Below are 57,671 nucleotides of genomic sequence, written 5' to 3' on the forward strand. Positions count from 1 at the left end.
AACCCTTCTTGCATACCCTCCCCATCGGGGCTCCCTAGCCGATCAACGGCTCCCGGCGCTCGCGCGGCTCACGGGGTCCCTCGCCGTTGCGGCCATCGCGCCTTGCGTTATTGTCATTTTCTCGCTCTTCGGACTCTCCGTCCGAGCGGAACCACCACCATTGCAGCAGACCGAGGGCGGCCCCCAGACCCGCCCCGGCGGCGACCAGCAACCCCGCCGAGAGCAGGGTCGAGGCGTTGCGTTCGAGAAAGGCAACCGACGCCACCACCACGGCCGGCGCCAATCCGGTATAGAACTCCCCTTCTTCCACCAACGGCAATCGAAAGCGCGTCGGTATCCACAGGATGCCGGCTACGGCCCAGGTGATCGGCAGTCGCAGCATGCGCGGCAAGAACGCCAGTGCCAGATAACCGCTCAGCAGCACGACCAGCGACAAACCCAGATAGGTAAGCCATAGTAGGGACATCGAATCGGTGGTCAGCATCACTACCTCAATCTTGCGTTACGATTCGCCGACGAACGGATCGTACACGATGGAAAGTCACAGTCAGTATGGTACACGCGAGTCAATGAAAGCACAGCCGCCACATTCCACGTCCCCCACTGAAAATGTCGGCGGGCAGGTCCGCTCGCCCGTTGCACGCTTCCGCCGCGCCGACGATCCCCAATGGCACTGGCTGGAGGACCGCGACGCCCCCCAGGTCACCGCCTTTCTCGAGGCGGCGAACCGGGAATCGAAGTCCTGGATGGCCCCGTTGGAAGACCTGGTGGAACGGCTCTACCAAGGCCACCTGTCGCGCCGGGAGCTGGCCGTACATGGCCTGCGCACCGCGCTAGACCACTTCACCTACTGGAGCGAGACCGCCGCCGAAGCCGATTATCCGGTCTGGTGGCGACATCCCAACGGATGCCCGGGCGAGGCGATCCCCTTTCTCGACCTGCAGGCCCGCGCGTCGGAGCATCGCTTCCTCGAGCTGGGCGACATGGCACTGTCACCCGACGAAAGCTGGCTGGCGTGGACCGAAGACACCAGCGGCGACGAACGCTTCACGCTCTATATCAAATCGCTGCCGGACGGCGAACCGCGCCTGCTCCTGGACGAGATCGGCCCGGAGCTGACCTGGGCCGAGGACAACCTTACGCTATTGTTCACCCGCTATGACGCCACGCAGCGCCCCGACAGTATCTGGCGCCTGCCGGTACGCGAAGGGATCGCCGGCAAGGCGTCACTGGTCCTGCGTGAGGAAGACCCCGAATTCTGGCTCGGGCTCGGCAAGACCCGCTCGCGCCAGTGGCTGGTGCTGGAGAGCGCCTCCAAGGACACCAGCGAATGCCATCTGCTCCCCGCTCATGCACCGGACGAGCCGCCACGCTGCTTCCGCCCGCGAGAGAAAGGCGTGGAGTACGGCCTGGAGCATCGCCCCGGTGCCTTCTATGTCGTTCACAATCGCGAAGCGCCACACTTCCGCCTGGATTGGGTGCACGAGACCGATACCGACGACACCTGGCGAACGCTCATCTCTCACCGCGACGATCATACGCTGGAAGACGTGGAGGCCTTCAGCTGGGGGCTGGCACTGACCGAGCGCGACCACCACGAGGCCCAGGTGCGCATTCGCATCGTCGAGCTCGACGCGGATCATGAGCACGTGCGAGACGAGCGGCTGGCCTTGCCCGAATCTCCCTGCAGCGTAATGCTCGGCGATATGCCCCACTTCGACGAACGCCGATTGCTACTTCGCGAGGAGTCGTTCGTCATGCCGGTGCGCTGGCTGGAGCACGACCTGGACAACGGCGAGCGGCGCGTGCTCAAGACCCAGCCGCTGCATGGCAACCTGCAGCCCGGCGACCTGCGCTGCGAGCGGGTCTGGGCACGAGCCCACGACGGCGAACGCATACCGGTGTCGGTAGTGATGCGCGCCGATCTGTCCGGCCGGCCACTGCCCACGCTGCTGTACGGCTACGGTGCCTATGGCGAAGTGCTCGACCCCTGGTTCTCGGTGGCCAGACTCGAGCTGATCGACCGCGGCATGGCCTTTGCCGTGGCCCATGTGCGCGGCGGCGGCGACCGCGGCGAACCCTGGTACCTGGCCGGCAAGCTGGAGCACAAGGAGAACAGCTTCCGCGACTTCCTGGCCGCCCGCGACGCACTCGTCGAGGGTGGCTTCAGCAATGGTGAGCGTATTGCCGCCTACGGCGCCAGCGCCGGGGGACTGCTGGTCGGCGCCAGCCTCAACCTCGCCCCTGAGGCCTTCTGCGCCGCCGTGCTCGACGTGCCCTTCGTTGACGTGCTGCGCACCATGGAAAACCCCGACTTGCCGCTCACTACCGCCGAATACACCGAATGGGGCAATCCCGATGAACCGGACGCCCGCCGGCGCATCCATGCCTACTCGCCGCTCGATAATCTGTCGCCCCAGGCCTACCCCACCCTCTTTCTGCAGGGCAGCTGGCACGATTCCCGCGTCCCCTACTGGGAACCCGCCAAGCTCTACGCCCGGCTCACGGAGATGGAGACCGCGCGGGGCCCGATACTGCTGCGCACCGACATGGCCGCAGGCCACGGAGGCGCTTCGGGGCGATTCAAGGCATGGCACGACAATGCGCGTCAGGATGCCTTCATCCTCTGGGCGCTGGGGCTCGCCGAAAGGGAGGCGTAACTCGCGCAGGCAATGAAAAGACCCAGTGTCGACCGGGTCTTTGGTAGGGGAGCACGCTCGACATCGTCACGTGCGTGATCGGTGCTTCAGCCGTCGATCGGCAGGATGGCAATAATATAGTCTTCCAGTTCCTCTTCGGGCACATCGCGCTGGGAGACGGCAAAGCTGCGCACGCTGATGCCCTTGCGGTGAACCCGCTCGGGGTCGCCCGAAATCAGCGGATGCCAGCCGGCCAACTTGCGCCCCTCCGCCACGCGTCGATAAGCGCAGGACTTTGGCAGCCAACGGAACTCGTCGATCCGCTGCGGCGTGAGTCGGGAACAGTCCGGCACCCTTGCCTGGCGATTGGTATAGTCACTGCAGCGGCAGCTGTGCGTATCCAGCAGCTCGCAGGCGACGCCGAGCACGGCCAGATCGCCCGTCTCGTCATCCTGGTACTTGAGCAGGCAGCACTGTCCACAGCCGTCGCACAGCGCTTCCCACTCCTCGGCGGTGAGCTCCTCGAGGTCGAAGCGTTCCCAGAAACGCTCTCGCATGATCAGTAGCGCGCTTCAGTGGGCGTACGGTACAAGTCCAGCAAGTACTCATCCTTGACCGGGGGCAGCTGCAGGTAGTACCCCTTCTCGCGGATCGCCGCAATGACGTCGCTGACGTTGGCGCGCGCCAAGCGTTTCTCGGGCGTCAGAATCAGCGTCATGGCCGAGACCGGCTTGCCGAAGCGCTCCAACAAGGCTTCGGGTACCTCGGCCAATCCCTGCCGCTTGTCGACGTAGAGGTACATCTCCTCCTTGCGCGGGCTCTTGAAGATCTCGCACAACACCTTGTCGCCTTGCATTCGATCGTCGGTCATTCGACTTCCACCTCTTCGAGTGCCTGCTGCAGCGGAGCCGCCAGGCATTCACCACGCCAGCCCTCCGGCAGAGGCAAAGGTTCATCTGCCAGATCGGCGGCGACCAGAGCTTCCAGGTCGCGCCGGCGCATCAGCACCTCCGGCGCCACCCCCAGGCGTTCGGCGTGCTCGTTCACCACACGTTTGAGCGCCTTCATGCGACGCTTGTACTCCCCCGCCATGGGCGACGGCAGCGCCGGTGGCAACGACTCGGCCTCACACTGGCGCGCCTGTTTCACCAATTCCATCAACGTATCGCCGTCACGTTTGATCAGGCTCGGCTTGATATCCTCGACTTCGGCGAGCTGGTAGCGACTCTCGGGCATGCGCTCGGCGATGCCGAAGAGCACCCGGTCGTTGACCAACCAGCCTCGGGGCAGGTTGCGCCGCCGCGCCTCGCCCTCGCGCCAGGTCGTCAGCAGTCGGTAGGCCTCGATCTGTCGGGGTGAAAGTCGCCATAGCTGACGATGGCGACGATACCACTGCCCGTCCGTCTCTTCGCTGCGCAGTGCCTGGGCAAGCAGCTCGCGGCAGTCGGCCTCGAGCCAGCCGCGCCGGTCCAGCCGATCCAGGGCCTCCCGCTGGTGCTCCCATACCTTGAGCAGGAACACCACGTCCAGCGCGGCGTAAAGGCATTGGGCATCGCTCAGGGGACGCTGCAGCCAGTCAGAGCGGGTCTCGTCCTTGGGCAGGACCTCGCCGGTCCAGTGCTGCACCAGACGCTGATAACCCATGGCCGGATCTTCACCCAGCAGGGCCTGGGCGACCTGGGTGTCCACCAGCGGGGCCACCGCCATGTCGGCCCAGTGCGCCAAAACCTCCAGATCCTCGCTGCTGGCATGCAGCAGCTTGAGCGGGCCCTCGCCGAGCAGGCGTCGGAAGGCTTCCGTGCAGTCGACGGCGAGCGGATCGACCAGCCAGGCGGGGCCGCCAGCGGAAAACTGGATCAGGGCCGGCACCGGATGAAAGGTCTTCTCGCGGAAGAACTCGGTATCCAGCGCGATCACCTCCGCCTGGGCGACTTCGGCACAAGCGGCATCCAGCGCCTCGGGCGTATCGATCCAGCGTATGTCAGGGGTTAGCGTCATGCTTCGTCCAGCAGGGTCTCGGTTGAGCGGCGATCACTCGCCGCGAAACGGCAGCCGGCCATTGAAGGCGCGACTCAACGTGCCGCCGTCGACGTACTCGAGCTCGCCGCCCATCGGCACGCCGTACGCCAGTCGCGAGAGCGTGACACCATGAGGCGCAAGCTGGGCGGCGATGTAGTGCGCCGTGGCCTCGCCCTCCACGGTGGGGTTGGTCGCAAGGATCACCTCGGCAACACCGCCTTCTGCCACGCGCGCTTCCAGCTGGTCGAGCCCGATGTCCTCGGGGCCGATACCATCGAGCGGCGATAGATGACCATGCAGCACGAAATAGCGACCGCGATAGCCCCCTGCCTCTTCGATGGCGAGCTGGTCGGCAGGTGATTCTACCACGCACAGCAGGACGTCATCGCGCCGACCGCTGGTGCAGAGGATGCACACCTCCTCCTCGGTAAGGGTCCGGCAACGCCGGCAGTAGCCCACCTGCTCGAGCGCCTGTTCGAGCACGCCGGCCAAACGCCGGCCGCCATCGCGATCGCGCTCGAGCAGATGCATGGCCATGCGCTGGGCGGTCTTGGGCCCCACGCCCGGCAATACACGCAGCGACTCCATCAGCCGCTCGACAAGGGGGGAAAAGCTCATTAAGCACCTCTGGCTGACGCTGGCCGAAGCTCGGGCGAGCGAAGAACAGGCAAAGCAAGAGATCCTCGCGAGCGCAGCGCTTACCCAAGGTAAACGTACCTTCGAAAGGATCTTCGACGCGGCTTGATCGAGCGCTACTCAGCGTGCCTTAGAACGGCATCTTGAAGCCCGGCGGCAAATTCAGCCCTGCCGTGGCTTCCTCCATCTTCGTACGGGAGGTCGTCTCTACCTTGCGCACCGCGTCGTTGACCGCCGCGGCCAGCAGATCCTCGAGCAGCTCCTTGTCCTCCTCCATGACGCTCGGGTCGATATCGACCTTGCTCACGTCGTGGCGCCCGTTCATGGTGATCTTGACCATGCCGGCCCCGGCCTCGCCGGTCACTTCGGCCTTGGCGATTTCCTCCTGCACGCGCTGCATCTTCTGCTGCATTTCCTGGGCCTGCTTCATCAGGTTGCCCATTCCACCTTTCATCATGTCCGTTCCTCTCGCTAGGCAAAGTCGAAACTGCTGGGTGTCAGGCGCGGGGAGCGACATCCGCCGGCTTGACGGTCGAGGCGATCAATCGCGCCCCGAAGGCTTCCTGTAGCTGCTGAACCCGAGGATCCCGCTCCAGGGCCGCCACGGCCTCGGCATGGCGTTCGGCGGCTATCCGTTCGGCCTGCTGTCGCGGTGTCTCCACGTCCGTCGGCAGTGGCCCCGGCACTATTGCGAGCTGACGGGTCACACCTATCGCGGCGAGCGCCTGCTGCACGCGGCGCACATGGATCTCGGCGTTCATGGCCTCCTGCGAGGGGTCGAGACGCAGGGTCAAACGGTTGCCGTCGTCGGCTTCGACTACGCAATGAGCCGCAAGGTTGCGCGTCAGCCCCCCAAGTCCCAGGGAATCGAAGCTGGCGAGCCAACGCGCATGATCCCAGCGCCCTCCGGACGGAGCATCGGCCACCGGGGGTGCGACATGAGCCGTGACGCGCTCCCCCTCCGGGGCCGGGGACTCGTCGACGGAAACCGATTCGTAGACCGAAGCCGGCTCGGGTGCTTCGAGTACCGCAACATCGGTATCGTCCGCTTCTTGGCTCGTACTGCCCGGCCGAGCCTTGGAGACCATCGCTGTTTCATCCTGCGGCTCGCTGCGGCTCGGCATGGCATGGCGGGGCGCAGCGGACTCGGACGGCACGGAAGCATCCCCAGGCACCGGCCCGTGAACAGGCGAGGCCTCCTCCCAAGGCGGAGGCGGCTCATGGGCGAGGCTCGCCTCGGCCGCAGTTGACGAATTCGAGGTCGGCACAGGCTCGCCCGCGGATGCCGGTTGGCTCGGAATCGGCTCGGGCGCTTCCGGTCGCCGGGCCGGACTGGCCGCCGCTTCTGCCGGTGGTGTCGGCGGGGCGCCAGATTCGCCCTGAGCGGGGGATGACGTACCACCACCATTTTCACCGCGCAACGGCAGGGGCGTCGTGGCCGGCTGCGGCACGCCCTGTGGTCGAAAAGCCAGCATGCGCAGCAGAGTCATCTCCAGCGCGGTACGCAGGTCGGGCGCATGTTCCATGTCGCCGCGCCCTTGAACGCCGATCTGATAATAGAGCTGCACGTCCTCGGCGGTGAAACGCGAGGCCAGCGTCAGCACCGTGTCGCGATCGCCATGACCGTTATCCACCGCATCGGGCACCATCTGGGCCACGGCCAGACGATGCAGCACGGCACTGATGTCGTCGAGCACGGCGGCGAAGTCCGGACCCTGCTCGGCCAGCTGGGCCACCTCGCGCAGCACGCGCGCGGCATCGATGTCGGCAAGTGCCTCGACCAGTGCCAGCACGTGGCGATGGTCCAGGGTGCCGAGCATGGCGGCGACGTCGGCATGGCGTATCTGACCCTGCCCGAAGGCGATCGCCTGATCGGTGAGGCTCATGGCGTCGCGCATCGAGCCGTCGGCGGCGCGCCCCAGCAACCAGAGCGCGCTCTCCTCGAAGTCGATCCCCTCGGCCTCGAGCACCTTGGCCAGATGGGTGACGATGCGCTCCGGCGGCATGTTCTTGAGCGTGAACTGCAGGCAGCGCGACAGCACCGTGGCGGGCAGTTTCTGCGGGTCGGTGGTGGCGAGCAGGAACTTGACGTGGGGCGGCGGTTCCTCGAGCGTCTTCAATAGTGCATTGAAGCTGCTGGTCGAAAGCATGTGCACCTCATCGATGAGATACACCTTGTAGCGCCCTTGAGTGGGCGCGTACTGCACGTTGTCGAGCAGCTCGCGGGTATCCTCGACCTTGGTACGTGAGGCGGCGTCGACCTCGATCAGGTCGACGAAGCGCCCCTCGTCGATGGCGCGACAGCTGGCGCACTCGCCGCAGGGCGACGAGGTCACCCCATCGTCACCGCGCCCGCCGGCAGTGCAGTTGAGGCACTTGGCCAGAATTCTCGCCAGGGTGGTCTTGCCTACCCCCCGCGTGCCGGTAAACAGATAGGCGTGATGCAAGCGTCCCTGATCGAGGGCGTTGACCAGGGCGCGCTGGACGTGCTCCTGGCCCACCAGCTCATGGAACGTGCGCGGCCGCCACTTGCGGGCCAGGACCTGATAGCTCATGCGGCATGAAATCCTTGCAGCTGGGCTGGCTGGCAGCCGGCCTGGAAGCGTCGTCATGGGCAGGGAACGCCTGGCCATGACGGTCTGGAAAATAACTGCTCATTCTACCGGCTAAGGTCAGGGGCGCAAAGCCGCGTCAGCCGATGCCGTCACGATAGTCGCGAAGCAGCACCCTGCCCCGCTCGCGAATGAATTCGAGCGCCCTGGCCCGCTTCCAGTTGTCACGATAGACCAGCTCGAAACTGAACGTCATCGCCGGAATGAATGGGCGCATGACCATGAGGCAATTGTGGTTGGCAACCTTGCCGGTGCCATAGACTGCAGACAACCGTTCGTAACATAAAAAACAAACGGGCAGATTCGATGAGCCAAACCTCGCATTCCAACCTCGACGAGTATCGACTGGGAGATTGTGATGCTAGATAGCATCGAGAAGCGTATCGTCGCCCAGTGCGACGCGCTGATGGACGATACCTTGGCACTGACCCGCGACTTGGTGCGCGACTACAGCGTGCTGGGCCGGGAGCATGGCGCCCTGGAAACCATGCAGCGCTGGTTCGAATGACTGGACATGCCGGCAGTCAGGGTACCACTGGATGCGCCGGGCTTCGCCGACCATCACCACCGGGCGCCAACGTACTGGGACAACGCCGGCCGCTACAATCTGGTGGCCCGACTCAACGCCGATGCAGCGGGGCCGCACTTGGTGTTCAACGGCCACCTCGACGTGGTGCCCGCCGAGCCCATCGACATGTGGAGTCGCCCACCCTGGGAGCCGTGGGAAAAGGACGGCTGGCTCTACGGACGTGGCGCCGGGGACATGAAGGCCGGCATCGCAGCCATGATCATGGCCGTGCATGCCGTGCGCGAAGCCGGCGTGGTTATCGACTTCCCCTTGACCCTGCAGACGGTGATCGAGGAGGAGTGTACCGGTAATGGCGCGCTCGCCTGCCTACACCAAGGCTACAGCGGGGATTTCGTACTGATCCCTGAGCCCTTCGGTGCACAGATCTATGCCGGCCAGGTGGGCGTGCTGTGGTTTCGCATGCGCCTGGATGGCGTGCCGGCCCACGTGCTCGACACCCGCGCCGGCAGCAACGCCATCGAGGCGATACTCGACTACCTGCCTGCCTTCAAGTCACTGGAAGCCGAGATCAATGACCTGCCGCGCCAGCCTCCCTACGACGACCTGGATCACCCCTTCAATCTCAGCATCGGCAGTATCGAGGGCGGTAACTGGGCTTCCAGCGTGCCGGCGCACGCCGTCATCGAAGGGCGCGTCGGTTTCCCGCCAGGCATGACGCCCGCCGAGGTCATGCACCGGGTCCGCGAGACGGTCGAGAAGCGCCATGCCCTACTCGGCACCGGCAATCCCGCACCTCGGGTCGAATTCCACGGCTTCCGCTCCGAGGGATTGCTGGTCGATCTCGAGGCACCCGGCATCCGGCTGCTGTCGAGATGCCACCAGGACCTGCTCGGCGTAACGCCGGCCCGCTACCTCTCCACTTGCACCACCGACCTGCGCGCCTTCCACGTCAGTGGTGGAATCAACGGCACCTGCTACGGCCCCGTGGCCCAGCGCATCCACGGCGTCGACGAGTGTGTCGAGATCGACTCGATCCGTCACGTGCTGACCACCTATGCGCTATTCGTCCATCGTTGGGCGCGGTTGGCCGAATCCGGAGGAAGCGGCATATAAAAGACGCCATCTAATCGATTATGCCTGCAGTGTCTTCGCACTCGTCCGCCGCAGTCGGAGATGAACGCCCGGGCCACGACCCGCGACGACGCCCTGTCGCCCTGTCACCCAGGTGATCGGCGCCTAGTTGCCCGCCGCGATATTTCGCATTGTTGCGAACCGGAGCCTGAAACGCAGCGGGGAGGCCGTTGGCCTCCCCGCTTGCTTTATCCTTGAACGTCCTGTCAGGCGCAGTCCGCCGCGCCTTCACCGAACATGTCGAACAGCAGCTCGCGCCCCATGCCGGTCAGCACAAAGCGGCCCTGCTCGTTGTAAACGGCGGCTTCGCTGCTCTCGAGCACTCGCTGACAGGCTCGCCATTCCTTGGACGCCTCACGCAACTGGCGCAAGGCTCGGCTGTCGAGCCCGCGGAAGGGAACGGTGATCGTTTCCAGCACGTGGCCGTGCTGGTAGAGCAGGAAGGCAGCATTCGACAGGCACTGGCGCAAGCTGCGCTGAATAGCATCGTCCGGCGTGTCGGTATGCATGGCACCCTCCTCTCGTGGTATTTGCTGCATTGCATGATACCAGCGAGACGGCATTATACCAAGGTCTAATCAGACTTTAGGCGTAAATCTTTTCGAGCAGTTCGCAACAGCCAGGCTGCTGGTGCAGCAATTGGCTCGTGCTGCTGAGCTCCCAGTACACAGGGCAGGTGCTGAACGTGGTGACATCACGGTTCCAGGCATCGCGCCTAGCCGTGCCGTACGTCATGTTAGTCAGGCAGAACAAGAGGAAACGCGGGGAAGAAGGCCTCGAATGGAGGCGGCCCCGACAGCCACATCCCGGCACACGCGGCCACCGCTACCGTTGCTCCCTTCCGGGCCTGGCGGGGTTTGCGGTTTGGCGTTGCGGGAGGACCGACGGGGCCACCACGACACGATTCCTGCCGGGCGCAGACAGGCATCGAACTCGACGTAGCATCAAGGGCTTGACGAGTGCGCGAGCACTATACCAGCGGTGCCGGAGAGCAGCAAGGGCAGAGCCCCGGCGTGTTTGCCCTGTAAGGCAGCGAGGAATCAGCTAGGGTAAAGGAACGGTTTTGGTCGCAAAAGGAAGGACCCCCAACAGGAGACGTTCCAATGAACAAGAATCCCGACAAGGGCTATATCGCATTGCTAGGCTGGAGCCTGAACGCTATCGAAGCCGCGGAGAACTTTGATCGCCGTTATATTGTGGTGGCCCCCGAATGGGCGGAGGAGTATTGCCAGCAACATGACATCCCCCACGTTTCGTGGAATTTCGAACGGTTGAATGACCGCTCGATGGAGATCGCCGAAACCCTCAAGGAAATGGGCGTCGACGTGGCGATCCCGCTGTTCGAGGAAACAGTGGAATGGGCCGGCGCCATCAACTCGCTGCTGCTCGACAACCCGCGTCTCTACGGGCAATCGCTGCTGCTGCGCGACAAGGCCTTGATGAAGCGTCGCGCCCAGCTTGGCGGCATTCGCGTGGGCATTTTCGAGGAAGCCCACGACAAGGGCGACGTCATCCGTTTTCTCAAGCGAGTCAACCAAACCCTGCTCAAGCTCGACGGCGACCCCAACGACCCTATTCACCTGAAGGCTTTCGACAAGGCCGGCTGCCTGGGCCACCGGGTGATCCGCACCCCCGACGAAGTCGATACCATTCCCGACGAGGAGTTTCCGGTATTGATGGAATCGCACCTGGACGGCTGGGAGTTCGCCGTCGAGGCCTGGATTCATAACGGCAAGATCGCCTTCCTCAACATCTCGGAATACGTCACGCTGGGCTATTCGGTCTTCGTGCCCGCCTCGCCGGAGCTTGAGCAGTACCGCCCGCAGATAACCGCCCAGATCGAGAAACTGATAAAGACGTTCGATATCGAATTCGGCCTGATCCACCCCGAGTACTTCGTGACCAGCGATGGCGAGATGTACTTCGGCGAGGTAGCCTATCGACCGCCGGGCTTCAAGGTCTTCGAACTGCTCGAACGGGTCTACGGCTTCAATGCCTACCAGGCCAGCATGCTGGTCTTCGACCCCAAGAGCACTATCGAGGAGGTCAAGGCCTTCTTCCCCAAGGAGGTGGAGGACGCCAAGTGCTACGCCGGCTGCTTCGGTGTCTACCCTCGTCGTCGGGTGGTCAGCCGCCTGGAGATTCCCGAAGAGGTCGAGGACGACCCCTACTTCGAGTCGCATGAGCTCACGACGCCGATGGAAGAGACGGTCACCAAGCGCACGGCATTCGGCACCCACTGGGGGCTGATCTATTTCAAGGGCGAGGATCCGCATCGACTGAGAGACTTGCTCAAGCACCAGGAAGAACTTGATTTCTATATCTGAGCAAGGCGTCATGGTCATGACAGCCTGATCAAGAGGAGCCGGCGTGACCACGAACGGGCAAATGCAGGACGCCAGCCAGACTCTGGCAGGCGATGACAAGCTTCCCGGCCTGCTGGCGAAGTTCGACGAGGCCACCGCCCTGCTGGGCGAGTCTCGTGACTTCGCCAAACCCGGAAAGCTACCCCGCGTACTCGACACCGCCCGCCGCGTGCTGCTGCAACCGGGTGGTGCGTCGGCGCTGGAATTTCGCGCCAAAGCACTGGAGGAAGCCGGCGTATTTCAGGGCTCGGACTGGGAGACGCCGCAGTATCTGTTGCCCTCCCTGACCACCCATGCGCTCAAGAGCCCCAACGCCAATACTGTAGTGATCGAGGCATTAAGCGAGCTGCGATTGTTGGCGGTGGCCAAGGGCGACTACGTTCATCCGTTGATTTCGACCGAACAGGCCCATCATTACCTGACCCAGGCAATGGCGCTCAATCTCTGGCTGCTGTTCGGCGCCCCCAGCGAGGCCGAGCGGGAAACCCAGGGCCGGTTGGCGCAGATTCCCCGCCACCTGTTCCATCACCTGGCGGAGCGTATCGGCTACGAACATATCATCGACAAGCTGATCGAGGAGATCTGGCGAATCCTGCAGCAGCGTCCCATCCAGGTGGATGCCGTCAAGCAGATGATCACCCAGATAGCCATCTGCCAAGCCAATCCCGAGATCGACCTGGGCGTCAGTGGCCAGGGCGCCGATCGCCTGGTCAGTTCATTGTTCGGGCCCACCCAGGCTTGCCGCGAAGATCCAGGGCTGGAGGTCTATCGCGAACGGCTCTCCAGCATGGACAACGCCGCCCTGCAGAGCGAGGCCACCGGTTTCGCCCGCGCCATGCACGATACCGGCCTGGTCTCGGCCTATCACCCGGTACTGCTACGCCATCTGCTCGACCACAGTGACCATCTGCTGACCGAGGCCCTGGGCCTCTCCTCGACCGGCAGAGATTGTCTGCTGTGCTATCGCGAGCTGGTCCATGCGCTGATCCGCAGCGCAGTGCACCCGCCCACTCCCCAAGCCGTCTACGGTCTGGCGTTGATGCTCGAGCGCGGCATTCTCTATCAACCTCCGGTGGCTCCGGCCATGTGGCGCCAGCTGGGCCTGCCGCTCTCGGAGTGGTCGCAGGCGCGTCTCAACCTCGCTTTCGGCGAGACGATTTCCCCAAGGGCGCGGCTGCTGGAAGGGGTATTGTGCATGCTTGGCCAGCCCCTGGGTGTCGGCCAGGGCAACAACCCGACCTGCCAATCGGCGCGCGCCCTCTCCATGTGGGCTTACAACGATCCCGACTACCTGCTGCAGATGGTCGCCTGGGCGGCTCGCGACGACGAGATCATCATGCACTTCGAGGGCCAAGCCATCTCCTCGATGGAGAGCCTGGGCGGCGTGGCCCACAGCCTGCCCATGGATCTCGATCCGGTATCGTTGATCGTGGTCCCCCACCTGGACAGAATCTACGCCGAGATGGGACGGCGCTGCGTCGATCGCGAAGGCGATCCGCACCGCTGGGTCAATCCCGAATTTCACGGCTGGTGGTCGGGTCGTGGCTTTCGTATCAACGTCGACGTGGCCACCGGCATGCTGCATGAGGTCGATACCTTCCTGCGTCACTTCTATGCCAGCTACCACCCCTACTACAACGGCAACCAGCCGTTGATTCACCCCCAGCCGGCCGGTATCGCCGTGACCGACAGTGCGGCCCGCTTCATCGGTTGGCATGCGATTACGGTGCTGCGGGTGTCACTGGATCCGACGGACGTCATGCGGGTCTACTTCTACAATCCCAACAACGACAGCGGCCAGGACTGGGGTGACGGCATCAAGGTAAGCACGGCAGGGCACGGCGAACGCTTCGGTGAAGCCTCGCTGCCCTTCGAGCAGTTCGCCTCACGCCTATATATCTTCCACTACGACCCGCTCGAGCGCGGCGAGCTGGCCCAGATCACTCAAGAGGAGATCGACCGCGTCACCGTCTATCTCTACCGCAGTTGGGGCGCCGACCGAGTGCCTGCGTCCGATCTCCAGGCCGATGCCGGGGCGGGGCCCGGACACGGCTGAGCCTCTACCCTCCGCCCCGCTCATCGTGGCGTAACAGCCAGCGCGCCCAAAGCGGGGCGAAGAGCATCAGCGCCACCATGCGCAGCAGGTGGTGAAAGGCCACGAAGACCGGATCGAGTTCCAGCGCCACGGCCAGAATGGCCATCTCGCCGATGCCGCCCGGCGCCAGCGCCAGTAGCGCCACGTCGCGCGGCACGCCCACCCCTAGGTGGATCAGTTCGGCGAACACGGCCAGCACCGCCAAGGCCGCCAGCGTGGCGACGAGGGCCTCGAACAGATAGCGCCCCAGCCGTGCCGAAGAGAGCCCGCGGAAGCGCGAACCGATGGCGCAGCCCAGCACCCAGAGCATCAGGTTCATGCCCCACTCCGGTAGCCGCAGGCTGGCGATGTCGAAGCCGGAAAGCAGAGCGGCGAACAGCAGCGGCGCAAGCAGCGTGGGCGTGGGCAGACGCAGCCAGCGCCCGAGCGGGAAAAGCAGCGGCAGGAACAGCAGCATCCAGGGTGCCGAGAGGGCCTGATCGACGGCCGCTTCCATCTCGGCGCCGCTCGCCCCTTCATAAAACCAGAACAGCGGCGGCAGGAGGAGCACCACCAGCACCACGCGCAGCGACTGGGCGATGGCGATACGTTGTGCGTCGCCACCGCATTTCTCGCCCATCAGTATCATCGCCGTCATCGCCCCGGGTGCCGAGGCGAACCAGGCACTCACCGAATCGAAACCGCGGTACCGATACCAGGCCGCGGCCACGGCGGTGGATAGCGCCACACCGGCGAGCAGCAACAGGGCCGATAGCGGCCAGTCGAGCATCCTCTCGGCCAACTGTGGGGTCACACGGCTGCCCAGTACCAGGCCGAGCACGCCGAGAAAGCCTTCGCGCAGCGGCTCCGGCACGCCGACTGAAATCCCTCGGGCCGAAATGACGAGATTGGCCACGAGCGGCCCCAGCATCCATGCTAACGGCAGACCGACGAGATGAAACACCACGCCGCCGACAGCCCCGGTGGCCAGCGACCGGACCAGCAGCTTGGTTTCTCTTCGACTCACGCGATCTCCTTTGTTAACGGGCTAACGAACTGATTATGCCATAATGCCGCCCTGTCCCTCTGACCGCCGGTGAGTTCCATGCTCCGCCTCGATCAATTGCTCGTCACCCAGGGCCTGGCCCGCTCGCGTACTCGTGCACAACGGCTGATTCGCCATGGCCGGGTCAGCCTGGCGGATACGGGGCGGATACTGGCCAAGCCCGGCGAGAAACTCCCCGAAGAGGTGCGGCTGAACGTGACGGACGACCCCGAAGAACGCTATGTCTCGCGCGCCGGACTGAAGCTCGAAGCACTGATCGACGCCCTGAGCCTATCGCTGGAAGGCAAGCTGGTGCTCGACGTCGGCCAGTCCACCGGCGGCTTCACCGATTGCGCGCTGGCCTTCGGCGCCAGCCATGTGATCGGCGTGGAGGTGGGCCACGGACAGCTCGATTCCGAACTGCGCGGCGACCCTCGCGTCACCTGCCTGGAGGGACTCAACGCCAGGACCATGACCGACGAGCTGCGCCTGCACGAGGCGCTGGCGGCCCGCGGCGCCACGGGTCCCGATGTGGCGGTAATGGATGTCTCGTTCATCTCGCAGACATTGATCCTGCCACAGCTGGCCGCTCTGCTGCCCTCGAGTGCCGAGCTGCTGAGCTTGGTCAAGCCGCAGTTCGAGGTGGGTCCGGGCGGCGTCAATGCGCGCGGCATCGTGGCCGATCCGGCCCGCTACGCCGAGGTCGAAGTCAACATTCGCAATGTCTGCGAGGCATCCGGTCTGCGTGTGATGCACTGGCAGGAAAGCCCGCTGCAGGGCGGCGACGGCAATCGCGAATTCCTGCTCTACGCGATGAAGGGATAGCGGCCACCTCAGCGGCCGTCACCCCCGCCACCGTCACCGTCGCCGCTACTGCCGATCTCGATCTCTCCGGGATCGCCCGCGGCGCCGGGGGGAGGAAACTGCTCTCCGCAGCCATCCGTCGGCGTCACCGTCTGCACCTTCTTCTTCGCCTCGTCGCCAGCGCGGTGCAGCCAGACGTCGAGCTGATTGAAGGCGATGTCGATACCGTGCTCGTGGAACAGCTCACCCACTCGGCAGTTGATCTCGTCGGTAGCGAAGAGTCGATCGCCCAGCGAGTTGACGAACACTCGCAACTCGAAGGTGAGCGTGCTCTCGCCGTAGTTCATGAAGAATACCTGCGGTTCCGGATCGCCCAGCACCCGCGGGTTCTCGTCGGCAACCCGACGCAGCAGCCGGTGCACCAAACGCTGATCCGAGCCGTAGGCGACACCGAAGGTGAGCACCACCCGGGTGATGGTGTCCGACAACGACCAGTTGATCAGTTGGTCGGTGACGAAGGTCTTGTTGGGAATGATGATTTCCTTGCGGTCGAAGTCCGTCACCGTGGTCGCGCGGATACGGATGCGGCTCACCGTACCGGTGAGGTTGCCCAGGGTGATGGTGTCACCGATACGCACCGGCCGCTCGAACAGGATGATCAAGCCCGAGACGAAGTTGGCGAATATCTCCTGCAGGCCGAAGCCAAGTCCCACGCCCAGCGCCGCCACCAGCCATTGCAGTTGGCTCCAGGCCACGCCCAAGGTGGCCAGCGAGACGACCAGCCCGGTACCGATGATGGTGTAGGAGAGTAGCGAGGTGATGGCATAGGCACTGCCCTGCTTCAATTCCAGCCGCGACAGCACCATCACCTCCAGAAGACCGGGCAGGTTGCGCGCCATTACCACCGTGAGGACGAAGATCAACAGCGCCGTGAAGATATCCGCCACCGACAGCGCGCTGGTGACGAGCTCCGAGCCCACCCCGTCGCTGGCCTCCCAGATGGCCACGTCATCGAGGTAGCCGAGCACGGTGAGCAGGTCCGACCACACCAGGTAGAGCAGTACGGCGAAGCCGATCAACAGGATGAGCTTGGACAGACGCAGCGACTGCTGGTTGATCTGCTCCATGTCCAGCGGCGGCTCTTCGACCACTTCGATGGCACCCTCGGCGCCCTCCTGCGCCTGGGCGCGACGACGCGTCAGCGCCCGCTTGAAAGCCAGCCGCCTGGCCGCCACCGCCAGGCCGCGCACCAGGGAGGCTTCGACCAGAATCCACATCGCCATCAAGTAGAGCGTGATGACGAAGCGCCCCACCAGGCTCAGCGCGGTATATTCGTAGCCGGACATGATCAGGCCCACCAGCGCCACGGGCACCGCCGCCATGATCAGCCCCAGCACCAGACGGAACAGCTTGACGCCGAAGAATGGCGTGTGTGCCAGGATCAGACGCGCCAGCAATACGCTCATGGACAGCAGGCCGGCCACCAGCAGGCCCAGCGCCAGCGGCCGCTGGGTCAGACTGATCTCACCGTCGCGGGCCAGGATGGCGATCAACAGCACCGGTATCAGCGCCACTCCCAGCCAGCCCAGTAGCCAGCGCAACCGAGCGACGTAGCCTGCCGGCCAATAGAAATGCTTGGTTGCCACCCCATCGCGCACCAGCAGCCGCCGCGACCAGGCAATGAAAGCCCAGGCCAGGGCCAGATGCCAGAAGGCCTGGCCGAGCCCGACAGCAATGCCTTGACCGGCGGCGACCAGCGCCGAGCCGAACCCGGCCAGGGTCAACGGGCCCGGCAGCGCCAGCAGCGCATTGAGCGCCACCGCCTGGGGCGTATGCGCCTGTGAATCGCTGCGCAGTCGACCGATCTGGTCGTGCAGCACGGCCAGCCGTCGCTGGATGCGGCGGCGCAGGCCCAGCAGCGCCAGGGCAGCCAGTACGAAAGGCAACCCGGCAATCGCCTCGATCCCCGGCTTGCGCCAATGCACCGGCAATACCTCGCGCCACTCGCCCTGCTGCCACTCGGAAGCCAGATTGTTGGGAAGATGGCGGAACCAGGCCAGATCCAACGGCCGGGTATTGGCGATCCAGAACAGCTGCTCGTCGATGGTGGTACGCAGATCGAGCGAGGTTTCCAGGAGCTGCTGCTGGTTGAGCTGCAGCTCGATGGCGGCACTCAGCAGGCCGCCATAAGTCTGCTCGAGCTGATCGACCAGTTGACGCCGCGATTGGTAGAGGCCCTGCAGCGACTCCACCAGCGCCTCGCTGACCTCGACGCCCGCCTCCTCGAGTCGCTGGCTGGCCAGCCGTTCGCTCTGGCGCAGGGCGTCGCGCTGTCTCACCAGATCGAACTGGCGCAGGCGCAAGTCGGCGATCTCATCCTGCAGGTTGCCCCGGGCGTCCACCTGCGGCAACGAGCGGCGCTGCTCACGCAGGATGCGCGACAGGAGCAGGCTGCCGCGGATCGCCTCGATCTGCTCGTTCAAACTGCGCTGCAGTTGGCGCACGTAATCCAACTGGCTTCGGGTCGCCAGGCTTTCGCGGACCAGCCCGTTGTGGCGGTCATTGGCTTGCAGCAGCTCGAGGCTGAGGTCGCGGTTGATCTGCTGGGCACGCTCCAGCACCGGATGCCCCGCCTCGAGCAGCGGATCGTCCCGGGCGGCGTCGGCGATCGCCTGCTCCGAGGCGATACGGCGCTGACGGTCGATCACGCTCTGCAGCAGGGTCAATTCGGCTTCCTGGCGCGCGATCTGCTGAGTCAGCAGGTCGCGGCGCTGCTGGGCCAGCTCGCGCAACCGGGTGTTGCTGCCCAGTTCTCGCTGATGCAGCCGCAGGGTGCGCTCGGCCAGGCGCCGCTCGACGCGCAGCTGCAACAGCCGCGGCGACTCCTCGCTGGCCCCCTGGCCCTCCAGCGCATCCAGCGACCGGCGCGTGCGCTCGGCAGCCTGCATGGCATCGGAGATCGCCTGCTGTGCCCGCTCCGGCAGGGTCTGGGCGGAAAGCAGCTGGGCGCTGACATCGGCCAGGCGGTCCTGCAGCTGCTGCAGCTCGAACACCGCTTCCTGCTGGCGATACTCCAGCTCGTCCAGCGGCACGTCGTCCAGGTCGGAGGCCGAGCGCTCCAGCGCGGCTTCCTCCTCCTGAAGCAGCTCTCGTTCGAGGCGAAGCAGCTCACCGGGCGCTGCCTCCAGCCGCTGTTCCAGCGCCTCGAACCGCTCCTCGACGCTCGTCAACTGCTCCAGTGCCGTCAGGGTCGCCTCGAGGGCTTCGATATCGCGCCGCTCCGCGTCGCCGACGCTCTGCCCCTCCTCGGGGCGCAGCTCGGCCAGACGCGCCTCGATCGCGTCGCGATCGGGCAGGTCGTCATCGGCCATGGCCGGGAACCCAGCCAGGAGCAGTAGCATCAGCAGAAAGCACCAGCCGACGAGGTCCATCGAAGGATCGACTCGCCGTCGGTAACAAGGGAGAAGGTTGTACAGTTTGCTCACACTAACTCTCGGTTGGACTGGCCCTGACCCAGGGCCGATTCTCGGCCTCCGCGCACGGCAAGGCAATGGGCGTAAGCCATTCTTATGGTTGACTTGTCACAAGGGCATGGTAGAAACGGCGTTCAACCTCCGCTTTCGGTTCCGCCCTTATGCTGCCACTCCGCCTCGTTACGCCGGCTTTCCTTCTGCTTATGCTCGGCACCGCCGATAGCGTATCAGCACAGGCGCCTCCTCTTACAGAGGCGGAGCGCGCCGCCATCGAGGCCCGCGTCGAAACCCTGAGCGAGGAGTTGGATACCTTGCGCCGGCAACTCGCGGAGGATCGGCTCGAGCCGGACGAACGGCGTCTCGGTCTGGATGAGGTGCTGACCATCGCCTCCGAACAGGAGCTCGAGTCGGTGCAAGAACGCCGCCAGCTCGAACGCGAGTCCATGCGCAACCCCTTTTCCATCACCGCACACCGGCGCAATTATCTCTTGCCGTTGAATTACGACCGTCGTCCCAACGAGGAAGTCTTCGGCGACGTCGACAGGGATGGGACGCCCGATCGCGCCGAGGTCAAGTTTCAGTTCAGTGCCAAGTTCAACCTGATCGAACAGCTCTTTGGCGACTACGGTGGCGATCTCTATTTCGCCTATACCCAACGCAGCTGGTGGCAGGCCTATAACACCGACTCTTCTTCGCCATTCCGCGAGACCAACTACGAACCTGAATTCTTCATCGATTTCGAGAACCGCCTGTCGCTGCTGGGCTGGACCAATGTCAACAACCGATTGAGCTTCAATCACGAATCCAACGGTCGCTCGGGGGATATGTCGCGCAGTTGGAACCGCGTCATTCTCGAGTCGACTTTCATCAATGACGACTGGCTGGTCAGCGTGGCGCCCCATTGGCGAGTGCCGGAGTCGGCAGGAGATGACGACAATCCCGATATCGAGCGCTATCTGGGCTATGGCGAGATCACGGTCGCCCATCGCATGGGCGACAATGAGGTGGCCGTGCAATGGCACGGCAATCCTGGCGCCGGTCACATGGGTACCCGAGTGGATTATTCCTGGCCGCTGCATGGCAATATCCGTGGCCATTTGCAGTACTTCTACGGCTACGGCGACAGCATGATCGACTACGATCATCGTACCCAACGCGTCGGTATCGGCTTCAGCCTCAACCCCATTTTCTCGGGTAGCAGTTCGCTTATTGCCGAATGACGCCGTTCCGTGATGCAGCGAGGCGGCATTGAAGTCGCTGTTACGGCTGTTATGCTGAACGAGTCATTCATTGTCAAAGGAAGACTGTCATGGCCTCACGCACACCGCACGTGGACGAAACCACCCGCCAGCTGAAAGAGGATCTCCAGCACCTGTCCCATACCATCGAGGAGCTGGTTAGCGCGACGGCCGACGACTCCCGCGGCAACATCAAGGAACTGAGGGAACGCGCCGAGAAGCGGCTCAAGGAAACTCGCCAACGCCTCGAAGCCCGGGGTGAGCGACTCTACGGCGAGGCCCGTGATTCGATCAGCCATCAGGTCGATAGCTGCGACCGCTACGTCCACGAGAATCCATGGACCAGTATCGGCATCGGCGCCATCCTGGGCATGATCATCGGCATGTTGATCGGGCGACGCTGATGGCGTCTGGCGAAGGCCCCACGCAGCGCCTGATCGCTGCCGGCAGGCGCCTGTTATCCAGCCTGATGGCTTCCGGCGAGACGCGTATGCGTCTCGCCGTGCTTGAGCTGGAAGAGGAGCGTGCCCGTCTCGCTACCCTGATACTGCTACTGGGCATCAGTCTGGTACTGGTGATGTTCGGCCTGGGCATGCTGATGCTGCTTGTGGTGGTGTTGTTCTGGGAGACCCATCGCCTGGCCGCCATCGGCATCAGTGCCGCAGTGCTATTGGGCGGCGGTCTGCTCGTCGCCCTGCAGGCGATGCGCTTGGCACGCCGCCGCAGCCTGCTGAAGGAAACCCTGGCCCAGTTGGCCCTGGATCGTCATCTGCTGGAGAGCCAACGTGACACGCCGCACTCGTGACTCGCGCCGGGCACGCGCCGAGCGCAAGGCCGAGCTGATCGCCATGATCGAGCAGCAGCGCATCGACATGCTGGTCGAGGCGAGCCGCTGGCAGCAGGCAGGCCGATCGCTCGATAAGGGCTGGCAGCGCCTGGCGCGCTACCGTGGGCTGCTGTACGTGGCGGGTGGGGCTCTGCTGGTGGGCAGTGCCCGAAGACCTCACTCGCTGGCTCGCCTCGCCAGGCGACTCGCCGCGGGAGGGCTACTGCTCAATCGGGCGCGGCTCCTCCTACGCCAGCTTCGCTGACGCCGGGCGAGCCTGAACGGCATAACTCATATCGCCAATCCTAAAGTCCTACAGTTGCGCGTCGGCGTGGCGCTCACGCCGCTTAGCCGCTCCCGGCACCCACTTCATGCAGCTTTCGCCAAGCTTGAGCTGACGCTCGACGAAGCGCCGCGTGTGTCGCTGCCCCTCGCTGGTATCTATCGACCAGACCGCCAGTGCCGCCATGAACAGCTGGGTCAAAGCGATTTCCTCGAGCTGGGCGCGGCGGGTTCCGTAGCGAGCCTCGAGCCGCGCTGCTTCGCGTAGCCACTGCACGGTGCGCGACAGGTCGAACACCATCGGGACCCAGGTATGCAGATGCGGCAGGTGCGCCTTGGTGCGCAGCATTTCCACCGTCACCCGGCGATGCGCACCAAAGGCACCGAACCAGGCCAGCAGGCAGTGCTCGATGCGCACCCGCTCGGGCCAGTCGTCGAAGGTATCGGGCTTGTCGGCCAGCATCGCGCGCCAGCCGCGTTGGAACCAGGCGTTGGCCACGTCGTCCATGTCGCGGAAGCGCTCCAGCACGACCGACATGGGCAACCCGAGGCCTCGGGCGACTTCACTCAAACGTACCGCTCGCCATCCCCGCTCCTCGGCCTGACGAACGGCTTCGTCGACGATACCGTCGACGAAGGGAGACGTGCTGGACTCGGATGAGTCGTGAATGGCGATCATGGTCATGGCGGGCCCCGACTTGCAGCGTTTTCCTGCTATGGAGCATAGACCGGAATCGACACATGATCCCTCGTTCGAGCTTTACCCTCCCCGCTCCAGGTAGTGGATACAGAACAACGCGTCGGGATCGGTCCATTGGGCACGCGGCTCGAAGCCGGCACAGGCGGCCAGGCACTGAAAGCCATCGATGCTGTACTTGTAGGAGTTCTCGGTGTGCAGCGATTCACCCTCGGTAAAACGAATGCGCTCCCCCGCCACCCGAATCGACTGGTCGCATCGACTCACCAGATGCATCTCGATGCGCGAATCACGCTCGTTGTAGAAGGCGCGGTGACTGAAGTGGCGCGGCTCGACGTCAGCGTCGAATTCATGGCGCAAGCGCTCCAGCAGGTTGAGGTTGAAGGCCGCCGTGACGCCTGCCGCATCGTTGTAGGCGGCATCGAGCACGGCACGATCCTTGATCAGGTCGACGCCGATCAGCAGACCGCCGCCGACGGGCAGCAGCTCTGCCAGGCCGCGCAGGAACCCCTCGGCCTCGTCGGGGGTGAAGTTGCCGATGCTCGAACCGGGGAAGAAGGCCACCGGCCGCTCCCCGCCGAATCCCTCCGGCCAGGCCATCGGGCAGGTGAAGTCGGCGCAGGCGGCATGCACCTCCAGCCAGGGGTAGTCGCTCGCAAGTTGCCGGGTACTCTCCAGCAGGAAGTCGCGCGAGATATCCACTCCCAGATAGCAAGCAGGACGCAGCGCCTCGAGCAATAGACGCACCTTGCGGCTGGCCCCGCTGCCGAGCTCGATCAACGCGGCGTGGGGTCCGACCACCTCGGCGATCTCGGCCGTCGCGGCACTCAATATTGCCTCCTCGGTGCGGGTCGGATAATACTCCGGCTGGCGACAGATGGCGTCGAAAAGCTCCGAGCCGCGCCGGTCGTAGAGGAACTTGGGCGACGTGAACTTGGGCGTGGACGCCAACCCCGCCAACAGCTCTTCGCTCAGCGAAACCGCCGCGGCCGGCGGATGCTGATCGTGGAAACGAACGAACGGCTCCATGTCATGCCTCCCTGGCCAGCCGGAAGCCGGAGAACGCCCAGCGCGCATACGGTGGGAAGAAGTTGCGATAGGTCGGACGAATGTGCTCGGCCGGCGTGGCGCAACAGCCTCCACGCAGGACCATTTGTCCCGACATGAACTTGCCGTTGTATTCGCCCAGCGTGCCCGGCAGGGTCCGAAAGCCCGGATAGGGCCGATAGGCGCTTCCAGTCCACTCCCAGACGTCACCGAACAGCTGCATGGGCTCCTCGTCCCGCGCTGCGGCGACAACCGGCTGGAGGCAATCGGCGTCAACGAAGTTGTCGCTCATGGTGACGTCGCGGGCGGCGACTTCCCACTCCGCCTCGCTGGGCAGGCGAGCCCCTGCCCAGCGGGCGTAGGCATCGGCCTCGAAGAAGCTGACGTGAACCACAGGCGCATGCGAATCCACCGGGCGCAGTCCGCCCAAAGTGAAGTGATGCCAGTCGCCGTCACGCTTCACCCAGTACAGCGGTGCGTGCCAGCTCCCTTGGCCGACCTGCCGCCAACCGTCCGAAAGCCACAGCTCGGGCCGCTCGTAGCCGCCATCCTCCATGAAGGCGAGAAACTCGCCGTTGGTCACGGGACGATTGGCGAGCTGAAAGGCTTCGAGGAACTGGCGATGGCGTGGGCTCTCGTTGTCGTAGGCGAAACCATCGCTGGCCATGTCGTGGCCGATGGTGCGAATACCGGCCGCACGGTCGAACCAGGCAAGTGCAACGGGCGCCTGATGCAAGGGCGGAACGAGATCCTCGCGGTAGGCGGGGCACAGCGGGTTCTGGGCCAGGATGTGCTTGATGTCCATGAGCAGCAGTTCCTGGTGCTGCTGTTCGTGATGCAGCCCAAGCTCGAGTCGTCGGACGATCTCCCCGCCATGCTCCGCGGGCAGCGATTCGAGCAGCTCCGCCATGGCGGCATCGACATGGGCGCGAAAGCGATAAACGTCGGCCACGGTAGGACGCGACAGCGTGCCTCGGCGAGGACGGGGAAACGGCACCCCGTGCGTTTCGTAATAGGAATTGAAGAGAAAGTCGTAGACGGGATCGAGCGGTCGGTAGCGGGGCAGGAAGGGAGCGAGAATGAAGGCTTCGAAGAACCAGGTAACGTGGGCGAGATGCCACTTCGGCGGGCTGACGTCATCCATGCTCTGTATGACGAAGTCCTCGGTGCAGAGCGGTGCGCAGAGCCTTTCGGATGCCTGCCGTATGCGCTGGTAGCGTCTCAGCCACTCTTTGGCGTGCAGGTTGTCGGGCGTTTCGAGCTGTTGGGCGAAGGGGGGCATGTTGCTCTCCTGTGACGGGCCACGGCGTGGCGGACCGATTCCACAAGCGTAGCAACGCTCTTTCCAACGTCAGGTTACGAAGCGTAATCCTTTGTCGCCCAGCGAGGCATCACCGCGCCACAGGGGCCTTCAAAGCGCCGAGCCGCAGGCGACTCCAGAGGCCCACGCCCACTGGAAGTTGTAACCGCCCAGCTCTCCGGTGACATCGAGCACCTCGCCGATGAAGCGCAGCTGGGGCAATCCTGAAACGGAAAAATCCCGAGAGGAGATCGCACCGGTATCGACGCCACCCAGAGTGACCTCGGCGGTGCGCCAGCCTTCGGTGCCGGCGGGCCTGAGGCGCCAGGCACCGAGACGTTCGCGCCATGCCCCGATACGCGCATTGGACAGCTCGGCCAGGGTGGGGTCCTCGCCATACCACTCGCCCAAGGCTTGAGCCAGGCGGCGCGGTAAGCGTTCACCGAGCCAGGTGGAGAGCTGACGACGAGGCGTCTCGCGGCGCGCCGAGGCCAGGGCATCGGCGAGATCGATGCCCGGCAGCAGGTCGATCTCGAGTTCGTCGCCGGGCTCCCAGTAGCTCGATATCTGCAGCATGCCCGGGCCGGAGAGGCCGCGATGAGTAAACAGCATCGGCTCGCGGTAGCGCCTCTCCCGCCCCGGTCCCCGGCGCTGCCCGTCGCGCACGACACCGACCGCCACGTCGCAGGCCACACCGGCCAGGTCGGCCGCACGCGACTTCCACTGGGACGTCAGCGTGAAGGGCACCAGCGCCGGCCGCGTCTGCGTTACCGCCAAGCCGAACTGACGTGCGATGTCATAGCCGAAGCCGCTCGCCCCCATGGTGGGAATCGACAGCCCGCCGGTGGCGATCACCACGGCGCCGGTATCGAGGGTACCGCTGGATGACGTCAGCCGCATGCCCTCCCCGCGACGCTCGAGCCGCTCCACCCGACAGTTCAACCGAAGCGTCACGCCGGCCCAGTCGCACTCGGTAAGCAGAACCCCGAGCAGCTCCTTGGCCGAGTGGGCGCAGAACAATTGTCCCGGCGCCTTCTCGACGTACTCCACGCCATGGCGCTCCACCAGCTCAACAAAATGCTCCGGGCGATAGCGCTTCAGCGCGGATATGCAAAAGTGCGGATTGGCGGAGAAGAAATTGGCCGGTCCCGTCGCCAGGTTGGTGAAGTTGCAGCGCCCTCCCCCCGACATCAGGATCTTCTTGCCGGGCTTGTTGGCGTGGTCGACGACCAGCACGCGGCGTCCGGCGTAGCCGGCAGTCAGCGCACACATCAATCCGGCAGCGCCGGCGCCGATAACTACCACATCGAAGGAAGATGGCATCGCGTTTCACCCTGGAACTCGAGGGCGTCGATTCTATCAGAGCCACCCCCGAGCCATGCAGCGACACCCTCCAATCGACGGGGTGAGCCTGGACTTCTATACAAAAGCTGTACGATCTGAGACTAATGTCGATCTATCTTGCGCTTTTTTTGTCACATGCGTGGCGAGAAAAATAAGTAGGCTGGTATGGGGCGCCCAGGGAGCGGTGTCCACGCAACTGCCGAATCACGATAACGAGCCCATATGACCCCATCGCGCCCCACCCCTCTCGCGCTGGCCCGCCGGCTGGCCAGGTTGCTCAGCCCACTGTGCCTGATCGCCAGCCTTGTTCTAGTACCGAGCCTGCTGACCGCCCAGGAGCGCCCCGCCGTGATCGGCGCCCGCGCCGGCGTCGAGCCCTGGTCGGATCCCCTGGAAGCGCTCGGCACGCTACGCGCCGACGAAAGCGTCACACTCTCGGCCACGGTCACCGAGCTGGTGGCCGAGCTGAACTACCAGGACGGTGAAATGGTGGAGGCGGGCCAGCTACTGATTCGCCTGGACGATGCCGAGGAGCGCGCTCAGCTTCGCGCCGCCCAGGCACTGCGCGACGAGCGGCGAGGCACAGTGGATCGCTTGAGCCAGTTGCAGAGCCGCAACATGGCGCCGCGCGCCGACGTGGAGGACAGCCAGGCGCAGCTGCGCCAGGTCGAGGCGGAGGTTCAGGCATTGGAGGCGCGGCTGACCAATTACCGGATTCGCGCGCCGTTCGCCGGCCGGGTGGGCTTTCGAAACATCAGCCTGGGGAGCTTGGTCACGCCCGGTACGGAGTTGGTCACCTTGGACAAGCTCGACGAGATGAAGCTCGATTTCAGCGTGCCGGAGTCCTTCTTGTCGATTCTCGCCCCCGGCTTGCCATTGACCGCCCGCAGTGCGGCCTTTCCCGACGAGCGCTTCGAGGGCGAGGTGGCCAGCATCGGTTCGCGGATCGATCCGGTCAGCCGCAGCGTCGCGGTGCGGGCGAAGCTGGACAATTCCGAACTGCGCCTGCGCCCCGGCATGCTGATGGAAGTGGTGCTACGTCGCAATCCGCGCCAGGCGGTGGTGGTCCCCGAGTCGGTACTGGTTCCCAGCGGCGACAAGCAGTACGTGCTGATGATCGACGAGGCGGATGACAACCGCCTGGTGCGGCGCCAGGTGAGAGTCGGCGAGCGCCGTACCGGTCAGGCCGAGATCCTCGAAGGGCTCGCAGGCGGAGAGCTTCTGGTCAGCCACGGCCTGCAGCGCGCCCAAGAAGGCGATCGGGTGCGGGTGCTGGGTATCGCCGATGACGACACCTCGGTCCGCGAAATTCTCGAGGCCAATCGTCACGAGGAAGACGTCTGATGCGGCTCTCGGATATCTCCGTCCAGCGCCCGGTGCTCGCCACCGTGCTGGCCCTGCTGATCGTCGCCTTCGGCCTGCTGGCTCTGCAGCGCCTGCCGCTGCAGGAGTATCCCTCAATCGATCCGCCGGTGGTCAGCATCGAAACCCGCTACCCCGGTGCCTCGGCCAGCGTAGTCGAGACCCGTATCACCCAGGTCCTTGAGGACCGCATCGCCGGGGTAGAAGGCATCGAACTGATCACTTCCACCAGCGAGGATGGCCAATCGCGTATCGACATCGAGTTTCGCCTCGACATGGATATCGACGCGGCGGCCAACGACGTGCGCGACCGAATCTCGGGAGCGATGCAGAACCTGCCCGACGAAGCCGACCCACCGGAAGTGCAGAAGACCGATTCTAGCGAAGAGGTCGTGTTGTGGCTGTCCCTCTCCGGTGCCGGCTACACCATTCCCGAGCTGACCGATTACGCCGAGCGCTACCTAGTGGATGGTTTCTCCGTGCAACCCGGGGTGGCGCGCGTGCGCGTGGGCGGTGGCCGCGAGTACGCCATGCGCGTGTGGCTCGACCGCAACGCCCTGGCCGCCCGCGATCTAACCGTCGGCGACGTGGAGAGCGCCCTGCGCGCCGAGAACGTCGAGCTTCCCGCGGGCGCCATCGAGTCAAGCGATCGACAGTTCGTGGTGCGCCTGCCGCGCAGTTTCGCCGAGCCAGTGGATTTCGAGCGCCTGGCCCTGGCCCGCGGCGATGACGGCTACCTGGTGCGCCTGGGCGACGTGGCGCGAGTGGAGATCGGCTCGGTGGAGGATCGCTCGATCTTCCGCGCCAACGGCGTGCCGATGGTGGGCCTGGGCATCATGAAACAGTCCACCGCCAACGTGCTCGGGGTATCGCAGGGGGTCCAGGCGGAGCTGGAGCGGGTACAGAACAGCCTGCCCGACGGCATGTCGCTGCGCCTCAACTATGACGCCTCGGTGTTCGTCTCGGGCGCTATCGAGCAGGTCGTGCTCACCCTGTTCATCGCCATGGGCCTGGTCGTGGTGGTGATCTTCATGTTCCTCGGCAACGTGCGCACCACGCTGATTCCCGCGGTTACCGTACCGATCGCCATCATCGGCTCTTTCATGGCGCTGACGCTGATGGGCTTCTCGATCAATCTGCTCACCCTGCTCGCCCTGGTGCTGGCCATCGGCCTGATCGTCGACGACGCCATCGTGGTGCTCGAGAACATCCATCGGCGCATGCACGACTACGGCGAGACGCCGCTGGTCGCGGCCTTTCGCGGCAGCCGCCAGATCGCTTTCGCCGTTATCGCCACCACCCTGGTGCTGGTCGCGGTATTCGTGCCGCTGGGCTTCCTGCAGGGCAATGTGGGTCGCCTGTTCTCCGAATTCGCCCTGACCATGGCTGCCGCGGTGGTCATCTCCAGCGTACTGGCCCTGTCGCTGACGCCGATGATGGCGTCGAAGATTCTCAAGCCTTCGATGCACGACAGCCGTATCGCCCACGGCGTGCAGTGGCTGCTGGAGTTCTCGCAGCGCCTCTACCGCACGCTGCTGGTCGGTGTACTCAAGACACGGCTGCTGGTGCTGGGAGTGTTCGTCGGGTTGACCGCCGCCACCGCATGGCTCGCCGACCGTCTGCCCAGCGAATACACCCCGCAGGAGGATCGCGGCAGCTTCATCATACTGGTCAACGGCCCGGAGGGAGCGACGTTCGACTACACCATGGACTACATGGATGAAATCGAGACGCGCCTCGCCTCCTTTATCGACAGCGGCGAGCTGCAGCGGGTCGTGGTCCGGGCGCCTCGTGGATTCGGCAATATCGAGAATTTCAACAATGGCTTCGTGATCGTCAGCATGGCCGATTGGGGGGAGCGGCGCGACGCATGGTCGATCATGAACGACGTGCGGAGCAAACTCGCCGACCTGCCCGGTGTGCAGGCCTTCCCGGTGATGCGCCAAGGGTTCGGCCAGCGCATCAGCAAGCCGGTGGAGTTCGTGCTTGGCGGCGGCACCTATGAAGAGCTCGCCGAGTGGCGCGATCTGTTGATGGCGCATATTCGCGAGGACAATCCGCGCCTGATCGGTCTGGACAGCAACTACAAGGAAACCCAGCCCCAGCTGCGCGTCGAGATCGATTATACGCGGGCCGCCGACCTGGGCGTCACCGTGACCGAGATCGGACGGACCCTCGAGGTCATGCTGGGCGGGCGCAACGTGACCCGCTATCTCGACAATGGCCAGGAGTACGACGTGATCGTCGAGGGCGATCGCGCCAACCAGTCAAGTCCGCGCGCCCTGGACAACATCCAGGTGCGCTCGGCGCGTACCGGGGAGCTGATTCCGTTGGCCAGCCTGGTGAGCTTCTCCGACGAGGCCGGCGCCAGCACGCTCAATCGCTTCAATCGTCTGCGCGCCATCACCATCGAGGCCAACCTGGCCAACGGCTACGCGCTGGGCGATGCGCTGGAGTACCTTGAAGCGGCAGCCGACGAGGTCCTGCCGGGCCAGGCCCAGACCGACGTCAGCGGCGCTTCGCGCGACTACGATCGCGCCAGCGGTGCCACCCTCACCCTGTTGATACTGGGCGGCCTAGTGGTCTTCCTGGTACTGGCGGCACAGTTCGAGAGCTTCATCCATCCCTTCGTGATCATGCTCACCGTGCCCCTGGCCATGAGCGGTGCCATGCTGGGGCTCTACGTCACCGGCCAGTCGCTCAATATCTACAGTCAGGTGGGCCTGGTGATGCTGATCGGGCTGGCCTCGAAAAACGGCATCCTGATCGTGGAATTCGCAAACCAGCTTCGCGACGAGGGCATCGCCTTTCGCGACGCCCTGCTGGAAGCCTCCGTGACGAGGCTGCGGCCGATCCTGATGACGGCGGTCACCACCATGGCCGGTTCCGTCCCGCTGATCGTCTCGACCGGCGCCGGCGCCGAGTCACGCATGGTGATCGGCACCGTGATTCTTGCCGGTGTCGCGGCCGCCACCTTCTTCACCCTGTTCGTGGTGCCGGTGGCCTACGACCTGCTGGCACGCCACACCGGCTCGCCCGGCGACGTACGCCGGCGCCTCGAGGCGGAAATGGCCGAGCCGCCGGGTGCCGGGCATTGAGTCAGCTCTCGACGGGAAAGGCCATGGTGCTCAGCAGCGCCAGCTCGCTCTGCCGGGAATCGAGGCGCGTATGCTGCACGACGATCGGCACGTCGGATTCGATGAGACTGGCGTAATCGGTGTCGCGCGGTACCGGTTCGGGATCCTCCAGCTCGTTGAAGCGCAGGTGACGGGTACGCCGAGGAGGCACACGGACCTCATAGGGCCCCACCGGCTCGCGGTCGCTGAAGAATAGCGTGATCCTAACCCGCGCCTCGCTCGACGAGGCGTTGAGCAGACAAGCCGTTTCGTGGCTGGTCATCTGCGGCGCGGGGCCATGACTCTCGCTCGGGATGTACCCCTCGGCGATGGCCCAGCGGTTACGTCCGACACTCGTCTCGTCCATGATGCTCTCCTCGTGAGATTACGGTACTCGACTCACGACCTGCGCTGGTCCGCCACGAGATGCCGAGTTCGCTGCGAGTGCCGGGCGGCGCACCAGGCCATCCCGGCCAACAGCAGCGACCCGGCGATCAGCCCAACCTGATCGCGATGCGTCGTCAGCCAGAACTGTCCGCTATGACGCTTCGACTCGCGCCCAAAGCGGCCGCGGGCCCCCATGTCGCCCTTGATCGGTTGCCACAGGTTGTCGGGGCGCTCGGGGTCTTCCTTCTCTGCGGTCTGCTGTCCGTCGACGGCAGAGCGCGCCAGCCACCGATCCATGAGCGCGGGAAGTAGCCGGTTGCCCCAGATCGTGACCGCGGTCGACGAGCCGACATGGAGTTCGCGCCGACGCTGATGTGCGGCCCAGTAGACGGCTCTTGCCCCCACCTCGGGCTGAAACACGGGTGCCATGGGACGGGCGCGCCGGGGCATACGATTGCGACACCAGTCGAACTGGGGCGTATTGAGCGCCGGCATCTCGACCTGGGTGACATGTACGGCGCTGCCCTCGTGCATCAGTTCACAGCGCAGCGCCTCGGTCATTCCCTTGATGGCGTGCTTGGCGCCACAGTAGGCGCTTTGCAGCGGTATCGAGCGATGGGCCAGGGCCGAGCCGACCTGCACGATGGTGCCGCGGTTGCGCGGGCGCATGCGCTTGAGCGCTGCCATCGTGCCATGCACGTAGCCCAGGTAGGTGACCTCGGTCACGCGGCGAAACTCGTCCGGACTCATCTCGTGCAAAGGTGAGAATACGGTGGTCATGACACCGTTGACCCAGATGTCGATGGGGCCGAGTTCGGCCTCGATGCGCTCGGCGGCACGTTCGACCTGGGTCGCATCGGCCACGTCGACACTCATCGTCACGGCGCGTGCGCCGAGGGCCTCGATCTCGCTCTTCACCGCCTCCAGCCGGCCCGGACTGCGCGAGATCAGCCCCAATGCGGCCCCATGGCGGGCGAATTCTCGTGCGATGGCACGCCCCAGCCCGGCGCCCGCGCCGGTGACGACGACCACTTCCTGACGGTCTTGCATATGCACCTCCTTTGCCTTGCCTGCTTCGGCATTCGTTGCCTATCGTCTGGCTCGGCGCTGCCAACCCCAAGCCGCCAAGCCGCCCACGGCCATGGCGCCGGCCATGGCGGCGACGCGCCGATTGGCCCGACGCTGCGCCTGGACGCGCCGCCATTCGAGCGCCCTTTCCGGCGGCGCATCGGTGGGAATGCCGCGGCCCTCCTCGAGGGCCAGGCGTAGCACCTCGGCGATATGCAGCGCGCGCCTCGGCGTGGCGTCGGCGATCTGCCGGCGGCAACTGAAGCCATTGGTGACGATCAGCGTCTGCGGTTCGGCCTCTCGAACGCGCGGCAGCAGGATCCGCTCACCGATGGCCATCGACACGTCGTACTTGTCACGTTCATAGCCGAAGGAACCGGACATTCCGCAGCAGCCCGAATCCAGCAGTTCGTAATCCAGTCCCATCTCCTCGAGCAGCGCCCTCTCGGCCTCCAGATGAAGCACGGACTTGTGATGGCAATGTCCGTGAACCAGCGCCTTGCGGGCGAAGCGCGGCGGCCGATAATCTTCGGCGCGCTGCATCAGAAATTCGCTGAGCATAAGGCTGTTGTCGCTCAGACGCCGCGCCCGGGCATCGTCCGGAAAGAGATTGATCAGTTCGTCGCGAAAGACCGTGATGCATGACGGCTCGAGCCCGATGATGGGCGTACCGGCCGCCAAGGTGTCGTCCAGGGCGGTCATGACACGTTCCAGGTAAGACTTGGCGTGCCCGAGCATGCCGAAGTCGTACAGCGGCCGCCCGCAGCACAGCCCTACCGGAGGCAGGGTGACGCGATAGCCCGCCGCCTCGAGCACCTCGGTGGCGGCCTGGGCCGTCTCGGGATAGAAGTGGTTGCTGAACGTGTCGGCCCAGAGCATGACGGCCGGCGCGTGAGCATTGACTTCCCTACGCTTGGCGAACCAGTCGCGAAACGTCTCGGGTGCGTAGCGTGGCGCCGGGCGCTGCGGGGGCATGGAGACCAGGCGCTTGGTCACCGCGCTCACCCATGGCGCGCCGCTGGCGAAGTTGACCAGGGCCGGCACCTTCGACGCCAGCCGTGACCAGCGGTCGATGAAGCCGAAGGCATAGTGGAACGGCGGACGCCGATGCCCACCGGGGCCGTAGTAGTGCGACAGAAATTCGGCCTTGTAGGTCGCCATGTCGACGTTCACCGGACAGTCGTTGACGCACCCCTTGCAGGCCAGGCACAGGTCTAGCGATTCACGCACCTCGTCGGACTGCCAGCCGTCGGTGATCAGGTCGCCGTTCATCATCTCGAACAGCAGCCGGGCCCGCCCTCGTGTCGAATGCTTCTCCTCGCGAGTCGCCATGTAGCTGGGGCACATGGTGCCGTTGTCGCTGCGGCACTTGCCGACGCCGACACAGCGGAACGCGACCTTGGCGAAGCTGCGCTCGTCTTCGGGAAACGTGAAGGTCGTCTCTACCTGTCGCGGCGTGTAGTCGATCATGCGCAGGTTTTCATCCAGGCGGTAGGGATCGATGACCTTGCCGGGATTCATCCTCCATTGCGGATCCCAGATGCGCTTGAACTCGCGAAACGCCTCGGTCAGCTCGGGTCCGTACATGCGCTCCAACAACTCGCCGCGTGCCTGGCCATCGCCGTGCTCGCCGGACAGCGAGCCGCCATGGGAGACCACCAGATCGGCGGCCTCCTCGACAAAGCGCCGGTACTTCGCAATGCCCTCCTCCGACTGCAGGTCGAAGTCGATGCGCGAATGGATGCAACCCTGCCCGAAGTGGCCGTAGAACGCGCCGACGTAGCCGTACTTGCGATAGAGCGCCTTGAGGTCACGCACGTAGTCGCCCACCCGCCCCGGCGGCACCGCGGAGTCTTCCCAGCCGGGCCAGTGCGGTGTGCGCTCGGGCGGTGGAAACGCCGTCGCCCCCAGCCCTGCCTTGCGCACCTCCCATAGCTCAGCCGCCTGCGCCGGATCGTCGACGATCCGGTAATCCACGATGCGGCTGCCGGCACCGCGCAGCCCTTCGACCAATTCGCGCGCCTCGCGGCAGGTGGCGTCGGCGTCGGAGCCGCCGTATTCGATCAGCAAGTAGGCATCGCCGCGGGGCATCCGCTGGAGGGCCTCTTCATGCATGTACTGTCGGATTTCATGCTCGAGCAGCCGCTTGTCGATGGCCTCGAGGGCGATCGGCCGCGTCTCGATGATCAGCGGCACATGGTCGCCGGCCTCTTCGACGCTGTCGAAGCCCACCACCACGAGCGTGCGATGCGACACGTCCTCGGTCAGCTTGAGGGTGGCATTCAATACCGTCATGCAGGTGCCCTCGGTGCCGCACAGAGCGCTGGCCAGGTTGAAGCCGCGCTCCGGCAAGAGGTCGTCGAGGTTATAACCGGAGACTCGACGCGGCATGTGCTCGACCTGCGGGTAGGCCTGACGAATGCGCTCGGCATAGGCATCACGAAGCCGGCGCAGGCGCTCGAAGATCTCGCCCCGGCGGCCGCCCTCGGCGACGATCGCGTCGACCTCCTCCTCGCTGTAGCCATCCTTGAGTGTCATGCGCACACCGTCGTAGGTCAGGATATCCAGCGCCTGCACGTTGTCGCATGTGCGCGGCCCATGGCCGTGGCACTGTGCCTGGACGGAGTGCACACCGCAGGAGTTGTTGCCGATATTGCCGCCGATGGTGCACCACTCATGGGTGGAGGGGTCGGGCGGGAAGACCAGGCCATAGGGTGCCAGCGCCTGGTTGACCTTGTCGTTGATCGCCCCGGCCTCCACGGTGACTCGCTTGTTCACGGTGTCGATATCGACGACGCGGTCCAGGTACTTGGAATGATCGATCACCACCGCGTGATTGACCGTTTCCCCCGACAGGCTGGTACCGGCGCCGCGCGACAGGATCGGCACGTCATGCGCCTGACAGATGCGATGAATGGCAACGATATCCTCCACCGAGCGTGGGATCGTCACGCCGATGGGTGGCTGGCGATAGTTCGACGCATCATTGGCGTAGAGCGCCCGGCTACCGGCATCGAAACGCACTTCACCGGCGATGGCCGCGGACAGCTCCTCGGCCAGGCGATGATAGCCATCCCTGACATCGACGGAGCGGGCGACATGCAGCGATGATTCCATGTTCGGCTCCTTATGCTCTTGTCGATGCGATTCGGTAGCGCCTGGCCTCATCGGCCTTGAATTCCAGCCCCAGGCCGGGCCGGGCGAGGTCCGGCTCCATCTCGCCCGTTGCGCCCGGCGCCACGGCGCCATCGAAGAACAGCGACTCGATACGAGCATGGTCGTGGAAGTATTCCAGGTGCCTGACCGAGGGCGCGCAGCAACCGGCGTGCAGGTGCAGGGCCGGAGCGGTGTGCGTGGATAACGGCACTTGGAAGGCGTCGCATAGCACCGCCGCATCGAGAAAGCCGCTGAGACCGGCGCAACGGGTGATATCGGCCTGGAGTACGTCGACCGCCTGGGCGGCAAGCATGCGCCGGAAATAGGGCACGTCGAAGCCGTACTCGCCCGCCGCCACCTCGGCGGGCAGGCGATCGCGCAGCATTCGCAGGCCCTCGAGATCGTCCGATGAGACCGGCTCCTCGTACCAGCTTACGCCATAACGCGGGAAGACCTCGGCCATGGCCAGCGCCTGTTTGCGCGTGTAGGCGCCATTGGCATCGACGAACAGCTCGGCCTCGGCACCGATTGCCTCGCGGGCCAGGCGAATGCGCTCGCGATCGCGCCGAGCGTCGCGGCCGATCTTCATCTTCACCCGCGACATGCCCGATGCCACCCAGTCGGCGAGCTGCCGCTGGAGGCGTTCGTCAGGGTAGGAGGTGAAGCCACCGCTGCCGTAGACCGGCACCGTCTGGCGCACCGCCCCCAGCAGGCTGACCAGCGGTACGTCGAGCAGGCGCGCCTTGAGATCCCACATCGCCACATCGGTCGCGGCAATGGCCATCGACGCAAGCCCGGGGCGACCCAGGTTGCGTATGGCTCCCACCATTCCGAGCCAGGCCGCGCGCACATCGAAGGCATCATGACCCAGGATGAGAGCGGCCAGCTTGTCTTCGATCAACGTCGCGCAGGCCTGATGGGCGTAGGTATAGCCGATTCCGGTCTCTCCGCCAGCGGCCAGTTCGACCAGGATCAGCGTCGTGTCCTCCCAGGCCAGCGTGCCGTCCTCTTCGGGCGCGTCGGTGGGCACGCAATAGACGCTCACCCATAGGGCTTCGATGGGCACGTGGCGCTGCATGATGCCCTTCCTCCCGTGGTTGCATTCAATGCCTGCGGACCTTGGGCACGAACTCCCGCGCGAACTGCTTGAACGAAGCCTTGACGATACCCAGCGCATCCGGGTCGCCATGCAGCAGCGCCGACATGTAGGCCTGGGCCTGCTCGCGCTTGATGTGCGGCGGAATCGGCGGCACGTCGGGGTCGGAGACGACTTCCAGCACCACGGGACGATCGGCGCTCAGCGCCCGGTCCCAGGCACCGGCCAGCGCGTCCGGCTCGGTGACCCGGATTCCCTTCAGCCCGATCAGCTCGGCGTACTCCGCGTACGGGAAGTCAGGGATGTTCTGTGATGCCTCATATTTCGGATCACCTTCCATGACACGCATCTCCCAGGTCACCTGGTTGAGGTCCTGGTTGTTGAGCACCATGACTACGAGCCGCGGGTCGCTCCAGCGCTGCCAGTACTTGGCGACGGTGATCAGTTCCGCACTGCCGTTCATCTGCATCGCCCCGTCACCGACCAGAGCGATGGCGACACGGTCCGGATAGGCGAACTTGGCGGCGATCGCATACGGCACCCCATTACCCATGGTCGCCAAGCCCCCGGATAGCGATGCCATCATGCCACGGCGAATCTTGAGGTCACGGGCATACCAGTTGGCCGCCGACCCCGAATCGCTGGTCAGGATGCAGTTATCGGGCAGGCGGGGAGAGAGCTCCCAGAAGGCGCGCTGCGGGTTTATCGGCTCGGCCTCGGCCATGGCGCGCTCCTCGAGTACGTTCCACCATTGCGCAACGCTGCTCTCGATATGCTCACGCCAGGAGCGATCGCGCTTCTCCTCCAGCAGCGGCAACAGCGCCTGCAGCGTACCCGCGCTGTCGCCGACCAGGTTCACCTCCATCGGATAGCGGATGCTGAGCATGCGTGGGTCGATGTCGATCTGCACACCGCGGGCCTGACCCTCCTCGGGAAGGAACTCGGAGTACGGGAACCCCGAGCCGATCATCAGCAGCGTGTCGCAATTGGCCATCAGTTCCCAGCTCGCATTGGTTCCCAGCAATCCGATCGAGCCGGTCACGAAGGGCAGGTCGTCGGGCAACGCCGCACGCCCGAGCAATGCTTTGGCCACGCCGGCGCCGAGTCGCTCGGCGACCTGGATCACCTCGTCGGTCGCGCCGAGCGCCCCGGCGCCCACCAGGATCGCCACACGCTCGCCCTCGTTGAGCACGGCGGCGGCCCGACGCAACTCCTCCTCATGGGGCACCACGCGCGGACGCGCATAGCCAACCCCGGAGTGGATCGTGCCATGGGCATGCGGCGGCGTATCCACAGCCGGCTGCGTTTGCAGGTCGTTGGGCACGATGACGGCGGTTACGGTGCGTTCCGATAGGGCGATACGGATCGCACGGTCGATCAGATGACGGACCTGAGCGGGGCTGGTCGCCATATGAACGAATTCGTGAGCAACGTCCTTGAACAGCGAGATAAGGTCCACCTCCTGCTGGTACTCGCCCCCCATGGCAGCCCGGGCCTGCTGACCGACGATGGCGACGACGGGCTGGTGATCCTTCTTGGCGTCGTAGAGTCCATTGAGCAGGTGGATGGCGCCCGGTCCCGAAGTGGCAGTGCAGACCCCCACTTCGCCGGTGAACTTGGCATGGGCGCAGGCCATGAACGCCGCCATCTCCTCGTGACGCGTCTGGATGAACTCGAAGCGATCGTCCGCCCGGTTCAGGGCTCCCATGATGCCGTTGCTGCCATCGCCCGGATAGCCGTAAATGCGCTTGACGCCCCATTCCCCCAGGCGCCTGATGATAAAGTCGCCGACTTGTTCGCTCATGTTTGGCTCTCCCCTAGCATTTCAGTGCTCGGATTCGACATTCCCAAAGCACACGCTTTCCATGGAAATCACTAGAGCTATAGTCAGCTGTATTAGGATGGTCAATGTGTCCTGGCGGGACGGCTTCGCTTCGTTTACTCGCTTCACCAAGTCAGGAATTTATCGGAATAACCATGACTTAGGACGAATATGCGCTATACGTCACTTTCGAGCAGGAGATGTCCAACAGCGCACCTCGAGCGGAACCACACGTGCCCAGGAATAGAGAATGCGAAGGCTGTTTAACTGCTCCCTGCGGTGTAAAGAAAAGAGATTTTTTGTTCCTTTTTGCCATTAACGCCACGACTTGCACGATCCGGAACATCGCAGTTCGTAACGACATGGAAGCGCACAGAAGGGGGTCGAAGTGGATCACACGACACGGAAGATCGAAGACTACGGGTTCATCGGCAATATGCGCACGGCCGCCCTCATCGACCGCGATGCTTCGATGAGCTGGCTGTGCCTGCCACGGTTCGATTCGGATGCCTGCTGCGCGGCGCTGCTCGGGAATGACGACAACGGCCATTGGTGTATTCGCCCCACCGAGACGGTCCGAACCCGCTCGCGTCGCTACCGCGGCGAGACGCTCGTGCTGGAGACGCTCTTCGAGACGACACATGGCAGCGTCGCCGTGATCGATTTCATGCCGATCGCCAGCAAGAGCGACAACGAAGAGAACGTGATGCGTATCGTCGAGGGGCGAAGCGGCTGCGTGACGATGCGCTCATATGCGGCTTTTCGCTTCGGTTATGGCCGTCTGAAGCCTTGGCTGAGCCAGGATGCGAATAGCGTATCCGCTGTGGCCGGCCCGGATGGCCTGCGCCTGGAAGCTCCCATCGAAATGGAAACTCGAGGCAGCGACATCATCGCTACCTTCGAGATTCGTGCGGGCGAAAGCGTGCCATTCGTATTGACGTGGTACCCCCCCTATCGCGACGCCCCTAACCACTGGGATGCGCTACGTTCGCTCGAAGAGACCGAATGCTGGTGGAGCGAATGGAGTTCGCGCTGTCGGGTTGCCGAACGCTATCGGGAGCCGGTGGTGAGATCCTTGATCACGCTCAAGGCGCTCACCCATATCGAAACCGGCGGCATGGTGGGGGCCGCCACCACCTCCCTGCCCGAACAACCCGGCGCCGGCCTCAACTGGGATTACCGCTACACCTGGCTGCGCGACGCCACCTTTACCCTCTATGCCCTGCTCTCCTCGGGCTACCGGGATGAGGCCTGCGCTTGGAGGGAATGGCTGCTGCGCGCGGTGGCTGGCGACCCCGGCAAGCTACAGCCGCTGTACGGCCTGGCCGGTGAGCGGCGACTCTACGAGCATGAAATCGAATGGCTGGAGGGCTTCAACGGCTGTTGGCCGGTACGCATCGGTAACGATGCCTTCCGGCAAAACCAGCTCGACGTTTATGGCGAAGTGATGGATGGTCTGCACCTCGCTCGCGTCCATCATATCGAGCCCTCCCACAACATGTGGGACATCCAATGCAAAATGATCGATTTTCTCGAACAACATTGGAGCGAGAAAGGCGCCGGCCTCTGGGAGAGCCGCGAGCCCGCACGCCACTATACCCACTCCAAGGTCATGGCCTGGGTCGCGGTGGATCGGGTCATCAAGGGTGCCGAGCACTTCGGCCTCGCCGGCGACGTTCAGCGCTGGCGAGAGCTGCGTCAGCGTATCCATGACGACGTCTGCACTCACGGCTTCAATCGCAAGCGCAACAGTTTCGTCCAGTACTATGGCGCGGATGCGTTGGACGCCTCGCTGTTGCTGCTACCACAGGTCGGCTTTCTTCCCATCGAGGATCCGCGCATTCGCGGCACTATCGAAGCCATACAAGCCGAGCTGGTGCACGACGGTTTCGTCTACCGCTATTCCCACGGCGACGAGGAACGCCACCTGACGGAAGGGGAAGGCGCCTTTCTGGTCTGTAGCTTCTGGCTGGTGGATACGCTCGAGCTGCTCGGTCGGCACGACGAGGCGCGCGATCTCTTCGACAAGCTGCTCAGCGTACGCAACGATCTCGGTCTCCTCGCCGAGGAGTATCATCCCATCACGCGTTGCCAGCTGGGCAATTTTCCGCAGGCCTTTTCCCATGTAGGACTGATCAACAGTGCCCATAACCTCAGCAAGGATATGCCGGACCATAAGGGGCCGGCACAGGAGCGCAGCGACGAGGGGCGTTGAGCCAAGGCTACCCAACGAGCGACAAGGAAGTGGAGAAGCGCCATGATCGAGCTCGAAACGGCACCACCGTCAACCATTCGCCTACCGACTGCGATTGCGCCGCTGCTTTGGCAAGCCAAGCGGTACGGGGAGGCGCACTGATGGGACCCCGCGAAATCTAACACGAAGATGTCGAATTCCCGCTCTGATGCGGGAGTGCGACCGACATGGACATTCGGCGGCCACGCTGTTCCCTGACTATGAAGGCGCCGCGCGCCATGCCGAGGAGATATTCCTCATTCATGAACTGAGTGCGGCCACCCAGCAAACGCAGTGAACTCACTCGCTCGCATCACCCCGAGCCGACGAGGCCAGACGACAAGGGCCACCCCAAAGGGTGGCCCCGCTGCGAACCGGCTCGGAATTACTCAGCAGTCGCCGATGCGTTCGCCCTCGATGGTAGTCTCGAGACGCATCTTACCCATCGGCGACTCGGTATCGATATTCACGTTGCCTTCGACGTGCTCTCCCAGAAAATCCATACGACCATCGATATTGGCTTCGCCACCCTCGGCATGGCAGACCATCTGGTAATCGACCCCATCCTCCGAGACGTTGTGCTCGAGCAGTTCGCAGCCTTCCTCCACCTCGAGAAACTGGAAATCGGCGTCGTCCAGATCGCCTTGGACGATGCACTCTTGATGGCTCTCGGTCTGGTCGGGAATCGGCACATCGCCCTTGACGGACGTAGTACTGGTAAATTGCCATTGCCCCGGCACGATGTTGGGCGATTCGGCCATGGCCGTGAGCGGCAGAATCAGCACGGCGGCGGCAAGAAAGGGACGAAAAGACATGAAAAGCTCCGTTGTGTCGGTAGGCAATGGCGAGGATAACCTCATCGTGCACGCATTCGATGCGACTTCAGCTTACCGCACCCCAGCGGAGAAAAGGAGACGACCGGTGCCTGATATCTTTCGTGCTCAGGTGGTCATTGGGCTCGCGTGAGCATCAAGCACGAGTTCATCCATAGGCATCGGACGGCCGAACAGGTAGCCTTGGAACGCCCCGCAGCCGTGCTCCAACAACCATTGATGCTGCGCCTCCGTTTCCACCCCTTCCGCCGTGACACCGAGCTTGAGGCTGGCTGCCAGGGTGATCGTGGTCGACACGATGGCGGCATCCACCGGATCTTCGAGTACCCCGTCGATGAACGACTTGTCGATCTTCAATCCATGCAGGGGCAACCGCTTGAGGTAGTTCAGCGACGAGTATCCGGTACCGAAATCGTCCAGAGCGAAGCGAATGCCCAGCTTGCTCAGACGCAGCATGATGTTGCGTACCCGCTCGGGATCTTCCATCAACAGACTTTCGGTGACTTCGAGCACCAGACGACTGGGGTCGGCTCCTGTCGACTCGAGCGTATGCTGCACCCTGGCGATGAAGTCGGTCTGATGGAACTGAACCGAGCTGACATTGACCGCGATGGTCAACGCCTGTCGGTTATGATCGCCGGCCCACGTCGCCAACTGTCGGCACGCCCGCTCGAGTACCCAGTAACCGATCGGCAGGATCATTCGATTCTTCTCCGCCAAGGGAATGAATTGGCTCGGCGGGACCAGACCGCGCTGGGGATGTTCCCAGCGTATCAGCGCTTCGACCCCAGTCACCCGCGACCGCTCGTCGACCTGAATCTGGTAGTGCAGACGCAGCTCGTCGCGGACGATGGCCTGATGCAGATCGGCCTCGAGATGAACGCGTGCCATCACGTCGGCTTGCATGTCGGAGTTGAAGAACCGCATCGTATTGCCTCCGGCAGCCTTGGCCTGCTGCAAGGCAATATCGGCTTGGCGCATGGCGCCGTCGACATTAGCTTGTCCATTGGCGAAAAGGGTGATGCCGATGCTGGCGCTAACCGGCAGCGGCAGCGTGTTGTCATCGGATTGGGCGCTGGCGATCTGTACCAGCAGCTTCTCGGCCACGCGCTCGGCGGCGTGAGCCGCCCGTTCGACGTCCAGCCCCAAGTCATGAATCAACAGCACGAACTCATCGGCTCCCAGACGGGCCAGGGTGTCGCTTTCGCGCACCGTTTCCTCCAGGCTGTGGGCCACCCGTCGCAACAATCGGTCGCCGCGCTGCAATCCCTGGGTCTCGTTTATGACTTTGAAATCGTCAAGATCGATGAACAGCAGCGCCGCATAGCGCTCACTGCGTCGAGTGCCCCGCACGACCATTTCGAGCCGGTCGAACAGCAGGCGGCGGTTGGGTAACCCCGTCAAGGGATCATAGAAAGTGAGCCGGTACTTGCTCTCCTGGATGTCGCGGAATTCGCTGATATCGGTAGAAATGCCGCAGAGCGCCTGGATTACTCCATTGGCATCACGCAGCGGCAGCTTGACCGTCAGGAAAGGGCCAAGACGGTCGTCGGCCCCCAGGAAGCGTTCCTCTTCAGCTACGACCTTCTCGCCCTGCTCGAGTACGCGCCGGTCGTCGACGTGCAGTTCCGCCGCAACGCTCGCATCGAAGAGCTCGGCATCGGTGCTGCCGAGAATGACCTCGGCAGGTCGATCCAGTACTTCGGTAACGCGTCGATTGACATACTGATAGCGATAATCGGCCGATTTGATGTAGATGCAGGCGTCCACATTGTCGAGGATGGTCGCCAGTTCATCCTTGGCGGCCCGCTGATAGGCCGCCTCACGCTTGAATCGGCGCCGATGGCGACGTGCCCATGCCACGACAAGCACGAGTACTATCGCAAGTGCTGACAAGCCCCAGCCGAAGGCAGGCGTTGGCGGAATGCCGCTCGGGGAGGCGGAAGTGATCGATGGCAGACCAGCCAGTATCCCTGCGTACGCAAACCGACAAGCCCTCCACAGCCAGTCAGAAATGGACATCCCGTCACCTGTTCGAATGGTACGTCACTTTATAGCAGATAATGCTAAATTAACCGCAGGACTAGCGTCGAGCTTCTTGGCGCGCCCATGCAACCAATGATTACCTGCTCCATCGGCTACCACTCTGCCTTCCCATGGCACCCGACGTTCCATCATCTCTCTTGCCATGGCGAAGCGAAAGCAAAAAATTGCGCCAAGGTTGGCGGCTTTTCATGGGTTTCCTTTCCCAAATGTCAGCACGGGAGGGATAGCATTCCCTGCCTTGTCATGCCGTTCGGGTGGATGACTTTCGACGAACTGGCCCATCGAGTCCGGCCGCATCGTCGCGACTTTCGATGCCTTCGGTCATAAAGGCGCGAGGCCACTGCTCGTACTCATACAAAAAAAGCCCGGCCTTGCGGCCGGGCTGCATCTTCGCTTCCTTGCTTAACCTCCTCGAGCCTCCTGCTCGAGCCTCCCTGGGCATGAGTCGTCCTGACTCGGTCTTCCCTGATGAGCTTCCGTTGCCCATGGAGGTAGAATGACAGCCTTGGGGCAGACTGTACGTAACATGGGATAAGCCGCTTTGTACGATATTTGCTACATCGAACGTAGGAGATGCCACTTCGGGGATTTACTTCAGCAATGCCATAAAAACGCAAGACCGTCGAGCCAGACCCGCTCGTACGCGAAAGCGTAATGCCTGTCCGTATAGCAGAGCCAAGGCTCTGCTATACACTCTATGAGGCGCCCAAAAGAAAACCCGGCCTTGCGGCCGGGCAAAATCTTCGCTTCCCTACATTCACCTCGAACGTCCTTTGCTCGAGCATCCCTGGAGCTGAGTCGTCCTGACTCGATCATCCCTGATAAGCCTCCATGCTCATGGGGCCACTCTGACAGCTTAAGGCTGAAGCGCCTTTAACCTGGGATAAGCGGCTTTGTAGGAAATCGGCTACAAAGAACGTCAGCCATTGGCTACGAACAAGCAATCTTTAGAAGAGGCCGATTGCGTTTCTGCGCCATCAGCGACTTTCACTCTGAGATCCAGCTCCTCGAGATAGCTCTCCAGCACCAGGTTGGGCGGAGCCCCCTTACGCGTGATGGCGCTGTAGTGGGTGAGGTAGTGCCAACGTTCGGGGTTCAGGGCACGCATGCGACCACTGCTCACCCAGCGCTCGGCGTAGTGGGTCGGTAGGTAGCCGATGTAGCGATTGGATAGGATGAGAAAGGCGATTCCCTCCCGATCCGTCGCCGAGGCGGCGGCCCGGAGGGGCTCGTGGAGCGCCTTGATTTCGGGGGTCTGGGCGTACGCTGGGACCACGGCGTCGCAGTTCGCCAAGTGTCGCTCGCCCACCTCCTCGGTATCGTACAGGGGATGGCCGGAGGCGCAATAGAGCTGCGAGGTCTCCGCGTATAGCGGGAGGTAATCGAGCCCGGGCAGGCTCTTCAATGCCGGGATCACGCCGGTATGCAGGCGTCCATCCAGCACGGCCAACTCGATGTCGCTGGGTGGGATCATGCGGATATTGATGCGCACCTCCGGGCCGCGCTCCTTCAACGCGCTGAGGGCGTTGGTGATATGCATCTCGGGCATGGTCACCAGGTTGTCGGTGATGCCGATATTGAGCTCGCCCTTGAGCCAGGCATGCAGTCCGTTGACCCGGGTGCGAAACCCCTCCACCGCAGCCAGCAGTTGCATGGTGGCCTCGTAGACTTCCGCCCCTTCATCGGTCAGGGAGAAACCGCTGCGCCCGCGCTGGCACAACCGCAGACCGAGTCGCGTCTCGAGATCGTTCATCGCCATGCTGATGGCGGCGCGGCTGATGTTCAGTTCCACCTCGGCGGCGGAGAAACCACCGCATTCGACCACCTTTCGGTAGATCTTCAGCAGGCGCAGATCGGCATCGCTGGGCTGGGCCGACAGGGCCTCCTTGCGGCGTGACATGGGCGTTTCCTTCCGTCATGACGTTCGGCTTCGAGGGTATCGCTGCCAGAGAAGAAAGTTAAGCAATGGGTTGCGTGAGATTAAAAACTTCTGGATTTAACTTATCGTCACCCCGATCTAGCCTGTCTTCATATAGTCACCAATAACAGCAATGCCATCAGAGGGCGCTGCCATGACAGTTCAACAACCCCCAGGGGCTGCCGGCCTGAGCCAGGAACAGCTGGATGCCTACTGGATGCCCTATACAGGCAACCGCCAGTTCAAGCGCGACCCGCGCATCATCGTAAGCGCCGAAGGCAGTTACTTCACCGACGCCGACGGTCGCCGCATCTTCGATGCCCTCTCCGGCCTGTGGACCTGCGGCGCCGGTCACTGTCGCCCCGAGATCGCCGGAGCCGTGAATCAGCAGCTGCAGCAGCTGGACTACGCCCCGGCGTTCCAGTATGGCCACCCCAAGGCCTTCGAACTGGCGCATCGCATGCGCGGGCTGACCCCGCAAGGGCTCGACTACGTGTTCTTCACCGGCTCCGGCTCCGAGAGCGCCGACACCGCGCTGAAGATCGCGCGCGCCTATTGGCGCAAGAAGGGCAAGCCGACCAAGACCAAGCTGATCGGTCGTGCCAAGGGCTATCATGGCGTCAACTTCGGTGGCTTCAGCCTGGGCGGCATCGCCGCCAATCGCACCATCTTCGGCCAGGGCGTCGATGCCGACCACCTGCCCCATACCCTGCTCGCCGAGAACGCCTTCTCCAAGGGCATGCCCGAGCGCGGCGCCGAACGCGCCGAGGAGCTACTGGAGCTGATCGCCCTGCACGACGCTTCCAACATCGCTGCGGTGATCGTCGAGCCCCTGGCCGGTTCGGCCGGGGTGATCCCACCGCCCAAGGGCTACCTGCAGCGCCTGCGCGAAATCTGCGATGCGCACGACATTCTGCTGATCTTCGACGAAGTCATCACCGGCTTCGGCCGCATGGGCGCGATGACCGGTGCCGAGGAATTCGGCGTGGTACCGGACATCATGAACGTGGCCAAGCAGTTGACCAACGGCGCGGTACCCATGGGCGCGGTGATCGTGCAAAACGCGATTTACCAGACCTTCATGGAACAGGGCGGCCCCGACTACATGCTCGAGCTGCCCCACGGCTACACCTACTCTGGCCATCCGGTGGCCTGCGCCGCGGCGCTCGCGGCCCTGGATGTGCTCGAGAACGATCGCCTGATCGAGCGCGTGCGGGAGATGAGCCCGGTCTTCGAGGAGTCGCTTCATGGCCTCAAGGGAACTCGCTACATCACCGATATCCGCAACTACGGTCTCGCCGGCGCCCTGCAGATCGAACCCTACCCCGGCGAGCCTGCCCGGCGCCCTTTCGAGATCGCCATGAAGTGCTGGGAGAAAGGCTTCTACGTACGCTACGGCGGCGACACCATTCAGCTCGGCCTGCCCTTCATCGTCGAGCGCGACGAGATCGACCGCCTGATCAACGTTCTTGGCGACGCGCTAGACGAACTCGACTGAGCATGCGGTTTGGCAACGTCGCCCATGCCAAGCCGAAGACAAAGGCACCGCAAAGAAAGCTCACCTAAGGGCACATAGAATAACTTTGCGATTGCCGCCTTGGTGCCATGCTGGTTGACAGGATAATGACGTTTGCGACAAGGAGGTTGCATGCGATTCCCGCCAACGCGTCCCGATGCACTCCATCCCGCCCACCCCTATCCTGCCTTCCTCCAAGGCATCGTCTTCGCGGCTTTGCCTTGGAATGGCGCGGACAGGTCCCAGGAGGATGAAGAGTGAAATCGGACTGGAACGACACTCGTCATGACGTGAATGGGTTGGCCCTGCATTGGGTCGAGGCTGGCCCGCCAAAAGGGCCCTTGCTCATTCTGCTGCATGGGTTTCCCGAGTTCTGGTGGGGCTGGCATCATCACATAACCCCGCTGGCGGAGCAGGGCTTTCACGTGATTGCCCTCGACATGCGAGGCTACAACCTCAGCGACGCGCCACAGGAAATCGACGCCTATCGGCTCGATGCCCTGGTCGCTGATGTGGTGGCGTTGGCCGACCATCACGGTGCAGAGAGTTTCCAACTGGTGGGGCATGACTGGGGCGGCGTGGTGGCCTGGAGTGTGGCAGCCAGACATCCGCAGCGTCTGACACGTCTCGTCGTCATGGCGGCGCCGCACCCTGGCCAGTGGACCCGTGAGGTCTTCAAACACCCCACCCAACTGGTGCGCAGCAGTTATGTCGCCCTGTTCCAGCTTCCCTGGCTGCCCGAAGCCTTGCTTCAGGGTTTCGGTTTCGCCAGCCTGCGCACCACCCTGATTGGCAGCGCCAACCCGAGCACGTTCTCGTCGGACGACCTGGCTCGCTATGCCGAAGCCTGGTCGCAGCCTGGCGCTCTCACCGGCATGCTCAATTACTACCGCGCGCTACGTGAGCGTACTTCGTTCGACCACGCGGCGAGAATCGAGCCGCGTACACTCATATTATGGGGCGAGAAGGATCGCTTCCTCGAAGCCCATCTGGCCCGCGCCGCACTCGAACTCTGCGACGATGCCCGGCTGGAGATCGTGCCTGGCACGACACACTGGCTGCATCATGAGGCACCGGAGCGAATCGGTACTCTGCTGGCCGGTTTCCTGAAGGCTGACAAGATGTCCCGGGCGTGAGTCGTCTGAGGAGCCGGAAGCGGACAAAAGAAAGCCCGGCCTTGCGGCCGGGCAAAATCTTCGCTTCCCTTCCTTCTGCCTCGAGCGTCCTGGTTGCTCGAGCATCCTTGGGGCTTGAGTCGTCCTGACTCGGTCTTCCCTGATGAGCCTCCCTGGCTCATGTGTGTAGCTTGGCAGCTATAGCGGCATCTGTACCTAACCTGTGATAAGTGGACGCGTAAGAGATCGCCGACACGTGGTGTCATCCAGCACGCCCCCTTGCCGGAGCGGCTCCGCTCGATGTTCACGAGGCGTCCAGCGCCCGCTCCTCCCGTCGGTGCCGAAGCGGCGAAATTCCGAAGTAGCGTTTGTAGTCCCGGCTGAACTGGGACACGCTGCGATAACCAACGCGAATCGCCACCTGATTGACGTTGCACGCCTCCTGGCTGAGCAACTGCTGGGCCTTGATCAGGCGTAATCGCTTCACGTACTGCAGCGGCGAAGCCTGAGCGATTTGCCTGAAGTGCTGATGAAAAGTCGAGGGGCTCATGCTGGCCTGACGGGCCATCGATTCCACCGATATCTCTTCAGCGAAGTCGGCGTGCAGCCGGGAGAGCACCCGGACGATACGCGAATAGTTACCCTGATGACGCACCAGGGCGCGCAGCGCCGGCCCCTGCTCCCCCTTCAACGCCTCGAAGACGACGTCCCTGACTCGGCTCTCGCCCATGATCGACGTCTCGGCAGAATCGTGCAGGGTTCGCAGCAGTCGGACCACCGCCCCGTGCATGCCCTCAGTCATCGTCACCGAAGCCATGGGCACCGGATCCGGGCCGCTCTCCACCGGCCCCGCCTCTTCCATTGCCGCCACCATCTCGCCGAGCAGCGCCGGATCGAGGCGCACGGCCAATCCCAGCATGGGCGCGTTGCAAGTGGCAAACGTCTCGCACTCGAAGGGCAGCGGTAGCGTCTGGACCAGGTAATGGCCCGGCCCGTATTGGATCTCGCGATCGCCGAGATAACCGATCTTGTTGCCCTGGGCGATAACAAACAGGCCCGGCTCGTAGATCAGCGGCGTACGCGGCCGCGGGCGATGCATGGCCATCAACGACACGCCGGCTAGCGAAGTCGCGGTGAAGCCCTCCCGCTCGGCCAGCGGGGCAAGCAGGCCAACCAGCTCGTCGACCGGGGTCGGTGGTATCGCCATGACAGCACCCTCTATCTCTCTTGCCAGACATTATGACGGCTTTTTTCGTCTCAGGAGGAAGAAGAGCGCAGCCTTCCGGAGAAACGAGCAAAAATGCCGGAGGAACCTGCAACACCGCCCGCGTCTCCTCGACCATACTGGGCGCACGTTAAACATCAAGAGGAGTGTGACATGAGCCAAACTCGCGCCTATGCGGCCTACGCCCCCGACCAGCTCCTGGCCCCCTTCCAGTTCGAGCGTCGCCAGCCGCGACCGGACGATGTTGCCATCGAAATCCTTTATTGCGGCGTCTGCCACAGCGACCTTCACTTCGCTCGCGACGACTGGGGCATGAGCCGCTATCCCGTCGTCCCCGGGCACGAGATCGTCGGACGCGTCATCGCCGTGGGCGACCAGGTTACGCGTTTCCAGGCGGGCGACCTGGTCGGCGTGGGCTGCATGGTCGACTCCTGCCGCCATTGCCAGCCCTGCCGCGACGGTGTCGAGCAGTTCTGCCTCGAAGGCTTCACCATGACCTACGGCAGCGACGATCACCAGGACGGCACGCTGACCCAGGGCGGTTACTCGGACAACATCGTGGTCAGCGAGCGCTTCGTGCTGCGCATGCCTGAAGGCATCGATCTCGCTTCCGCCGCGCCGATCTTGTGCGCCGGCATCACCACCTACTCGCCGCTCAAGCACTACGGCGTGAAGGCCGGCCACAAGGTTGGGGTGATCGGCATGGGCGGGCTTGGCCACATGGGGGTCAAGCTGGCCAAGGCGCTGGGCGCCGAAGTGACCGTCTTCACCCGTTCCGAAAGCAAGGTCGATGAAGCCAGGGGGCATGGTGCCGACCACGTGGTCGTTTCCACCGACCTCGCCCAGATGGATGCCGTGGCCGAGACCTTCGACTTCATGCTCGACACCGTGCCGGTGCAGCACGACCTCAACCCCTACCTGGCGGCCCTGAAGTACGACGGCACCCACATCCTGGTCGGCCTGCTCGATCCCATCGAGCCCGCCATCAATGCTTTCAACCTGGTGTTCAAGCGCCGCGTGCTCGCGGGCTCACTGATCGGCGGCATCCAGGAGACCCAGGAGCTGCTGGACTTCTGCGCCGAGCACAACATTCGCTGCGACATCGAGATGCTCGATATTCACGACATCAACGAAGCCTACGCGCGCATGGAGAAAGGCGACGTGCGCTACCGCTTCGTGATCGACATGGCGTCGTTGAAAAAGGCCTGAACGTGTCACGCAAACGAAAGGACCCCGACCGATGGCCGGGGTCAGGTGCGATGAGACGCGATATTTTGGCGAACCCGCAGGGAACGCGAAACCACAGCATCTCCCGCATCAGTATGGCCGTCTCGGCATGACCCAGCACTGAAGAGTACCGCTGCATCGAGTCGAGCCCGCCAAAGAAAAAGCCCGGCCACTAAGGCCGGGCTTTCTATCGACGCTTCCCTATCCAACCAACCTTGGGCATCCTGCCCAAGCGTCCTTGGGTATGAGCGTTCCGTCGCTCGACCTTCCGTGTTGGGCGATCCATTGCCCGATGCCTACAGCGTGGCACAGATGAACGGATCCAGTGTTAACCGAGGATAAACTTCCATGTAAGAAATTGCTGTGACTTATGTAGGATAAAACTTACATGGCCGAAGCTACTGGCCATGCTAGCGGTCGAAGACGACCGTGCGGCTGGCATGCAGGAAGACCCGCCGCTCCACGTGCAGGGCGACTGCCTTGGCCAGGGTCAGGCATTCGATGTCACGCCCCTTGGCCACGAGGTCTTCCGGGTAGTCGGCATGGCTCACCGACGCCACGCCCTGGGTGATGATGGGCCCCTCGTCCAGGTCGTCGTTGATGTAGTGGGCGGTGGCGCCGACCAGCTTGACACCCTTCTCGTACGCCTGGTGATAGGGGCGCGCGCCCTTGAAGCCGGGCAGCAGCGAATGGTGGATATTGATCGCGCGACCGGCGAGCCGGGTGCACATCCGGCTCGACAGCACCTGCATGTAGCGGGCCAGGATCACCAGCTCGGCGCCGCTCGCCTCTATCACCTCCTCGACACTGGCCTCCTGTTCGAATTTGGTCTCGGGCGTGATCGGAAAGTGGTGATAGGGAATGCCGTGCCACTCCGCCAATGACGCCAGGTCGGGATGGTTGGAGACGATGGCACGAATCTCGATCGGCAGCTGGCCGGTGCGGTAGCGATACAACAGGTCGTTGAGGCAATGGTCGGCCTTGGACACCATGATCACCACCGGCATACGCCGCCCCGGGGGTGTCAGCTCGAAGTTCATGTCGAATTCGACGGCACGTTCGGCGAAACCGGTAAGAAAGGCCTCGGCCTCGAAGTCCTCCGCCTCGGGCCGGAACTCGGTGCGAATGAAGAAACGGCCGCTCAGCTCATCGTCGAAGGAGTGCTGTTCGGTGATGTAGCAGCGGCTTTCCTTGAGGAAGCGCGTGACCACGTCGACAGTGCCGAGTCGGCTCGGGCATTGGGCCGCCAGGATCCAACGATTGGGGCTGTCTTGCATGTGATGTCTCTCCCGGATGGGGCCGGCGCCAGCCGGCCCCGACCTGTCAGGCCTCGACGCCGATGGCGTACTCCTCGCCGGCATCCAGCAGCCAGCGATAGAGGTAGTCGGCGAAGCTGCGTCGCAGTACCAGCTCCCAACGCGTCTCACCGACGCGACGCAGGATCAGGCTACTCTTGGCGAACACCGTGGTCACGCCCTTGCCTACCGGGAAGGCCATGGGGTGGACGTCGTAAGGCGTCGATTTCATCAGCAGCTCGCAGACCTTGTCGCCCTCGAGTTCGAGCAACGTCTGGCCGCCGCTGACATTGACAATGGCGTAGTGGGCGTCGCCCAGGGCCTCGCGCAGCGTGCCTTCCAGTTCGCACTCCTCGCCGCCGGGCACGATCACGAGCCATTCGTCCGGCGAGAGCCATTGGATCGAGCGTTCGCCGCTCTCATCCAGGCTCAGGCTATTGGGGCGAGCCGGCAGCGGGAGGCCGAGCACCTGGCGCACGACATCGTCGAGCACGATGGCGCCGCCGCGCAGGATCAGGTGGCCGAGCATGGCCCGCTCGCGCATCACCACGCGGCTGTTGGCGCCGACGTTCGGTCGGCCGCTGTCATGATAGGACCAGGCCAGCGGGGACTCGGCCGGGACATCGCTCTTGGGTCGCACGTCGTACACGTTGGCCCAGGTCGCAGTGTGTTCAGACATGCTGGCGCTCTCCCTTACGGTCGTAGAAGATCGTGCCGACGATTTCCGCGGCGTGGGTCTGGCCGTTGGCCATGGGCAGGTAGACAGTCTCGCCCATACGGTGGTGGCCGCCCTTGACCACCGCCAGGGCGAAGCCGCTGCCCAGCGTCGGGCTGTAGTAGCTAGAGGTCACATGCCCCACCATGGGCATGGGAATGGCGTGGTCGGGATCGAAGACGATCTGGGCGCCCTCCTCCAGCACCACCGTGGGGTCCTTCGGCCTGAGGCCCACCAACTGCTTGCGGTCTGTGCGACGGGTATCGGAACGCGACAGCGCCCGCTTGCCGACCCACGAGAACGGCTTGTCGTAACCGACGGCCCACTGCATGCCCAAATCCTCTGGCGTGACCGAGCCGTCGCTGTCCTGGCCGGCGATGATGAAACCCTTCTCCGCACGCAGCACGTGCATGGTTTCGGTGCCGTAGGGCGTCAAGCCGTACTTGTCGCCGTGCTCGAACAGGATCTTCCAGACGTGCATGGCGTAGTTGGCCTGGACGTTGATCTCGTAGGCAAGCTCGCCGGTGAAGGAGATGCGGAACACCCGGGCCGGCACACCGGCGACCTTGCCCTCGCGCCAGTCCATGAACTTGAACGTGTCGCGTGAGAGATCGATGTCGGTGATCTCGGCCAGCAGGTTGCGCGCCTCGGGACCGGTCACGGTCATGGTCGCCCAGTGGTCGGTCACCGAGGTGAAATAAACCTGCAGCTCCGGCCACTCGGTCTGGTGCCACAGTTCAAGCCATTCCATGACCCCAGCAGCACCGCCGGTGGTGGTGGTCATCAGGAAGTGATTCTCGCCCAGGCAGCTGGTGGTGCCGTCGTCCATCAGCATGCCGTCGTCCTTGCACATCAGGCCGTAGCGCGCACGCCCCACCTCGAGCTTCAGCCACTTGTTGGTGTAGATGCGGTTGAGGAACTCGCGGGCGTCCGGGCCCTGAATGTCGATCTTGCCCAACGTGGAGGCGTCGAGGATGCCGACCTTCTCGCGCACTGCCAGGCACTCGCGGGCCACCGCCTCGTGCATCGTCTCCTGCTTGCCATTCACGGTCTGCGGAAAGTACCAGGGGCGCTTCCACTGGCCGACGTCCTCGAACTCGGCGCCGTGCTCCACGTGCCACTGGTGCAGCGCGGTGTAACGCTCCGGGTCGAACAGTTCGCGGCAGTGGCGGCCTACGATGGCGCCGAAAGTCACCGGCGTGTAGTTGGGGCGGAACACGGTGGTGCCCACCTCGGGTATCGACTTGCCCAGGCAGCGCGCAGCAATGGCCATGCCATTGATGTTGCCGAGCTTGCCCTGGTCGGTACCGAAGCCCATGGCGGTGTAGCGCTTGACGTGCTCGATAGACTCGAAGCCTTCGCGGGTGGCGATCTCGATAGCCGCCGCGGTGACGTCGTTCTGCAGGTCGACGAACTGCTTGGGCGCTCGCAGCGTGGGCTTCTCATGGGGTACCTGGTAGAGCGCGCAAGCCGCCCCCTCATGCCTGGCATCGATCTGGGGCAGCTCGATGGCCCTGGCCGACAGGCCGAGCGTCTCGAGGGCCCGCGCCGCCATGGCGACGCCGTCGGCCAAGCCTTCCGCCAGGTCGTGGATGCCACGGGCGCTGCCGGCAGCATGCACGCCCTTCACCAGGCCGGGCACGAAGCCGAGAATCGCCTCGTTCCAGGTCGGCCGCGCGCCGGTGTGGGAGGCCAGATGGATCACCGGGCTGTAGCCGCCGGAGCTGGCGATGGTATCGCAATCCAGCGTCTCGGCCTGGCCGGTAACCTTGAATGCCTCGGCGTCGATGGTCGCGACGCGCGCGCCGGTCACCCGCGTGCCGCCCTTGGCCTCGAGCACCGCCGCACCGTCGATGATGCGAATGCCGCGCTCGCGGGCCTGCGCCACCAGATCGCCCGTCGGCGCGGAGCGGGCATCGACGATGGCCACCACCTCGCGGCCGGCGTCCTGCCAATCGAGGGCGGCACGGTAGGCGTGGTCGTTGGTGGTGGAGAGCACCAATCGGCGGCCCGGCACCACGCCGTAGCGACGGATATAGGTGGACACGGCACCGGCCAGCAGATTGCCCGGCACGTCGTTGCCGGCATACACCAGCGGGCGCTCGTGGGCGCCGGTCGCCAGCAGCACCTGGCCGGCGCGCACGCGGTGCATCCGCGACCGGGCGGTACGATGGCCGCCCTTCAATGAGGCGGTCTCGCCGAGATGCTCGGTGCGCCGCTCGTGCAGCGTGACGAAATGATGGTCGTGGTAGCCGTTGGCAGTGGTGCGCGGCAGCAGAGTGACGTTGTCGAGCCCGGCAAGTTCCTCCAGCACCTGCGCCACCCACTGGGCGGCCGGCTGGTGATCGAGCAGCTCGCGGCTGTCGAGCAGCGAACCGCCCAACTCCTCCTGCTCGTCGCAAAGTATCACCCGGGCACCGCTGCGCGCCGCCGTCAGCGCCGCCGCCAGCCCGGTCGGGCCGGCGCCGATCACCAGCACGTCGCAATTCTGGTGCAGGTGATCGTAGATATCGGGATCCGGCTCCATGGGGCTGCGCCCGAGGCCCGCGCCCTTGCGGATGTACTTTTCATAAGTCATCCACATGGAAGCCGGGGCCATGAAGGTCTTGTAGTAGAAGCCCGGCGGCATCAGCGAGCCGCTCAGCTTGCCGATCATGCCCATCATGTCGCGCTGGACGCTGGGCCAGCCGTTGGTGCTGCGCGCTACGAGTCCCTCGAACAGCGCTTGCTGGGTGGCGCGCACGTTGGGCACCTGGGCCGCTTCGGTACTGCCCAGTTGGACCAGCGCATTGGGCTCCTCAGCGCTGGCGGCGACGATGCCGCGCGGGCGCGAGTACTTGAAGCTGCGGTTGACGACGTCGACCCCATTGGCCAGCAGCGCCGAGGCCAGGGTGTCGCCGGCGTGGCCCTGGTAACGCTTGCCGTTGAAGGTGAAGCTCAGCTTGCGAGAGCGGTCGATGCGCCCACCCTCCTTGAGCCGGTTCGGCTGTTTTAAGGACTTGTTCATGCCTTGACTCCTTTGACCGATGCCACTGAGGCGTTGCTGGCGCCCACGGTCTGCTGGCCGCTGCCGGCGACCTGCACGCTGCCCTGCGCTTCGCGGTTCGCCAGACTCTCGGCGGTGATCGTCGGCTGTTCACCCATCTTGTAGGTTTCGAGAATCTCGTAGGTCACGGTGTGGCGCGTGATGTTGAAGAACTTGCGGCAGCCGACCGCATGAACCCACAGCTCGTGGTGGATGCCGCGCGGGTTGTCGCGAAAGAACAGGTAGTCGCCCCACTCCTCGTCGCTGCAAGCCTCGGGGTCCGCCGGTCGCGCGATGTGCGCCTGGCCCTTGGGGTGAAACTCCTCTTCCTCGCGGAGCTCCTCACAGTAGGGGCAGTAGATATGGAACATGCTCGAACCTCCTTAATGCGCAACGCCCGCGGCGCCATGCTCGTCGACCAGGGCTCCGCTATGGAAACGGTCGATGGAAAAGGGTGCCGCGATCGGGTGGGCCTGGCCCTTGGCCAGGGTCCAGGCGAACACGTTCCCCGAACCCGGGGTGGCCTTGAAGCCTCCAGTGCCCCAGCCGCAGTTGAAGAACAGCCCCTTGACTGGCGTCTTCGACAAGATCGGGCAGGCGTCGGGGCAGGTGTCGACGATGCCGCCCCACTGCCGGTTCATGCGCACTCGCGAGAAGATCGGGAACATCTCGACGATGGCCTGCAGGGTGTGCTCCACGGTGGGGTAGCTGCCGCGCTGGCCGTAGCCGTTGTAGCCGTCGATACCGGCGCCGATCACCAGGTCGCCTTTGTCGGTCTGGCTGATGTAGCCGTGCACGTGGTTGGACATCACCACGGTATCGAGAATCGGCTTGAGCGGCTCGGAAACCAGCGCCTGCAGCGGGTGAGATTCCAGCGGCAAGCGGAAACCGGCCATCTGCGCCAGCACGCCCGAATTGCCCGCTGCCACGCAGCCGACGGTCTTGGCCTCGATGTCGCCGCGGTTGGTATGCACACCGTAGACGCGCCCGTCACGAATCTTGAAGCCGGTGACCTCGGTGTTCTGCAGCAGGTCCACGCCCAGCGCGTCGGCGGCACGGGCGAAACCCCAGGCCACGGCGTCGTGGCGCGCCACGCCGGCTCGCGGCTGCCAGGAGGCGCCGAGAATGGGATAGCGGGCGTTCTTCGAGCAGTCCATGATCGGTACGATCTCCTGGATCTGCGCGGGTGTGAGCACCTCGCTGTCGATGCCATTGAGCCGGTTGGCATTGACTCGGCGCTGGATGTCGCGCATGTCCTGCAGGGTGTGCCCCAGGTTCATCACGCCACGCTGGGAGAACATCACGTTGTAGTTGAGGTCCTGCGACAGCCCTTCCCACAGTTTCATGGAGTGCTCGTAGAGCGCCGCGGCCTCGTCCCACAGGTAGTTGGAGCGCACGATGGTGGTGTTGCGCGCGGTATTGCCGCCACCCAGCCAGCCCTTCTCCAGCACCGCCACGTTCGTGATGCCGTGCTCCTTGGCCAGGTAGTAGGCGGTGGCCAGGCCGTGGCCACCGCCGCCGACGATAATCACGTCGTATTGCTTCTTGGGGGTGGGATTGCGCCACTGGCGTTCCCAGTTCTCATGGTGACTGAGGGCGTGCCTGGCCAGCCCGAAACCTGAATAGCGTTGCATGTTCTCTCTCCTCGACCGGCCCCGCTCGACAGGGCCGGCCCATACGGGTTCAGGCGATGGCGTTTTCGTGCGCCGCTGCTGCGGGGGCGGCGCCGTAGACCGGATGCCGCTCGCAGAGCGCGGCGACCTTCTCGCGCACCTCGGCCTCCACCGCATCGGTGTTGCCTTGCTCGGCCAGCACGTCGAGGATGTCGCAGATCCAGCCGGCAAGCCGACCGCAGTCGTCCACATCGAAACCACGCGAGGTCACCGCCGGGGTGCCGATGCGCAGACCGGAGGTGACGAAGGGGCTCTGCGGGTCGTTGGGGACGGCATTCTTGTTGACGGTGATATGCGAGCGGCCCAGCGCCGCGTCGGCATCCTTGCCGGTGACACCCTGGCGGATCAGCGAGACCAGGAAGAGGTGGTCGTCGGTGCCGCCTGAGACGACGTCGTAACCACGCTCGACGAAGACGCCGGCCATGGTGCGGGCGTTGTCGATCACCCGCTGCTGGTACTTCACGAAGGACTGGCTCATGGCTTCCTTGAAGGCCACCGCCTTGGCCGCGATTACGTGCATCAGCGGGCCGCCCTGCTGACCGGGGAAGACCGCGCCGTTGAGCTTCTTATAGAGCTCCGGGTCGCCATGGGCCGAGAGAATCAGGCCGCCGCGCGGACCGCGCAGGGTCTTGTGGGTGGTGGTGGTGACCACGTGGGCATGCGGAATCGGGCTCGGGTAGAGCCCGGCGGCCACCAGACCCGCCACGTGAGCCATGTCGACCATCAGCCAGGCGCCCACCTCGTCGGCGATATCACGGAAGCGCCGCCAGTCCACCACTCG

The 57,671-nt window shown here is 64.2% G+C and carries 47 protein-coding genes and 1 other RNA gene (2 of these 48 cut by a window edge); 16 read left to right on the top strand and 32 right to left on the bottom strand.

Features of this window, described 5'->3' with window-relative positions:
- Positions 1-25 carry the beginning of a vWA domain-containing protein gene (locus CYJ07_RS03985; RefSeq protein WP_104202398.1) on the bottom strand. The gene continues 1,811 nt to the left of window position 1, outside the view, so the window shows 25 of its 1,836 coding nt (coding positions 1-25); the start codon lies at positions 23-25; the stop codon falls past the left edge of the window.
- Positions 26-34: 9 nt separating this feature from the next.
- Entirely contained in the window at positions 35-484 is a 450-nt protein-coding gene (locus CYJ07_RS03990) for a hypothetical protein (RefSeq protein ID WP_104202399.1), read from the bottom strand.
- Positions 485-569: 85 nt separating this feature from the next.
- On the opposite strand from CYJ07_RS03990, the gene CYJ07_RS03995 reads away from it, so the two are divergent.
- Positions 570-2,660: a S9 family peptidase gene (locus CYJ07_RS03995; RefSeq protein WP_104202400.1), complete on the top strand. Its 2,091-nt coding sequence runs from the start codon at positions 570-572 to the stop codon at positions 2,658-2,660.
- Positions 2,661-2,746: 86 nt separating this feature from the next.
- Here the strand turns inward: CYJ07_RS03995 and CYJ07_RS04000 are convergent, their stop codons facing one another.
- From CYJ07_RS04000 to CYJ07_RS04030, 7 genes are all read right to left on the bottom strand, one after another.
- Complete coding sequence (locus CYJ07_RS04000) at positions 2,747-3,196, bottom strand: YcgN family cysteine cluster protein (RefSeq protein WP_104202401.1); 450 nt, start codon at positions 3,194-3,196, stop codon at positions 2,747-2,749.
- Positions 3,197-3,198: 2 nt separating this feature from the next.
- A complete protein-coding gene (locus tag CYJ07_RS04005; RefSeq protein WP_104202402.1) occupies positions 3,199-3,510 on the bottom strand; it encodes a YcgL domain-containing protein in 312 nt (103 codons plus the stop codon).
- Entirely contained in the window at positions 3,507-4,637 is a 1,131-nt protein-coding gene (gene rnd / locus CYJ07_RS04010; protein ID WP_104202403.1) for a ribonuclease D, read from the bottom strand. Before rnd ends, CYJ07_RS04005 begins: the two co-directional genes overlap by 4 nt.
- A 33-nt stretch (positions 4,638-4,670) precedes the next feature.
- A complete protein-coding gene (gene recR, locus CYJ07_RS04015; RefSeq protein ID WP_104202404.1) occupies positions 4,671-5,276 on the bottom strand; it encodes a recombination mediator RecR in 606 nt (201 codons plus the stop codon).
- A 148-nt stretch (positions 5,277-5,424) separates the two neighbouring features.
- Positions 5,425-5,751, bottom strand: a complete 327-nt coding sequence (locus CYJ07_RS04020) for a YbaB/EbfC family nucleoid-associated protein (protein ID WP_104202405.1) — start codon at positions 5,749-5,751, stop codon at positions 5,425-5,427.
- A 40-nt stretch (positions 5,752-5,791) separates the two neighbouring features.
- Positions 5,792-7,849, bottom strand: coding sequence for a DNA polymerase III subunit gamma/tau (gene dnaX / locus CYJ07_RS04025; protein ID WP_104202406.1), 2,058 nt, complete (start codon positions 7,847-7,849; stop codon positions 5,792-5,794).
- 136 nt (positions 7,850-7,985) lie between these two features.
- Positions 7,986-8,129 (bottom strand): hypothetical protein, encoded by a 144-nt coding sequence (locus CYJ07_RS04030; RefSeq protein ID WP_156085467.1) that lies wholly within the window; start codon positions 8,127-8,129, stop codon positions 7,986-7,988.
- A gap of 135 nt (positions 8,130-8,264) precedes the next feature.
- Here CYJ07_RS04030 and CYJ07_RS20535 point away from each other — a divergent pair, with 135 nt between their 5' ends.
- Positions 8,265-8,414: a hypothetical protein gene (locus CYJ07_RS20535; RefSeq protein WP_231489529.1), complete on the top strand. Its 150-nt coding sequence runs from the start codon at positions 8,265-8,267 to the stop codon at positions 8,412-8,414.
- Between the two features lie 6 nt (positions 8,415-8,420).
- Positions 8,421-9,548 (top strand): ArgE/DapE family deacylase, encoded by a 1,128-nt coding sequence (locus CYJ07_RS04035; protein WP_231489530.1) that lies wholly within the window; start codon positions 8,421-8,423, stop codon positions 9,546-9,548.
- A gap of 224 nt (positions 9,549-9,772) precedes the next feature.
- Here the strand turns inward: CYJ07_RS04035 and CYJ07_RS04040 are convergent, their stop codons facing one another.
- Together CYJ07_RS04040 and ffs are read right to left on the bottom strand one after the other, a co-directional pair.
- Complete coding sequence (locus CYJ07_RS04040; protein ID WP_104202408.1) at positions 9,773-10,075, bottom strand: hypothetical protein; 303 nt, start codon at positions 10,073-10,075, stop codon at positions 9,773-9,775.
- Between the two features lie 281 nt (positions 10,076-10,356).
- Positions 10,357-10,453, bottom strand: an RNA gene (gene ffs, locus CYJ07_RS04045) — signal recognition particle sRNA small type.
- Between the two features lie 216 nt (positions 10,454-10,669).
- On the opposite strand from ffs, the gene CYJ07_RS04050 reads away from it, so the two are divergent.
- The gene (locus tag CYJ07_RS04050; protein ID WP_104202409.1) at positions 10,670-11,893 is read left to right on the top strand and encodes an ATP-grasp domain-containing protein; all 1,224 of its coding nucleotides are present in this window, start codon (positions 10,670-10,672) and stop codon (positions 11,891-11,893) included.
- Between the two features lie 61 nt (positions 11,894-11,954).
- Positions 11,955-13,988, top strand: coding sequence for a hypothetical protein (locus CYJ07_RS04055; RefSeq protein ID WP_104202410.1), 2,034 nt, complete (start codon positions 11,955-11,957; stop codon positions 13,986-13,988).
- Positions 13,989-13,992: 4 nt separating this feature from the next.
- Here the strand turns inward: CYJ07_RS04055 and CYJ07_RS04060 are convergent, their stop codons facing one another.
- On the bottom strand, positions 13,993-15,033 hold the full coding sequence (locus CYJ07_RS04060; RefSeq protein ID WP_104202411.1) for an AbrB family transcriptional regulator: 1,041 nt from the start codon (positions 15,031-15,033) through the stop codon (positions 13,993-13,995).
- Positions 15,034-15,111: 78 nt separating this feature from the next.
- On the opposite strand from CYJ07_RS04060, the gene CYJ07_RS04065 reads away from it, so the two are divergent.
- Positions 15,112-15,876, top strand: coding sequence for a TlyA family RNA methyltransferase (locus CYJ07_RS04065; protein WP_104202412.1), 765 nt, complete (start codon positions 15,112-15,114; stop codon positions 15,874-15,876).
- Between the two features lie 8 nt (positions 15,877-15,884).
- Here CYJ07_RS04065 and mscK read toward each other — a convergent pair whose 3' ends face one another.
- Positions 15,885-19,286, bottom strand: coding sequence for a mechanosensitive channel MscK (mscK, locus tag CYJ07_RS04070; RefSeq protein ID WP_104202413.1), 3,402 nt, complete (start codon positions 19,284-19,286; stop codon positions 15,885-15,887).
- Positions 19,287-19,489: 203 nt separating this feature from the next.
- Here mscK and CYJ07_RS04075 point away from each other — a divergent pair, with 203 nt between their 5' ends.
- From CYJ07_RS04075 to CYJ07_RS04090, 4 genes are all read left to right on the top strand, one after another.
- A complete protein-coding gene (locus CYJ07_RS04075; RefSeq protein WP_104202414.1) occupies positions 19,490-20,548 on the top strand; it encodes a phospholipase A in 1,059 nt (352 codons plus the stop codon).
- A gap of 89 nt (positions 20,549-20,637) precedes the next feature.
- Entirely contained in the window at positions 20,638-20,970 is a 333-nt protein-coding gene (locus CYJ07_RS04080) for an ElaB/YgaM/YqjD family protein (RefSeq protein WP_104202415.1), read from the top strand.
- The gene (locus tag CYJ07_RS04085; RefSeq protein WP_104202416.1) at positions 20,970-21,371 is read left to right on the top strand and encodes a phage holin family protein; all 402 of its coding nucleotides are present in this window, start codon (positions 20,970-20,972) and stop codon (positions 21,369-21,371) included. The genes CYJ07_RS04080 and CYJ07_RS04085 overlap by 1 nt, the downstream gene beginning before the upstream one ends.
- The gene (locus CYJ07_RS04090; RefSeq protein ID WP_104202417.1) at positions 21,352-21,657 is read left to right on the top strand and encodes a YqjK family protein; all 306 of its coding nucleotides are present in this window, start codon (positions 21,352-21,354) and stop codon (positions 21,655-21,657) included. The genes CYJ07_RS04085 and CYJ07_RS04090 overlap by 20 nt, the downstream gene beginning before the upstream one ends.
- A 48-nt stretch (positions 21,658-21,705) precedes the next feature.
- Here CYJ07_RS04090 and CYJ07_RS04095 read toward each other — a convergent pair whose 3' ends face one another.
- The 4 genes from CYJ07_RS04095 to CYJ07_RS04110 form a co-directional block, all read right to left on the bottom strand.
- Positions 21,706-22,359, bottom strand: coding sequence for a TetR/AcrR family transcriptional regulator (locus CYJ07_RS04095; RefSeq protein ID WP_104202418.1), 654 nt, complete (start codon positions 22,357-22,359; stop codon positions 21,706-21,708).
- Between the two features lie 75 nt (positions 22,360-22,434).
- Positions 22,435-23,400, bottom strand: a complete 966-nt coding sequence (gene egtD, locus CYJ07_RS04100; RefSeq protein ID WP_104202419.1) for an L-histidine N(alpha)-methyltransferase — start codon at positions 23,398-23,400, stop codon at positions 22,435-22,437.
- Position 23,401: 1 nt separating this feature from the next.
- Entirely contained in the window at positions 23,402-24,700 is a 1,299-nt protein-coding gene (gene egtB / locus CYJ07_RS04105) for an ergothioneine biosynthesis protein EgtB (RefSeq protein ID WP_104202420.1), read from the bottom strand.
- Between the two features lie 129 nt (positions 24,701-24,829).
- Positions 24,830-26,041 (bottom strand): BaiN/RdsA family NAD(P)/FAD-dependent oxidoreductase, encoded by a 1,212-nt coding sequence (locus CYJ07_RS04110; RefSeq protein ID WP_104202421.1) that lies wholly within the window; start codon positions 26,039-26,041, stop codon positions 24,830-24,832.
- A gap of 243 nt (positions 26,042-26,284) precedes the next feature.
- On the opposite strand from CYJ07_RS04110, the gene CYJ07_RS04115 reads away from it, so the two are divergent.
- Both CYJ07_RS04115 and CYJ07_RS04120 read left to right on the top strand, forming a co-directional pair.
- On the top strand, positions 26,285-27,406 hold the full coding sequence (locus tag CYJ07_RS04115; protein WP_104202422.1) for an efflux RND transporter periplasmic adaptor subunit: 1,122 nt from the start codon (positions 26,285-26,287) through the stop codon (positions 27,404-27,406).
- Complete coding sequence (locus tag CYJ07_RS04120; RefSeq protein WP_104202423.1) at positions 27,406-30,522, top strand: efflux RND transporter permease subunit; 3,117 nt, start codon at positions 27,406-27,408, stop codon at positions 30,520-30,522. The genes CYJ07_RS04115 and CYJ07_RS04120 overlap by 1 nt, the downstream gene beginning before the upstream one ends.
- 1 nt (position 30,523) lies before the next feature.
- Here CYJ07_RS04120 and CYJ07_RS04125 read toward each other — a convergent pair whose 3' ends face one another.
- Genes CYJ07_RS04125 through CYJ07_RS04145 form a run of 5 tightly spaced genes read right to left on the bottom strand, consistent with a single transcriptional unit; the run spans position 30,524 to position 38,051 of the window.
- Positions 30,524-30,907 (bottom strand): sensory rhodopsin transducer, encoded by a 384-nt coding sequence (locus CYJ07_RS04125; protein ID WP_104202424.1) that lies wholly within the window; start codon positions 30,905-30,907, stop codon positions 30,524-30,526.
- Positions 30,908-30,939: 32 nt separating this feature from the next.
- Positions 30,940-31,977: an SDR family oxidoreductase gene (locus CYJ07_RS04130; protein WP_104202425.1), complete on the bottom strand. Its 1,038-nt coding sequence runs from the start codon at positions 31,975-31,977 to the stop codon at positions 30,940-30,942.
- Between the two features lie 39 nt (positions 31,978-32,016).
- The gene (locus CYJ07_RS04135) at positions 32,017-35,112 is read right to left on the bottom strand and encodes an FAD-binding and (Fe-S)-binding domain-containing protein (protein ID WP_104202426.1); all 3,096 of its coding nucleotides are present in this window, start codon (positions 35,110-35,112) and stop codon (positions 32,017-32,019) included.
- A 10-nt stretch (positions 35,113-35,122) separates the two neighbouring features.
- Complete coding sequence (locus CYJ07_RS04140) at positions 35,123-36,229, bottom strand: enolase C-terminal domain-like protein (protein WP_104202427.1); 1,107 nt, start codon at positions 36,227-36,229, stop codon at positions 35,123-35,125.
- 25 nt (positions 36,230-36,254) lie between these two features.
- On the bottom strand, positions 36,255-38,051 hold the full coding sequence (locus CYJ07_RS04145; protein ID WP_104202428.1) for a thiamine pyrophosphate-requiring protein: 1,797 nt from the start codon (positions 38,049-38,051) through the stop codon (positions 36,255-36,257).
- A 406-nt stretch (positions 38,052-38,457) separates the two neighbouring features.
- On the opposite strand from CYJ07_RS04145, the gene CYJ07_RS04150 reads away from it, so the two are divergent.
- On the top strand, positions 38,458-40,284 hold the full coding sequence (locus CYJ07_RS04150; protein WP_231489531.1) for a glycoside hydrolase family 15 protein: 1,827 nt from the start codon (positions 38,458-38,460) through the stop codon (positions 40,282-40,284).
- Between the two features lie 407 nt (positions 40,285-40,691).
- Here the strand turns inward: CYJ07_RS04150 and CYJ07_RS04155 are convergent, their stop codons facing one another.
- From CYJ07_RS04155 to CYJ07_RS04165, 3 genes are all read right to left on the bottom strand, one after another.
- Positions 40,692-41,117, bottom strand: a complete 426-nt coding sequence (locus CYJ07_RS04155) for a DUF3617 domain-containing protein (RefSeq protein WP_104202429.1) — start codon at positions 41,115-41,117, stop codon at positions 40,692-40,694.
- Between the two features lie 126 nt (positions 41,118-41,243).
- On the bottom strand, positions 41,244-42,998 hold the full coding sequence (locus CYJ07_RS04160; protein ID WP_231489532.1) for a putative bifunctional diguanylate cyclase/phosphodiesterase: 1,755 nt from the start codon (positions 42,996-42,998) through the stop codon (positions 41,244-41,246).
- Between the two features lie 1,102 nt (positions 42,999-44,100).
- Positions 44,101-45,081 carry a LysR family transcriptional regulator gene (locus CYJ07_RS04165; RefSeq protein WP_104202431.1) on the bottom strand — a complete coding sequence of 327 codons (981 nt, stop codon included), beginning with the start codon at positions 45,079-45,081 and terminating at the stop codon, positions 44,101-44,103.
- 172 nt (positions 45,082-45,253) lie between these two features.
- On the opposite strand from CYJ07_RS04165, the gene aptA reads away from it, so the two are divergent.
- Together aptA and CYJ07_RS04175 are read left to right on the top strand one after the other, a co-directional pair.
- On the top strand, positions 45,254-46,597 hold the full coding sequence (gene aptA / locus CYJ07_RS04170) for an omega-aminotransferase AptA (protein WP_104202432.1): 1,344 nt from the start codon (positions 45,254-45,256) through the stop codon (positions 46,595-46,597).
- Between the two features lie 275 nt (positions 46,598-46,872).
- On the top strand, positions 46,873-47,751 hold the full coding sequence (locus tag CYJ07_RS04175) for an alpha/beta fold hydrolase (protein ID WP_104202433.1): 879 nt from the start codon (positions 46,873-46,875) through the stop codon (positions 47,749-47,751).
- Between the two features lie 283 nt (positions 47,752-48,034).
- On the opposite strand, the gene CYJ07_RS04180 is transcribed toward CYJ07_RS04175, so the two are convergent.
- Positions 48,035-48,937 (bottom strand): AraC family transcriptional regulator, encoded by a 903-nt coding sequence (locus tag CYJ07_RS04180; RefSeq protein ID WP_104202434.1) that lies wholly within the window; start codon positions 48,935-48,937, stop codon positions 48,035-48,037.
- A gap of 171 nt (positions 48,938-49,108) precedes the next feature.
- On the opposite strand from CYJ07_RS04180, the gene CYJ07_RS04185 reads away from it, so the two are divergent.
- Positions 49,109-50,164, top strand: a complete 1,056-nt coding sequence (locus CYJ07_RS04185; protein ID WP_104202435.1) for an NAD(P)-dependent alcohol dehydrogenase — start codon at positions 49,109-49,111, stop codon at positions 50,162-50,164.
- Between the two features lie 428 nt (positions 50,165-50,592).
- Here the strand turns inward: CYJ07_RS04185 and purU are convergent, their stop codons facing one another.
- The 6 genes in view from purU to glyA are tightly spaced (at most 49 nt apart) and all read right to left on the bottom strand, a layout consistent with a single transcriptional unit that may run on beyond the window.
- Positions 50,593-51,459 (bottom strand): formyltetrahydrofolate deformylase, encoded by an 867-nt coding sequence (gene purU / locus CYJ07_RS04190; protein WP_104202436.1) that lies wholly within the window; start codon positions 51,457-51,459, stop codon positions 50,593-50,595.
- Positions 51,460-51,505: 46 nt separating this feature from the next.
- On the bottom strand, positions 51,506-52,156 hold the full coding sequence (locus CYJ07_RS04195; protein WP_104202437.1) for a sarcosine oxidase subunit gamma: 651 nt from the start codon (positions 52,154-52,156) through the stop codon (positions 51,506-51,508).
- The gene (locus CYJ07_RS04200) at positions 52,149-55,199 is read right to left on the bottom strand and encodes a sarcosine oxidase subunit alpha (protein ID WP_104202438.1); all 3,051 of its coding nucleotides are present in this window, start codon (positions 55,197-55,199) and stop codon (positions 52,149-52,151) included. The genes CYJ07_RS04195 and CYJ07_RS04200 overlap by 8 nt, the downstream gene beginning before the upstream one ends.
- Positions 55,196-55,588, bottom strand: a complete 393-nt coding sequence (locus tag CYJ07_RS04205) for a sarcosine oxidase subunit delta (protein WP_104202439.1) — start codon at positions 55,586-55,588, stop codon at positions 55,196-55,198. Before CYJ07_RS04205 ends, CYJ07_RS04200 begins: the two co-directional genes overlap by 4 nt.
- Before the next feature lie 12 nt (positions 55,589-55,600).
- A complete protein-coding gene (locus CYJ07_RS04210) occupies positions 55,601-56,851 on the bottom strand; it encodes a sarcosine oxidase subunit beta family protein (RefSeq protein ID WP_104202440.1) in 1,251 nt (416 codons plus the stop codon).
- A gap of 49 nt (positions 56,852-56,900) precedes the next feature.
- A protein-coding gene (glyA, locus tag CYJ07_RS04215) for a serine hydroxymethyltransferase (RefSeq protein ID WP_104202441.1) crosses the window boundary here: on the bottom strand, positions 56,901-57,671 show its 3' portion. It continues 531 nt past the right edge of the window; the window shows 771 of its 1,302 coding nt (coding positions 532-1,302); its start codon lies off the right edge, out of view — the gene reads right to left on this strand; its stop codon occupies positions 56,901-56,903.

The sequence above is a fragment of the Billgrantia saliphila genome, from assembly GCF_002930105.1.
Taxonomy (GTDB): Bacteria; Pseudomonadota; Gammaproteobacteria; order Pseudomonadales; family Halomonadaceae; genus Halomonas; species Halomonas saliphila.

What these genes read in the sequence shown, in the direction of transcription:
- CYJ07_RS04210 (WP_104202440.1), bottom strand. Translation starts at nt 56,851, where the DNA reads ATGCAACGCTATTCAGGTTTCGGGCTGGCCAGGCACGCCCTCAGTCAC.
- CYJ07_RS04035 (WP_231489530.1), top strand. Translation starts at nt 8,421, where the DNA reads ATGCCGGCAGTCAGGGTACCACTGGATGCGCCGGGCTTCGCCGACCAT.
- CYJ07_RS04155 (WP_104202429.1), bottom strand. Translation starts at nt 41,117, where the DNA reads ATGTCTTTTCGTCCCTTTCTTGCCGCCGCCGTGCTGATTCTGCCGCTC.
- CYJ07_RS04005 (WP_104202402.1), bottom strand. Translation starts at nt 3,510, where the DNA reads ATGACCGACGATCGAATGCAAGGCGACAAGGTGTTGTGCGAGATCTTC.
- CYJ07_RS03995 (WP_104202400.1), top strand. Translation starts at nt 570, where the DNA reads ATGAAAGCACAGCCGCCACATTCCACGTCCCCCACTGAAAATGTCGGC.
- CYJ07_RS04065 (WP_104202412.1), top strand. Translation starts at nt 15,112, where the DNA reads ATGCTCCGCCTCGATCAATTGCTCGTCACCCAGGGCCTGGCCCGCTCG.
- CYJ07_RS04165 (WP_104202431.1), bottom strand. Translation starts at nt 45,081, where the DNA reads ATGTCACGCCGCAAGGAGGCCCTGTCGGCCCAGCCCAGCGATGCCGAT.
- CYJ07_RS04140 (WP_104202427.1), bottom strand. Translation starts at nt 36,229, where the DNA reads ATGCAGCGCCACGTGCCCATCGAAGCCCTATGGGTGAGCGTCTATTGC.
- mscK (WP_104202413.1), bottom strand. Translation starts at nt 19,286, where the DNA reads ATGGACCTCGTCGGCTGGTGCTTTCTGCTGATGCTACTGCTCCTGGCT.
- CYJ07_RS04085 (WP_104202416.1), top strand. Translation starts at nt 20,970, where the DNA reads ATGGCGTCTGGCGAAGGCCCCACGCAGCGCCTGATCGCTGCCGGCAGG.
- CYJ07_RS04200 (WP_104202438.1), bottom strand. Translation starts at nt 55,199, where the DNA reads ATGAACAAGTCCTTAAAACAGCCGAACCGGCTCAAGGAGGGTGGGCGC.
- aptA (WP_104202432.1), top strand. Translation starts at nt 45,254, where the DNA reads ATGACAGTTCAACAACCCCCAGGGGCTGCCGGCCTGAGCCAGGAACAG.
- CYJ07_RS04125 (WP_104202424.1), bottom strand. Translation starts at nt 30,907, where the DNA reads ATGGACGAGACGAGTGTCGGACGTAACCGCTGGGCCATCGCCGAGGGG.
- CYJ07_RS04145 (WP_104202428.1), bottom strand. Translation starts at nt 38,051, where the DNA reads ATGAGCGAACAAGTCGGCGACTTTATCATCAGGCGCCTGGGGGAATGG.
- CYJ07_RS04185 (WP_104202435.1), top strand. Translation starts at nt 49,109, where the DNA reads ATGAGCCAAACTCGCGCCTATGCGGCCTACGCCCCCGACCAGCTCCTG.
- CYJ07_RS04180 (WP_104202434.1), bottom strand. Translation starts at nt 48,937, where the DNA reads ATGGCGATACCACCGACCCCGGTCGACGAGCTGGTTGGCCTGCTTGCC.
- CYJ07_RS04110 (WP_104202421.1), bottom strand. Translation starts at nt 26,041, where the DNA reads ATGCCATCTTCCTTCGATGTGGTAGTTATCGGCGCCGGCGCTGCCGGA.
- CYJ07_RS04120 (WP_104202423.1), top strand. Translation starts at nt 27,406, where the DNA reads ATGCGGCTCTCGGATATCTCCGTCCAGCGCCCGGTGCTCGCCACCGTG.
- CYJ07_RS04080 (WP_104202415.1), top strand. Translation starts at nt 20,638, where the DNA reads ATGGCCTCACGCACACCGCACGTGGACGAAACCACCCGCCAGCTGAAA.
- egtB (WP_104202420.1), bottom strand. Translation starts at nt 24,700, where the DNA reads ATGCCCCCCTTCGCCCAACAGCTCGAAACGCCCGACAACCTGCACGCC.
- CYJ07_RS04030 (WP_156085467.1), bottom strand. Translation starts at nt 8,129, where the DNA reads ATGGTCATGCGCCCATTCATTCCGGCGATGACGTTCAGTTTCGAGCTG.
- CYJ07_RS04195 (WP_104202437.1), bottom strand. Translation starts at nt 52,156, where the DNA reads ATGTCTGAACACACTGCGACCTGGGCCAACGTGTACGACGTGCGACCC.
- CYJ07_RS04095 (WP_104202418.1), bottom strand. Translation starts at nt 22,359, where the DNA reads ATGACCATGATCGCCATTCACGACTCATCCGAGTCCAGCACGTCTCCC.
- rnd (WP_104202403.1), bottom strand. Translation starts at nt 4,637, where the DNA reads ATGACGCTAACCCCTGACATACGCTGGATCGATACGCCCGAGGCGCTG.
- CYJ07_RS04020 (WP_104202405.1), bottom strand. Translation starts at nt 5,751, where the DNA reads ATGATGAAAGGTGGAATGGGCAACCTGATGAAGCAGGCCCAGGAAATG.
- dnaX (WP_104202406.1), bottom strand. Translation starts at nt 7,849, where the DNA reads ATGAGCTATCAGGTCCTGGCCCGCAAGTGGCGGCCGCGCACGTTCCAT.
- CYJ07_RS04135 (WP_104202426.1), bottom strand. Translation starts at nt 35,112, where the DNA reads ATGGAATCATCGCTGCATGTCGCCCGCTCCGTCGATGTCAGGGATGGC.
- CYJ07_RS04075 (WP_104202414.1), top strand. Translation starts at nt 19,490, where the DNA reads ATGCTGCCACTCCGCCTCGTTACGCCGGCTTTCCTTCTGCTTATGCTC.
- CYJ07_RS04115 (WP_104202422.1), top strand. Translation starts at nt 26,285, where the DNA reads ATGACCCCATCGCGCCCCACCCCTCTCGCGCTGGCCCGCCGGCTGGCC.
- egtD (WP_104202419.1), bottom strand. Translation starts at nt 23,400, where the DNA reads ATGGAGCCGTTCGTTCGTTTCCACGATCAGCATCCGCCGGCCGCGGCG.
- CYJ07_RS04205 (WP_104202439.1), bottom strand. Translation starts at nt 55,588, where the DNA reads ATGTTCCATATCTACTGCCCCTACTGTGAGGAGCTCCGCGAGGAAGAG.
- recR (WP_104202404.1), bottom strand. Translation starts at nt 5,276, where the DNA reads ATGAGCTTTTCCCCCCTTGTCGAGCGGCTGATGGAGTCGCTGCGTGTA.
- CYJ07_RS03990 (WP_104202399.1), bottom strand. Translation starts at nt 484, where the DNA reads ATGCTGACCACCGATTCGATGTCCCTACTATGGCTTACCTATCTGGGT.
- CYJ07_RS04050 (WP_104202409.1), top strand. Translation starts at nt 10,670, where the DNA reads ATGAACAAGAATCCCGACAAGGGCTATATCGCATTGCTAGGCTGGAGC.
- CYJ07_RS04000 (WP_104202401.1), bottom strand. Translation starts at nt 3,196, where the DNA reads ATGCGAGAGCGTTTCTGGGAACGCTTCGACCTCGAGGAGCTCACCGCC.
- CYJ07_RS04130 (WP_104202425.1), bottom strand. Translation starts at nt 31,977, where the DNA reads ATGCAAGACCGTCAGGAAGTGGTCGTCGTCACCGGCGCGGGCGCCGGG.
- purU (WP_104202436.1), bottom strand. Translation starts at nt 51,459, where the DNA reads ATGCAAGACAGCCCCAATCGTTGGATCCTGGCGGCCCAATGCCCGAGC.
- CYJ07_RS20535 (WP_231489529.1), top strand. Translation starts at nt 8,265, where the DNA reads ATGCTAGATAGCATCGAGAAGCGTATCGTCGCCCAGTGCGACGCGCTG.
- CYJ07_RS04040 (WP_104202408.1), bottom strand. Translation starts at nt 10,075, where the DNA reads ATGCATACCGACACGCCGGACGATGCTATTCAGCGCAGCTTGCGCCAG.
- CYJ07_RS04055 (WP_104202410.1), top strand. Translation starts at nt 11,955, where the DNA reads ATGCAGGACGCCAGCCAGACTCTGGCAGGCGATGACAAGCTTCCCGGC.